This window comes from Paraburkholderia sp. D1E (assembly GCF_052682275.1).
In genome coordinates, this window is record NZ_JBQYMB010000001.1 from 4,822,315 (window position 1) to 4,877,948 (window position 55,634).

At 60.3% G+C, this 55,634-nt stretch carries 60 protein-coding genes and 1 pseudogene (2 of these 61 only partly in view); 52 read left to right on the forward strand and 9 right to left on the reverse strand.

Annotated elements, in window-relative coordinates:
- The 36 genes from recQ to dsbD all read left to right on the forward strand — a co-directional run.
- On the forward strand, positions 1-1,638 hold the 3' portion of the coding sequence (gene recQ, locus ACUN0E_RS21490; protein ID WP_445567913.1) for a DNA helicase RecQ. Its footprint begins 210 nt before the window's first position; 1,638 of the gene's 1,848 nt are visible here — the last part of the coding sequence; its start codon lies off the left edge, out of view; its stop codon occupies positions 1,636-1,638.
- A 221-nt stretch (positions 1,639-1,859) separates the two neighbouring features.
- Positions 1,860-2,240 (forward strand): 30S ribosomal protein S12, encoded by a 381-nt coding sequence (gene rpsL / locus ACUN0E_RS21495; RefSeq protein WP_006998493.1) that lies wholly within the window; start codon positions 1,860-1,862, stop codon positions 2,238-2,240.
- Positions 2,241-2,421: 181 nt separating this feature from the next.
- Complete coding sequence (gene rpsG / locus ACUN0E_RS21500) at positions 2,422-2,892, forward strand: 30S ribosomal protein S7 (protein ID WP_006053291.1); 471 nt, start codon at positions 2,422-2,424, stop codon at positions 2,890-2,892.
- Positions 2,893-3,025: 133 nt separating this feature from the next.
- Positions 3,026-5,128: an elongation factor G gene (gene fusA, locus ACUN0E_RS21505; protein ID WP_408241253.1), complete on the forward strand. Its 2,103-nt coding sequence runs from the start codon at positions 3,026-3,028 to the stop codon at positions 5,126-5,128.
- A 47-nt stretch (positions 5,129-5,175) separates the two neighbouring features.
- On the forward strand, positions 5,176-6,366 hold the full coding sequence (gene tuf, locus ACUN0E_RS21510) for an elongation factor Tu (protein WP_063497539.1): 1,191 nt from the start codon (positions 5,176-5,178) through the stop codon (positions 6,364-6,366).
- Between the two features lie 126 nt (positions 6,367-6,492).
- Positions 6,493-6,804 (forward strand): 30S ribosomal protein S10, encoded by a 312-nt coding sequence (gene rpsJ, locus ACUN0E_RS21515; RefSeq protein ID WP_091019600.1) that lies wholly within the window; start codon positions 6,493-6,495, stop codon positions 6,802-6,804.
- A gap of 201 nt (positions 6,805-7,005) precedes the next feature.
- Positions 7,006-7,665, forward strand: a complete 660-nt coding sequence (rplC, locus tag ACUN0E_RS21520) for a 50S ribosomal protein L3 (RefSeq protein ID WP_027800367.1) — start codon at positions 7,006-7,008, stop codon at positions 7,663-7,665.
- Positions 7,665-8,285: a 50S ribosomal protein L4 gene (rplD, locus tag ACUN0E_RS21525; RefSeq protein WP_007180136.1), complete on the forward strand. Its 621-nt coding sequence runs from the start codon at positions 7,665-7,667 to the stop codon at positions 8,283-8,285. Before rplC ends, rplD begins: the two co-directional genes overlap by 1 nt.
- Positions 8,282-8,596, forward strand: a complete 315-nt coding sequence (gene rplW / locus ACUN0E_RS21530; protein WP_007180135.1) for a 50S ribosomal protein L23 — start codon at positions 8,282-8,284, stop codon at positions 8,594-8,596. The genes rplD and rplW overlap by 4 nt, the downstream gene beginning before the upstream one ends.
- Positions 8,597-8,598: 2 nt before the next feature.
- Entirely contained in the window at positions 8,599-9,426 is an 828-nt protein-coding gene (gene rplB / locus ACUN0E_RS21535) for a 50S ribosomal protein L2 (protein ID WP_408241249.1), read from the forward strand.
- Between the two features lie 10 nt (positions 9,427-9,436).
- Positions 9,437-9,712: a 30S ribosomal protein S19 gene (gene rpsS / locus ACUN0E_RS21540; protein ID WP_054036552.1), complete on the forward strand. Its 276-nt coding sequence runs from the start codon at positions 9,437-9,439 to the stop codon at positions 9,710-9,712.
- A 7-nt stretch (positions 9,713-9,719) separates the two neighbouring features.
- Positions 9,720-10,052, forward strand: coding sequence for a 50S ribosomal protein L22 (rplV, locus tag ACUN0E_RS21545; protein WP_197070230.1), 333 nt, complete (start codon positions 9,720-9,722; stop codon positions 10,050-10,052).
- An 11-nt stretch (positions 10,053-10,063) separates the two neighbouring features.
- Complete coding sequence (gene rpsC / locus ACUN0E_RS21550; protein ID WP_011490053.1) at positions 10,064-10,870, forward strand: 30S ribosomal protein S3; 807 nt, start codon at positions 10,064-10,066, stop codon at positions 10,868-10,870.
- A gap of 2 nt (positions 10,871-10,872) precedes the next feature.
- Entirely contained in the window at positions 10,873-11,289 is a 417-nt protein-coding gene (gene rplP / locus ACUN0E_RS21555; RefSeq protein ID WP_007180131.1) for a 50S ribosomal protein L16, read from the forward strand.
- Between the two features lie 10 nt (positions 11,290-11,299).
- The gene (gene rpmC, locus ACUN0E_RS21560) at positions 11,300-11,494 is read left to right on the forward strand and encodes a 50S ribosomal protein L29 (protein ID WP_007180130.1); all 195 of its coding nucleotides are present in this window, start codon (positions 11,300-11,302) and stop codon (positions 11,492-11,494) included.
- Positions 11,491-11,763, forward strand: coding sequence for a 30S ribosomal protein S17 (gene rpsQ / locus ACUN0E_RS21565; RefSeq protein WP_408241246.1), 273 nt, complete (start codon positions 11,491-11,493; stop codon positions 11,761-11,763). The genes rpmC and rpsQ overlap by 4 nt, the downstream gene beginning before the upstream one ends.
- Positions 11,764-12,053: 290 nt before the next feature.
- Entirely contained in the window at positions 12,054-12,422 is a 369-nt protein-coding gene (gene rplN / locus ACUN0E_RS21570; RefSeq protein WP_006052212.1) for a 50S ribosomal protein L14, read from the forward strand.
- Between the two features lie 9 nt (positions 12,423-12,431).
- Positions 12,432-12,740 (forward strand): 50S ribosomal protein L24, encoded by a 309-nt coding sequence (rplX, locus tag ACUN0E_RS21575; RefSeq protein ID WP_408241244.1) that lies wholly within the window; start codon positions 12,432-12,434, stop codon positions 12,738-12,740.
- 17 nt (positions 12,741-12,757) lie between these two features.
- Positions 12,758-13,297, forward strand: a complete 540-nt coding sequence (gene rplE, locus ACUN0E_RS21580) for a 50S ribosomal protein L5 (RefSeq protein WP_091019622.1) — start codon at positions 12,758-12,760, stop codon at positions 13,295-13,297.
- A gap of 7 nt (positions 13,298-13,304) precedes the next feature.
- Positions 13,305-13,610, forward strand: a complete 306-nt coding sequence (gene rpsN / locus ACUN0E_RS21585; protein WP_120289167.1) for a 30S ribosomal protein S14 — start codon at positions 13,305-13,307, stop codon at positions 13,608-13,610.
- A 14-nt stretch (positions 13,611-13,624) separates the two neighbouring features.
- A complete protein-coding gene (gene rpsH / locus ACUN0E_RS21590; protein ID WP_006052216.1) occupies positions 13,625-14,020 on the forward strand; it encodes a 30S ribosomal protein S8 in 396 nt (131 codons plus the stop codon).
- Positions 14,021-14,038: 18 nt separating this feature from the next.
- The gene (rplF, locus tag ACUN0E_RS21595) at positions 14,039-14,569 is read left to right on the forward strand and encodes a 50S ribosomal protein L6 (protein ID WP_370711630.1); all 531 of its coding nucleotides are present in this window, start codon (positions 14,039-14,041) and stop codon (positions 14,567-14,569) included.
- A 12-nt stretch (positions 14,570-14,581) separates the two neighbouring features.
- Positions 14,582-14,947 (forward strand): 50S ribosomal protein L18, encoded by a 366-nt coding sequence (gene rplR / locus ACUN0E_RS21600; protein ID WP_102632854.1) that lies wholly within the window; start codon positions 14,582-14,584, stop codon positions 14,945-14,947.
- 14 nt (positions 14,948-14,961) lie between these two features.
- Positions 14,962-15,480 (forward strand): 30S ribosomal protein S5, encoded by a 519-nt coding sequence (gene rpsE, locus ACUN0E_RS21605; RefSeq protein WP_007180127.1) that lies wholly within the window; start codon positions 14,962-14,964, stop codon positions 15,478-15,480.
- 10 nt (positions 15,481-15,490) lie between these two features.
- Positions 15,491-15,673 carry a 50S ribosomal protein L30 gene (gene rpmD / locus ACUN0E_RS21610; protein ID WP_007180126.1) on the forward strand — a complete coding sequence of 61 codons (183 nt, stop codon included), beginning with the start codon at positions 15,491-15,493 and terminating at the stop codon, positions 15,671-15,673.
- A 29-nt stretch (positions 15,674-15,702) separates the two neighbouring features.
- Positions 15,703-16,137 (forward strand): 50S ribosomal protein L15, encoded by a 435-nt coding sequence (gene rplO / locus ACUN0E_RS21615; RefSeq protein WP_074281990.1) that lies wholly within the window; start codon positions 15,703-15,705, stop codon positions 16,135-16,137.
- Positions 16,138-16,183: 46 nt separating this feature from the next.
- Positions 16,184-17,530, forward strand: coding sequence for a preprotein translocase subunit SecY (gene secY / locus ACUN0E_RS21620; protein ID WP_408241239.1), 1,347 nt, complete (start codon positions 16,184-16,186; stop codon positions 17,528-17,530).
- 8 nt (positions 17,531-17,538) lie between these two features.
- Positions 17,539-17,757: a translation initiation factor IF-1 gene (infA, locus tag ACUN0E_RS21625; protein ID WP_004521905.1), complete on the forward strand. Its 219-nt coding sequence runs from the start codon at positions 17,539-17,541 to the stop codon at positions 17,755-17,757.
- 20 nt (positions 17,758-17,777) lie between these two features.
- Positions 17,778-17,894, forward strand: a complete 117-nt coding sequence (rpmJ, locus tag ACUN0E_RS21630) for a 50S ribosomal protein L36 (RefSeq protein WP_004199844.1) — start codon at positions 17,778-17,780, stop codon at positions 17,892-17,894.
- Positions 17,895-17,935: 41 nt separating this feature from the next.
- Positions 17,936-18,301: a 30S ribosomal protein S13 gene (gene rpsM / locus ACUN0E_RS21635; RefSeq protein ID WP_012434566.1), complete on the forward strand. Its 366-nt coding sequence runs from the start codon at positions 17,936-17,938 to the stop codon at positions 18,299-18,301.
- 28 nt (positions 18,302-18,329) lie between these two features.
- Positions 18,330-18,734, forward strand: a complete 405-nt coding sequence (gene rpsK, locus ACUN0E_RS21640; RefSeq protein WP_006052224.1) for a 30S ribosomal protein S11 — start codon at positions 18,330-18,332, stop codon at positions 18,732-18,734.
- A 157-nt stretch (positions 18,735-18,891) separates the two neighbouring features.
- Positions 18,892-19,515 (forward strand): 30S ribosomal protein S4, encoded by a 624-nt coding sequence (rpsD, locus tag ACUN0E_RS21645; protein WP_007180123.1) that lies wholly within the window; start codon positions 18,892-18,894, stop codon positions 19,513-19,515.
- A gap of 124 nt (positions 19,516-19,639) precedes the next feature.
- Entirely contained in the window at positions 19,640-20,617 is a 978-nt protein-coding gene (locus ACUN0E_RS21650; protein ID WP_006052226.1) for a DNA-directed RNA polymerase subunit alpha, read from the forward strand.
- A 181-nt stretch (positions 20,618-20,798) separates the two neighbouring features.
- Entirely contained in the window at positions 20,799-21,191 is a 393-nt protein-coding gene (rplQ, locus tag ACUN0E_RS21655) for a 50S ribosomal protein L17 (protein WP_006052227.1), read from the forward strand.
- Positions 21,192-21,375: 184 nt separating this feature from the next.
- Positions 21,376-21,708: a divalent-cation tolerance protein CutA gene (gene cutA / locus ACUN0E_RS21660; RefSeq protein WP_445567914.1), complete on the forward strand. Its 333-nt coding sequence runs from the start codon at positions 21,376-21,378 to the stop codon at positions 21,706-21,708.
- Positions 21,701-23,563: a protein-disulfide reductase DsbD gene (gene dsbD / locus ACUN0E_RS21665; protein ID WP_445567915.1), complete on the forward strand. Its 1,863-nt coding sequence runs from the start codon at positions 21,701-21,703 to the stop codon at positions 23,561-23,563. Before cutA ends, dsbD begins: the two co-directional genes overlap by 8 nt.
- Positions 23,564-23,686: 123 nt before the next feature.
- Here dsbD and hemB read toward each other — a convergent pair whose 3' ends face one another.
- Both hemB and yihA read right to left on the reverse strand, forming a co-directional pair.
- The gene (hemB, locus tag ACUN0E_RS21670) at positions 23,687-24,685 is read right to left on the reverse strand and encodes a porphobilinogen synthase (RefSeq protein ID WP_408236130.1); all 999 of its coding nucleotides are present in this window, start codon (positions 24,683-24,685) and stop codon (positions 23,687-23,689) included.
- Between the two features lie 251 nt (positions 24,686-24,936).
- Positions 24,937-25,590: a ribosome biogenesis GTP-binding protein YihA/YsxC gene (gene yihA, locus ACUN0E_RS21675; RefSeq protein WP_408236127.1), complete on the reverse strand. Its 654-nt coding sequence runs from the start codon at positions 25,588-25,590 to the stop codon at positions 24,937-24,939.
- A 216-nt stretch (positions 25,591-25,806) separates the two neighbouring features.
- Here yihA and ACUN0E_RS21680 point away from each other — a divergent pair, with 216 nt between their 5' ends.
- The 5 genes and pseudogenes from ACUN0E_RS21680 (at position 25,807) to msrQ (ending at position 32,007) form a co-directional block, all read left to right on the forward strand.
- The gene (locus ACUN0E_RS21680; protein WP_408236148.1) at positions 25,807-26,460 is read left to right on the forward strand and encodes a c-type cytochrome; all 654 of its coding nucleotides are present in this window, start codon (positions 25,807-25,809) and stop codon (positions 26,458-26,460) included.
- A gap of 205 nt (positions 26,461-26,665) precedes the next feature.
- Positions 26,666-28,887 (forward strand): annotated as a pseudogene (locus tag ACUN0E_RS21685) (cytochrome c biogenesis protein ResB).
- Between the two features lie 4 nt (positions 28,888-28,891).
- Positions 28,892-30,106, forward strand: coding sequence for a c-type cytochrome biogenesis protein CcsB (gene ccsB / locus ACUN0E_RS21690; protein WP_445567916.1), 1,215 nt, complete (start codon positions 28,892-28,894; stop codon positions 30,104-30,106).
- A gap of 198 nt (positions 30,107-30,304) precedes the next feature.
- Complete coding sequence (msrP, locus tag ACUN0E_RS21695) at positions 30,305-31,300, forward strand: protein-methionine-sulfoxide reductase catalytic subunit MsrP (protein ID WP_445567917.1); 996 nt, start codon at positions 30,305-30,307, stop codon at positions 31,298-31,300.
- An 11-nt stretch (positions 31,301-31,311) separates the two neighbouring features.
- Complete coding sequence (gene msrQ / locus ACUN0E_RS21700) at positions 31,312-32,007, forward strand: protein-methionine-sulfoxide reductase heme-binding subunit MsrQ (protein WP_445567918.1); 696 nt, start codon at positions 31,312-31,314, stop codon at positions 32,005-32,007.
- A 77-nt stretch (positions 32,008-32,084) separates the two neighbouring features.
- Here msrQ and lysA read toward each other — a convergent pair whose 3' ends face one another.
- Entirely contained in the window at positions 32,085-33,347 is a 1,263-nt protein-coding gene (lysA, locus tag ACUN0E_RS21705; RefSeq protein ID WP_445567919.1) for a diaminopimelate decarboxylase, read from the reverse strand.
- Between the two features lie 9 nt (positions 33,348-33,356).
- Positions 33,357-33,713, reverse strand: a complete 357-nt coding sequence (gene lptM, locus ACUN0E_RS21710; RefSeq protein WP_445567920.1) for an LPS translocon maturation chaperone LptM — start codon at positions 33,711-33,713, stop codon at positions 33,357-33,359.
- Positions 33,714-33,748: 35 nt separating this feature from the next.
- Here lptM and cyaY point away from each other — a divergent pair, with 35 nt between their 5' ends.
- On the forward strand, positions 33,749-34,066 hold the full coding sequence (gene cyaY, locus ACUN0E_RS21715) for an iron donor protein CyaY (RefSeq protein ID WP_054036574.1): 318 nt from the start codon (positions 33,749-33,751) through the stop codon (positions 34,064-34,066).
- Positions 34,067-34,103: 37 nt separating this feature from the next.
- Here the strand turns inward: cyaY and ACUN0E_RS21720 are convergent, their stop codons facing one another.
- Entirely contained in the window at positions 34,104-36,503 is a 2,400-nt protein-coding gene (locus ACUN0E_RS21720) for a penicillin-binding protein 1A (protein WP_408236107.1), read from the reverse strand.
- Positions 36,504-36,756: 253 nt separating this feature from the next.
- Here ACUN0E_RS21720 and pilM point away from each other — a divergent pair, with 253 nt between their 5' ends.
- The 7 genes from pilM (at position 36,757) to ACUN0E_RS21755 (ending at position 44,189) form a co-directional block, all read left to right on the forward strand.
- On the forward strand, positions 36,757-37,746 hold the full coding sequence (gene pilM, locus ACUN0E_RS21725) for a type IV pilus biogenesis protein PilM (RefSeq protein ID WP_445567921.1): 990 nt from the start codon (positions 36,757-36,759) through the stop codon (positions 37,744-37,746).
- Positions 37,743-38,471 (forward strand): fimbrial assembly protein, encoded by a 729-nt coding sequence (locus tag ACUN0E_RS21730; protein ID WP_445567922.1) that lies wholly within the window; start codon positions 37,743-37,745, stop codon positions 38,469-38,471. Before pilM ends, ACUN0E_RS21730 begins: the two co-directional genes overlap by 4 nt.
- On the forward strand, positions 38,468-39,391 hold the full coding sequence (locus ACUN0E_RS21735) for a hypothetical protein (protein ID WP_445567923.1): 924 nt from the start codon (positions 38,468-38,470) through the stop codon (positions 39,389-39,391). Before ACUN0E_RS21730 ends, ACUN0E_RS21735 begins: the two co-directional genes overlap by 4 nt.
- The gene (locus ACUN0E_RS21740; RefSeq protein ID WP_408338212.1) at positions 39,391-41,172 is read left to right on the forward strand and encodes a type IV pilus secretin PilQ; all 1,782 of its coding nucleotides are present in this window, start codon (positions 39,391-39,393) and stop codon (positions 41,170-41,172) included. The genes ACUN0E_RS21735 and ACUN0E_RS21740 overlap by 1 nt, the downstream gene beginning before the upstream one ends.
- 106 nt (positions 41,173-41,278) lie before the next feature.
- Entirely contained in the window at positions 41,279-41,830 is a 552-nt protein-coding gene (locus ACUN0E_RS21745; protein ID WP_325043536.1) for a shikimate kinase, read from the forward strand.
- The gene (aroB, locus tag ACUN0E_RS21750; RefSeq protein WP_445567924.1) at positions 41,830-42,915 is read left to right on the forward strand and encodes a 3-dehydroquinate synthase; all 1,086 of its coding nucleotides are present in this window, start codon (positions 41,830-41,832) and stop codon (positions 42,913-42,915) included. Before ACUN0E_RS21745 ends, aroB begins: the two co-directional genes overlap by 1 nt.
- A 71-nt stretch (positions 42,916-42,986) precedes the next feature.
- A complete protein-coding gene (locus ACUN0E_RS21755) occupies positions 42,987-44,189 on the forward strand; it encodes a deoxyguanosinetriphosphate triphosphohydrolase (RefSeq protein ID WP_445567925.1) in 1,203 nt (400 codons plus the stop codon).
- Between the two features lie 233 nt (positions 44,190-44,422).
- On the opposite strand, the gene ACUN0E_RS21760 is transcribed toward ACUN0E_RS21755, so the two are convergent.
- Both ACUN0E_RS21760 and ACUN0E_RS21765 read right to left on the reverse strand, forming a co-directional pair.
- The gene (locus ACUN0E_RS21760; protein WP_445567926.1) at positions 44,423-44,803 is read right to left on the reverse strand and encodes a DUF883 family protein; all 381 of its coding nucleotides are present in this window, start codon (positions 44,801-44,803) and stop codon (positions 44,423-44,425) included.
- Positions 44,804-45,144: 341 nt separating this feature from the next.
- A complete protein-coding gene (locus tag ACUN0E_RS21765; RefSeq protein WP_408338216.1) occupies positions 45,145-45,870 on the reverse strand; it encodes an OmpW/AlkL family protein in 726 nt (241 codons plus the stop codon).
- 187 nt (positions 45,871-46,057) lie between these two features.
- On the opposite strand from ACUN0E_RS21765, the gene ACUN0E_RS21770 reads away from it, so the two are divergent.
- The 3 genes from ACUN0E_RS21770 (at position 46,058) to ACUN0E_RS21780 (ending at position 53,366) form a co-directional block, all read left to right on the forward strand.
- Positions 46,058-46,765, forward strand: coding sequence for a transposase (locus tag ACUN0E_RS21770; protein ID WP_054036587.1), 708 nt, complete (start codon positions 46,058-46,060; stop codon positions 46,763-46,765).
- A gap of 296 nt (positions 46,766-47,061) precedes the next feature.
- Positions 47,062-51,765: a glutamate synthase-related protein gene (locus ACUN0E_RS21775; RefSeq protein WP_445567927.1), complete on the forward strand. Its 4,704-nt coding sequence runs from the start codon at positions 47,062-47,064 to the stop codon at positions 51,763-51,765.
- Positions 51,766-51,896: 131 nt separating this feature from the next.
- Positions 51,897-53,366 carry a glutamate synthase subunit beta gene (locus ACUN0E_RS21780; RefSeq protein ID WP_445567928.1) on the forward strand — a complete coding sequence of 490 codons (1,470 nt, stop codon included), beginning with the start codon at positions 51,897-51,899 and terminating at the stop codon, positions 53,364-53,366.
- 158 nt (positions 53,367-53,524) lie between these two features.
- Here the strand turns inward: ACUN0E_RS21780 and ACUN0E_RS21785 are convergent, their stop codons facing one another.
- Both ACUN0E_RS21785 and ACUN0E_RS21790 read right to left on the reverse strand, forming a co-directional pair.
- Complete coding sequence (locus ACUN0E_RS21785; protein ID WP_445567929.1) at positions 53,525-54,790, reverse strand: D-amino acid dehydrogenase; 1,266 nt, start codon at positions 54,788-54,790, stop codon at positions 53,525-53,527.
- Positions 54,791-54,807: 17 nt separating this feature from the next.
- Positions 54,808-55,634, reverse strand: the 3' portion of a protein-coding gene (locus ACUN0E_RS21790) for an MFS transporter (RefSeq protein WP_408236075.1). The gene runs 433 nt beyond the window's last position; 827 of the gene's 1,260 nt are visible here — the last part of the coding sequence; its start codon lies off the right edge, out of view; its stop codon occupies positions 54,808-54,810.

Below are 55,634 nucleotides of genomic sequence, written 5' to 3' on the forward strand. Positions count from 1 at the left end.
GCATTGATGCAGGACCAGGTCGCCGCGCTCACGGAAGTCGGTGTGCGCGCCGCGTACCTGAACTCGACGCTGTCGAGCGCGGAAGCGATGGCGACCGAGCGCGCGTTGCGCGAAGGCGAAATCGATCTGTTGTACGTGGCACCGGAACGGTTGATGACGCCCCGTTTCCAGGAACTGCTCGAGCGCACGCGCATCGGCCTGTTCGCAATCGACGAAGCGCATTGCGTATCGCAATGGGGTCACGATTTCCGTCCTGAATACATTCAGCTGTCGGTGCTGCACGAGCGCTTTCCGAACGTGCCGCGCATCGCGCTCACCGCGACCGCCGACGCGATCACACGCGATGAAATCATCCACCGTCTCGCGCTTGATGACGCGCGCATCTTCGTTTCGAGTTTTGATCGGCCCAATATCCGTTACCGCATCGTCGAGAAAGACAATGCGCGCGCTCAACTGCTCGACTTCATTCGCGCCGAACATTCGAGGCCAGACGGAACGACCGACGCCGGCGTGGTGTATTGCCTGTCGCGGCGCAAGGTCGAAGAAACGGCCGAGTGGTTGAAAGAGAAAGGCATGCGTGCGTTGCCTTACCACGCCGGCATGGAGTTCGAAATCCGCCAGAAGCATCAGGAGATGTTTCAGCGCGAGGAAGGCATTGTGATGTGCGCGACGATCGCCTTTGGTATGGGTATCGACAAGCCGGACGTGCGATTTGTGGCTCACCTTGATTTGCCGAAGAGCGTTGAAGGCTACTATCAGGAAACCGGTCGCGCCGGCCGCGACGGCATGCCCGCCAATGCCTGGATGGCATACGGTCTTGGCGACGTCGTGCAGCAGCGCAAGATGATTGACGAGTCCGACGCCGACGATGCGCATAAGCGTGTTCAGACAGGCAAGCTCGACGCTTTACTTGGCCTGTGCGAAGCGGCGACCTGCCGCCGGGTGCGGTTGCTCGCGTATTTCGGAGAATCGAGCAAGCCTTGCGGCAACTGTGACAACTGCATCGAACCGCCCGACACATGGGACGCGACGCGCGAAGCGCAGATGGCGCTGTCCTGCGTATTCCGCGCGCAGCGGGCGAGCGGCTTTCATTTCGGCGCCGGGCACTTGATTGACATTCTCCGCGGCAACCGCAGCGAGAAGATCCTGCAACGTGGCCACGAAAAGTTGACCACGTTCGGAGTCGGCGCCGCGCTCGGCGAGCCCGAGTGGCGCGCTATCTTCCGTCAGCTCGTCGCATTCGGCTACCTCACCGTCGACCACGAAGGTTTCGGCTCGCTGGTACTGACTGAGGCTGCAAAAGCCGTGCTGAAGAGCGAGCAGAATGTCACGATGCGCCGCTATGTGAAGCCCACGCGTACACGTCAGTCGTCCAGTCGCACAAGCGAGCGGGCCGACCCGACGATCGGTATGGGCCCGCGCGAGCGTGCCCGCTGGGAGCGCCTGCGCACCTGGCGCACGGAGACGGCGAAGAGCGATGGCGTGCCGGCCTATGTCATCTTCCACGACGCCACGCTGGCGGAAATTGCCCGCAACGGTCCCGATTCCATCGAGGATTTGCGTGGTATTCCTGGCATGGGTGCGCGCAAACTCGACCGTTTCGGCGACGAATTGCTGGAAGTTGTCGCCGCCGACTGAGACCCGGCGAGCGCTGTTTGAGGTCGGCAGGCGTGCGAAACATTGCAACCTGTTGACTCGCTTAGCATTTTCAGAATATTATGCTAGGTTCCGGTTCTTGGAATGCCTGTGCGCGAAGTGAATTCGTGCGCTGACACCTTGGTCCGGGAGTTCGATGCGCAATCGTTTCTGCTTTGCCCGGAAACAGATGCGTCGATTTTGTTCAATTTCAGGAATAAACAATGCCAACCATCAATCAACTGGTTCGCAAAGGCCGCGCGTCGGAAACGACGAAGAGCAAGAGCCCGGCTTTGCAGGACTGCCCCCAGCGGCGTGGCGTGTGCACCCGTGTGTACACCACGACGCCTAAGAAGCCGAACTCGGCACTTCGTAAGGTTGCCAAGGTGCGCCTGACGAACGGCTTCGAAGTCATTTCGTACATCGGTGGTGAAGGCCACAACCTGCAGGAACACTCGGTCGTGCTGATTCGCGGCGGCCGTGTTAAGGACTTGCCGGGTGTGCGTTACCACATGGTTCGCGGCTCGCTGGATACCCAGGGCGTCAAGGATCGTAAGCAAGCTCGCTCGAAGTACGGCGCGAAGCGTGCCAAGGCTGGCAAGTAATTAGCCGGTCAATGTAGTTTCAGGTCGCCTGTAAAGGCGGTAATAGCGGTGGTGCCGGAATCGCCGGTGCTGTCGAGTAAGTGGTCACCCGACCAGGCTGGTAAGTCGTTAGGGATGAATCGGGTTAGTTGGTGGCCGCGGGGCTGATAAACAGCTCCAACTGAAAAGTAAAGGAAGAAACATGCCGCGTCGTCGCGAAGTCCCCAAGCGGGAAGTGTTGCCGGATCCGAAGTTCGGTAACGTAGATGTAGCTAAGTTCATGAACGTGCTGATGCTCTCCGGCAAGAAGTCGGTTGCTGAGCGCATTGTGTACGGCGCTTTCGAACAGATCCAGACCAAGGGTGGCAAGGACCCGCTGGAAGTGTTCACGGTAGCGCTCAACAACGTCAAGCCGGTGGTCGAAGTTAAGAGCCGCCGCGTTGGTGGTGCGAACTATCAGGTTCCGGTCGAAGTGCGTCCGTCGCGTCGTATGGCATTGGCGATGCGTTGGTTGCGTGAAGCCGCGAAGAAGCGCAGCGAGAAGTCGATGGCCCTGCGTCTGGCAGGTGAACTCTCCGAAGCGGCCGAAGGCCGTGGCGGCGCGATGAAGAAGCGCGACGAAGTTCACCGGATGGCAGAAGCCAACAAGGCGTTCTCGCACTTCCGTTTCTAAGCTTCCCGAACCCGGGTTTAGCAGAAAAACGGAAAGAAATTCCGGGCGGGTGCGCTTACAAAGCGCCTCGCCCGTTTGTGTTACAGCGCGATGGGTATTTTCTCGCATCGCGTCATCCCAATTGAGGATTAAAGTGGCTCGCAAGACACCTATCGAGCGCTACCGTAACATCGGTATTAGCGCTCACATCGACGCCGGCAAAACGACGACGACCGAGCGCATCCTGTTCTACACCGGCGTGAACCACAAGATTGGTGAAGTTCACGACGGCGCTGCCACCATGGACTGGATGGAGCAGGAGCAGGAACGCGGCATTACGATCACGTCCGCTGCTACCACGGCATTCTGGAAAGGCATGGCCGGCGACCGTGCTGAGCACCGCATCAACATCATCGACACCCCGGGCCACGTTGACTTCACGATTGAAGTTGAGCGCTCGATGCGCGTGCTCGACGGTGCATGCATGGTGTACTGCGCAGTGGGCGGCGTGCAGCCGCAGTCGGAAACCGTGTGGCGTCAAGCTAACAAGTACAAGGTTCCCCGTCTCGCGTTCATCAACAAGATGGACCGTACCGGCGCGAACTTCTTCAAGGTTTACGACCAGCTCAAGCTGCGTCTGAAGGCGAACCCGGTTCCGGTCGTTGTACCTATCGGCGCAGAAGAAACGTTTACGGGCGTGGTCGATCTGCTGAAGATGAAGGCGATCATTTGGGACGAAGCGTCCCAAGGCACGAAGTTCTCGTACGAAGAAATCCCGGCTGAGCTCCTCGACACGTGCAATGAATGGCGCGAGAAGATGGTCGAAGCGGCGGCAGAGTCGAACGAAGACCTGATGAACAAGTACCTCGAGTCGGGCGAACTGACGGAAGCGGAAATCATCAAGGGTCTGCGCGACCGTACGATCGCGTGCGAAATCCAGCCGATGCTGTGTGGTACCGCGTTCAAGAACAAGGGTGTGCAACGGATGCTGGACGCCGTGCTCGACTTCCTGCCGTCGCCGATCGACATTCCGCCGGTTACGGGTGAACTCGAAAACGGTGAAAAGGCCGAGCGTCGCGCAGCTGACGACGAGAAGTTCTCGTCCCTCGCGTTCAAGATCATGACCGACCCGTTTGTCGGCCAGTTGATCTTCTTCCGTGTGTACTCGGGTACGACGAAGTCGGGCGACACGCTGCTGAACGCGACCAAGGACAAGAAGGAACGTCTCGGTCGTATTCTGTTGATGCACGCAAACCAGCGTGAAGAAATCAAGGAAGTGCACGCAGGCGACATCGCTGCTGCAGTTGGCTTGAAAGACGCGACCACGGGTGACACGCTGTGCGATCCGCTGCACCCGATCGTGCTTGAACGCATGATTTTCCCGGAGCCGGTGATTTCGCAGGCTGTTGAGCCGAAGACGAAGCCCGACCAGGAAAAGATGGGTCTGGCGCTGAATCGTCTGGCTCAGGAAGATCCGTCGTTCCGCGTTCAAACAGACGAAGAATCGGGTCAAACCATTATTTCGGGTATGGGCGAGCTCCACCTCGAAATTCTGGTCGACCGGATGAAGCGTGAATTCGGCGTCGAAGCAACGGTCGGCAAGCCGCAGGTTGCTTACCGCGAAACGATCCGCGGCAAAGCGGAAGACGTCGACGGCAAGTTCGTCAAGCAGTCGGGTGGTCGCGGCCAGTACGGTCACGCGGTCATCACGCTCGAGCCGAATGAGCAAGGCAAGGGCTACGAGTTCCTGGACGAGATCAAGGGTGGTGTGATTCCGCGTGAATACATCCCGGCAGTCGACAAGGGTATCCAGGAAACGCTGAAGGCTGGCGTGCTGGCAGGCTTCCCGGTCGTTGACGTGAAGGTTCACTTGACGTTCGGTTCGTACCACGATGTTGACTCGAACGAAAATGCGTTCCGCATGGCCGGTTCGATGGCGTTCAAGGAAGCAATGCGCAAGGCTCAGCCGGTCATCCTCGAACCGATGATGGCCGTCGAAGTCGAAACGCCGGAAGACTACATGGGCAACGTGATGGGCGATCTGTCGGGCCGTCGCGGTATTGTTCAGGGCATGGAAGACATGATCGGCGGCGGCAAAATCGTTCGCGCTGAAGTTCCGCTGTCGGAAATGTTCGGCTACTCGACTTCGCTGCGTTCGCTGAGCCAAGGCCGTGCAACGTACACGATGGAGTTCAAGCACTACTCCGAAGCACCGCGCAACGTGTCTGAAGCGATCATCAACGCGAAGTCGAAGTAATCGCGCGGCAAGTCATTCAACGATTAACTTTTTGAAAGAAGAGAAACATGGCTAAAGGTAAATTCGAACGGACCAAGCCGCACGTGAACGTCGGCACGATCGGTCACGTTGACCACGGCAAGACCACGCTGACGGCAGCGATCACGACGGTTCTGACCAAGAAGTTTGGCGGCGAAGCGAAAGCATACGACCAGATCGACGCGGCGCCGGAAGAAAAGGCACGTGGTATCACGATCAACACGGCGCACGTCGAGTACGAAACGGCTAACCGCCACTACGCACACGTCGATTGCCCGGGCCACGCTGACTATGTGAAGAACATGATCACGGGCGCAGCGCAGATGGACGGCGCGATCCTGGTGTGCTCGGCCGCAGACGGCCCGATGCCGCAAACGCGTGAGCACATCCTGCTGGCGCGTCAGGTTGGCGTTCCGTACATCATCGTGTTCCTGAACAAGTGCGACATGGTGGACGACGCTGAGCTGCTGGAGCTCGTCGAGATGGAAGTTCGTGAACTTCTGTCGAAGTACGACTTCCCGGGCGACGACACGCCGATCATCAAGGGTTCGGCCAAGCTGGCGCTGGAAGGCGACACGGGCGAGCTGGGCGAAGTGGCGATCATGAATCTGGCCGACGCGCTGGACACGTACATCCCGACGCCGGAGCGCGCAGTTGACGGTGCGTTCCTGATGCCGGTGGAAGACGTGTTCTCGATCTCGGGTCGCGGCACGGTGGTGACGGGTCGCGTTGAGCGCGGCGTCGTGAAGGTCGGCGAAGAAATCGAAATCGTGGGTATCAAGCCGACGGTGAAGACGACCTGCACGGGCGTGGAAATGTTCCGCAAGCTGCTCGACCAGGGTCAGGCAGGCGACAACGTGGGTATCCTGCTGCGCGGCACGAAGCGTGAAGACGTGGAGCGTGGTCAGGTTCTGGCGAAGCCGGGCTCGATCAACCCGCACACGCACTTCACGGCTGAAGTGTATGTGCTGAGCAAGGACGAAGGCGGCCGCCACACGCCGTTCTTCAACAACTATCGTCCGCAGTTCTACTTCCGTACGACGGACGTGACGGGCTCGATCGAGTTGCCGAAGGACAAGGAAATGGTTATGCCGGGCGACAACGTGTCGATCACGGTGAAGCTGATCAACCCGATCGCGATGGAAGAAGGTCTGCGCTTCGCAATTCGCGAAGGCGGCCGTACGGTCGGTGCTGGTGTCGTTGCCAAGATTCTCGAGTAAAATCGGGGGTTGAAGTTGCAATAAGTGGTGCCCGGAGCCGGGCGCCGCCCCATGGCGGGTGTCCGGCTCTACGTTCTTTTGCTATCTGGCGGCGCAATACCGCCTCGCTCTTTCCAAGGAATTGTCATGCCGAATCAAAAAATCCGCATTCGCCTGAAGGCTTTCGACTATCGCTTGATCGATCAATCGGCAGCAGAAATCGTCGACACGGCAAAGCGGACGGGCGCAATCGTTCGTGGTCCGGTGCCGCTGCCGACCCGCATTCAACGTTTCGACATCCTGCGTTCGCCGCACGTCAACAAGACGTCGCGCGATCAGCTCGAAATCCGTACGCATCAACGCCTGATGGACATCGTCGATCCGACGGACAAGACCGTTGACGCACTGATGAAGCTGGACCTGCCGGCTGGCGTGGACGTGGAAATCAAGCTGCAATAAGGCTTCCAGAGGTTGTCCGAAGTGCTGGACAACGCTAAGTCATTGATTGCTTGCGCAAAACGAAAAGCCTCGCTATAATGCAAGGCTTTTCGCGCATTTGCGCAAAAAAGTCGGTGTGCTGCAGCATGAATTCATGCCCGAAACGGCACCGGCATTTTGTAAATTAGCCCCGACCAATCGCAGTCGGGAATGGAGAAAACGATGAGCCTTGGACTCGTAGGTCGCAAGGTTGGCATGACCCGTATCTTCACGGCAGAAGGGGATTCGATTCCCGTTACCGTGCTGGACGTGTCCGACAACCGCGTGACGCAGATCAAGACTGTTGAAACCGACGGCTACACCGCCGTGCAGGTTGCATTCGGTACGCGCCGTGCATCGCGTGTGACGAAGCCGTTGGCCGGTCATCTCGCCAAAGCCGGTGTTCAAGCCGGTGAAATCCTCAAAGAATTCCAGATCGATGCTGCCAAGGCTGCCGAGTTGTCGAGCGGCACCGTGGTCGGTCCCGATCTGTTCGAAGTAGGCCAGAAGGTCGACGTGCAAGGCGTGTCGATCGGTAAGGGCTACGCCGGTACCATCAAGCGTTACAACTTCGCATCCGGCCGTGCATCGCACGGTAACTCGCGCTCGCACAACGTGCCGGGTTCGATCGGTATGGCGCAGGATCCGGGTCGTGTTTTCCCGGGTAAGCGCATGACCGGTCACATGGGTGACGATACGGTAACCGTGCAAAACCTCGAAATCGCTCGTATCGACGCTGACCGCAAGCTGTTGCTGGTCAAGGGCGCCGTTCCGGGTGCGAAGGGTGGCAAGGTATTCGTTACGCCGGCCGTGAAGACGCGTGCCGTGAAAGGAGCGAAATAATGGAACTTAAGCTCCTGAATGCCAATGGTCAGGAAGGTGCAGGCGTTAGCGCGTCGGACGTAGTGTTCGGTCGCGATTACAACGAAGCCCTGATTCACCAGGTAGTGGTGGCGTATCAAGCGAATGCCCGTAGCGGTAACCGCGCGCAGAAGGACCGTGAGCAAGTCAAGCACACGACCAAGAAGCCGTGGCGCCAGAAGGGTACGGGCCGTGCCCGTGCCGGTATGTCGTCGAGCCCGTTGTGGCGCGGCGGTGGCCGGATCTTCCCGAATTCGCCGGAAGAAAACTTTTCGCACAAGGTCAACAAGAAGATGCATCGCGCAGGTCTCTGCTCGATCTTCTCGCAGCTGGCCCGCGAAGGCCGCATCTCGGTGGTCGACGAGCTGACGCTCGAAGCGCCGAAGACGAAGCTGCTGGCCGAAAAATTCAAGGCGATGGGTCTCGACTCCGTGCTGGTGATTACCGACACGGTTGACGAAAACCTGTACCTCGCGTCGCGCAATCTCGCCCATGTGGCAGTTGTCGAGCCGCGTTACGCCGACCCGCTGTCGCTGATCTACTTCAAGAAGATCCTGATCACGAAGGCTGCGGTCGCCCAGATCGAGGAGTTGCTGTCATGAGCGAGATTCGCAAGAACGATCATCGTTTGATGCAGGTCCTGCTCGCGCCGGTGATCTCCGAAAAGGCGACGCTGGTGGCCGACAAGAACGAACAAGTTGTGTTCGAAGTCGCGCCCGATGCCACGAAGCAGGAAGTGAAAGCTGCAGTCGAGCTGCTGTTCAAGGTGGAAGTCAATTCCGTCAACGTGCTGGTCTCGAAGGGCAAAGCCAAGCGCTTTGGCCGCTTCATGGGCAAGCGCAAGGACGTGAAGAAGGCGTACGTCTGCCTGAAGCCCGGCCAGGAAATCAACTTTGAAGCGGAGGCCAAGTAATCATGGCAATCGTTAAAGTTAAACCGACTTCGCCGGGTCGCCGTGCGATGGTCAAAGTGGTCAACAAGGATCTGCATAAGGGCAAGCCGTTTGCACCGCTGCTCGATTCGCAATCCTCGACCGCTGGCCGTAACAACAATGGCCACATCACCACGCGTCATAAGGGTGGTGGTCACAAGCATCACTATCGTGTCGTCGATTTCCGTCGCACGAAGGATGGCATTCCGGCTAAGGTCGAACGTCTCGAGTACGATCCGAACCGTAGCGCGAACATCGCGCTGGTTCTGTACGCAGACGGCGAGCGCAAGTACATCATCGCTCCGAAGGGCGTGGCGGTTGGTCAGCAACTGATGTCGGGTTCGGAAGCTCCGATCCGCGCAGGTAACACGCTGCCGATTCGCAACATTCCGGTCGGTACGACGATTCACTGCATCGAAATGCTGCCGGGCAAGGGCGCGCAAATGGCGCGTTCGGCTGGCACATCGGCGATGTTGCTGGCTCGTGAAGGCATCTACGCACAGGTCCGCCTGCGCTCAGGTGAAATCCGCCGCGTTCACGTTGAATGCCGCGCGACGATTGGTGAAGTTGGCAACGAAGAGCATAGCCTCCGTCAAATCGGTAAGGCTGGCGCGAATCGCTGGCGCGGTATCCGCCCGACGGTGCGTGGCGTTGCAATGAACCCGGTCGATCACCCGCACGGTGGTGGTGAAGGCAAGACGGCTGCAGGTCGCGATCCGGTGAGCCCGTGGGGCACGCCTGCTAAGGGTTATCGCACCCGCAGCAATAAGCGCACGACGAGCATGATCGTCCAGCGCCGTCACAAGCGTTAAGGAGTAGGCAATGGCACGTTCTGTAAAAAAAGGTCCGTTCTGCGACGCCCATTTGCTGAAGAAAGTTGAGTCGGCAGCCGCTGCGCGTGACAAGAAGCCGATCAAAACCTGGTCGCGTCGTTCGACAATTTTGCCGGATTTCATCGGTCTGACGATTGCTGTGCATAACGGCCGTCAACACGTCCCGGTGTACATCTCGGAAAACATGGTCGGCCACAAGCTTGGCGAGTTTGCATTGACCCGGACGTTCAAGGGTCATGCAGCCGACAAGAAGGCTAAGAAATAAGGGGCTCATGATGGAAGTGAAAGCAATTCATCGCGGTGCCCGCATCTCGGCGCAGAAAACGCGCCTTGTGGCTGACCAGATCCGCGGTTTGCCGGTCGACAAGGCGTTGAACGTTCTGACGTTCTCGCCGAAGAAGGCTGCGGGAATCGTGAAAAAGGTCGTGCTGTCGGCGATCGCGAATGCGGAGCACAACGAAGGCGCCGATATCGACGAGCTCAAAGTAACGAGCATCATGGTCGACAAGGCTGCATCGCTCAAGCGTTTTACCGCGCGCGCTAAAGGCCGTGGTAACCGCATCGAGAAGCAATCCTGTCACATCACTGTGACGGTCGGGAATTAAGGGGTCATACGATGGGACAGAAAATTCATCCGACTGGCTTCCGTTTGGCCGTCAGCCGCAATTGGGCGTCGCGTTGGTACGCGAACAACAACAATTTCGCGGCGATGTTGCAGGAAGACATCGGTGTTCGTGAATACCTGAAGAAGAAGCTGAAAAACGCTTCGGTTGGTCGCGTCGTTATCGAGCGTCCGGCGAAAAACGCGCGTATCACGATTTATAGTTCGCGTCCGGGTGTCGTCATCGGTAAGAAGGGCGAGGATATCGAGCTGCTGAAGTCGGAACTGCAACGCCGCATGGGCGTTCCGGTCCACGTCAACATCGAAGAAATCCGCAAGCCGGAAACCGATGCGCAACTGATCGCTGACTCGATCACGCAACAACTCGAGCGCCGGATTATGTTCCGCCGCGCGATGAAGCGTGCGATGCAAAACGCAATGCGTCTGGGTGCTCAAGGCATCAAGATCATGAGCGCTGGCCGCCTGAACGGTATCGAAATCGCTCGTACGGAATGGTATCGCGAAGGTCGCGTGCCCCTTCATACGCTGCGTGCTGATATCGACTACGCGACTTCGGAAGCGAAGACGACGTACGGCATCATCGGCGTGAAGGTGTGGGTCTACAAGGGCGACACGCTTGGCCGCAACGACGCACCGGTGGTTGAAGAAGTCGCCGAAGAAAAGCGTCCGCGCCGCAACGCACGTCCGGGTGGCGATCGCCGTCCGCGTCGCGATGGTGAAGGTGGTGGCCCGGCAGGTGCACGCCGTGGCGCTCCTCGTCGTGCTGGCGGTGCCGGCGACGGCGGGAAGACTGGAGAATAACGATGCTGCAACCGAAACGCAGAAAGTATCGCAAAGAGCAGAAGGGTCGTAACACCGGTATCGCTACCCGCGGCAACGCGGTGTCGTTCGGTGAGTTCGGCCTGAAGGCTATCGGTCGTGGTCGCTTGACCGCGCGCCAGATTGAAGCGGCACGTCGTGCAATGACGCGTCACATCAAGCGTGGTGGCCGCATCTGGATCCGCATCTTCCCGGACAAGCCGATCTCGCACAAGCCGGCTGAAGTACGTATGGGTAACGGCAAAGGTAACCCTGAGTACTACGTCGCGGAGATTCAACCGGGCAAGATGCTGTACGAAATGGACGGCGTAACCGAAGAGCTGGCACGCGAAGCGTTCCGTCTGGCTGCAGCTAAGCTGCCGCTTAAGACAACGTTTATCGTGCGTCAGCTCGGCGCCTAAGGAGTAAATGATGAAGGCTTCCGAACTTCACCAGAAAGATCAGGCCGCGCTCAACAAGGAGCTGTCGGACCTGTTGAAGGCGCAATTCGGCCTGCGCATGCAACTCGCGACCCAGCAGCTCACGAACACGAGCCAGCTGAAGAAGGTTCGTCGCGACATCGCACGTGTGCGGACCGTCCTGACTGAGAAGGCGAACCAGAAATGAACGATAGCGTAAAAACCTCGCTCAAGCGGACGCTGGTCGGCAAGGTCGTCAGCAACAAGATGGACAAGACGGTCACCGTGCTGGTTGAGCACCGCGTGAAGCACCCGATCTACGGCAAGTACGTTGTGCGTTCGAAGAAGTACCACGCGCACGACGATGCGAACACGTACAACGAGGGCGACCTCGTTGAAATCCAGGAAACGCGTCCGATTTCGAAGACGAAAGCTTGGGTTGTGGCTCGCCTGCTCGAGGCTGCTCGCGTCATCTGACGCCGCAAAGTTATAGAAGTAGTTGAAGTCGCAGTAAGTTTCGCTTGCAAGACCGAGATTATTTGTTATAATCTCGGTCTTCCCTCTTTTATGGGAGCCCCGTCGCGGGCGAAGTTGGTGGGGGAAGCGGTTCAGGCGCCAGTCTGTTCCGAAGGATTCACCGGATTGCGATGGCGGGTTTCGTTTGCCGTCGCTGCTGTTCATACCCAAGCAGCCGATTGGCTGACGGGACCAAGACTGACCGGGTACGCCATGGTGGTGTGACCGGATTAAGTTGGGATAGATAAACCATGATCCAGACCGAAACTCGGCTTGAAGTGGCCGACAACACGGGTGCGCGTGAAGTCATGTGCATCAAGGTGCTCGGCGGCTCGAAGCGTCGTTATGCCAGCATTGGCGACATCATCAAGGTGACCGTCAAAGAAGCAACGCCGCGCGGGCGCGTAAAGAAAGGCGAAATTTATAACGCCGTGGTGGTTCGCACCGCCAAGGGCGTGCGCCGTCAGGACGGCTCGCTGATCAAGTTCGATGGCAATGCGGCAGTGCTGTTGAATGCCAAGCTCGAACCTATTGGCACCCGTATTTTCGGGCCTGTTACGCGCGAGTTGCGCAGCGAACGATTCATGAAGATCGTTTCGTTGGCACCTGAAGTGCTGTAAGGAGTCGCGATGAACAAGATTCGCAAAGGTGACGAAGTTATCGTCATCACCGGCAAAGATAAGGGCAAGCGCGGCATCGTGCTGTCCGTTGGCGAAGACAAAGTCATTGTCGAGGGTATCAACCTCGTCAAGAAGCACGTCAAGCCGAACCCGATGAAGGGTACGACGGGCGGTGTGGAAGCCAAGACGATGCCGCTGCAAATTTCGAACGTCGCATTGGTCGACGCGAATGGCAAGGCGTCGCGTGTAGGCATCAAGGTCGAAGGGGACAAGAAGGTTCGTTTCCTTAAGACGACCGGTGCTGTGCTGAGCGCCTGACGCAGCGGAGTAAAAAAATGGCTCGTTTGCAAGAGTTTTACAAAGAAAAGGTTGTACCCGGCCTCACTGAGAAGTTCGGTTACAAGTCCGTGATGGAAGTGCCGCGCATCACCAAGATCACCCTGAACATGGGCCTTGGCGAAGCGGTTGCTGACAAGAAGATCATCGAAAACGCCGTTGGCGACCTGACGAAGATCGCAGGCCAGAAGCCGGTGATCACGAAGGCACGCAAGGCAATCGCTGGCTTCAAGATCCGTCAGGGCTATCCGATCGGTGCAATGGTCACGTTGCGTGGTCAGGCAATGTACGAATTTCTGGACCGTTTCGTGACGGTTGCGCTCCCCCGTGTGCGTGACTTCCGTGGCGTGTCGGGTCGTGCGTTCGATGGTCGCGGCAACTACAACATCGGTGTGAAAGAGCAGATCATTTTCCCCGAAATCGACTATGACAAGATCGACGCACTGCGTGGGCTGAACATCAGCATCACGACAACTGCGAAGACCGACGACGAAGCAAAGGCTCTGCTCGCCAGCTTCAAGTTCCCGTTCAGAAACTGAGGTTACCGTGGCTAAACTGGCACTGATCGAACGTGAAAAGAAGCGTGCTCGCCTGGCTGCTAAGTACGCTCCCAAGCGTGCTGAGCTGAAAGCGATCATCGGCGATATGAGCAAGTCGGACGAAGAGCATTACGTAGCACGTCTGGAACTGCAACAACTGCCGCGCAACTCTAACCCGACCCGTAAGCGCAATCGTTGTGCAATTACCGGTCGCCCACGTGGCACGTTCCGTAAATTCGGGCTGGCGCGTAACAAGATTCGCGAAATCGCGTTCCGCGGCGAGATCCCTGGCCTGACCAAGGCGAGCTGGTAATAGGAGAAACGTAAATGAGCATGAGTGATCCTATCGCCGATATGCTGACTCGCATCCGCAATGCGCAGATGGTTGAGAAAGTTTCGGTGACAATGCCCTCGTCGAAAGTCAAGGTTGCGATTGCGCAGGTCCTTAAGGACGAAGGCTATATCGATGATTTCGCAGTGAAGTCCGAAGGTGCGAAGTCTGAATTGAACATCGTGTTGAAGTACTACGCTGGCCGTCCGGTGATCGAGCGCATTGAACGCGTTTCGAAGCCTGGTCTGCGTGTGTACCGCGGCCGTAACGACATCCCCGTGGTCATGAATGGCCTCGGCGTGGCAATCGTGTCGACGCCGAAGGGCGTGATGACGGACCGCAAGGCGCGTGCAACGGGCGTTGGCGGCGAAGTCATCTGCTACGTCGCTTAAGGCCGAAAGGAGAGAAACATGTCTCGAGTAGGTAAAAGCCCGATCGCGCTGCAAGGCGCAGAAGTGGCCCTGAGCGACGAACGCATTACCGTCAAGGGCCCGCTGGGTACGATTTCGCAGGCTGCAAACAGCCTCGTGAAGGTGGTGAACGACAACGGCACGCTGAAATTCGAGCCGGTGGGCGAAAGCCGCGAAGCGAATGCGATGTCGGGCACGATGCGCGCACTTGTTGCGAACATGGTGAACGGCGTGACGAAGGGTTTCGAGCGCAAGCTGACGCTGGTTGGCGTCGGTTACCGCGCACAGGCGCAAGGCGACAAGCTGAACCTGTCGCTGGGTTTCTCGCACCCCGTGGTGCACCAGATGCCGGAAGGCGTCAAGGCTGAAACCCCGACGCAAACCGAAATCGTGATCAAGGGGATCAATAAGCAACAAGTTGGCCAAGTCGCTGCAGAAGTGCGCGGCTATCGCCCGCCGGAGCCCTACAAGGGCAAGGGTGTGCGTTACGCCAACGAGGTTGTGATCCTCAAAGAAACGAAGAAGAAGTAAGGGTGCGCAATCATGGATAAGACTCAATCTCGCCTGCGCCGCGCTCGTCAGACGCGTATCAAGATCACTGAGCTGCAGGTCGCGCGTCTCGCCGTGCATCGCACGAACACGCACATCTATGCGCAAGTGTTCTCGCCGTGTGGCACCAAGGTGCTCGCTAGCGCGTCGACGCTCGAAGCCGAAGTGCGTGCGCAATTGGCTGATCAGACGGGCAAGGGCGGCAACGTCGCTGCTGCGACCCTGATCGGTAAGCGCATTGCAGAAAAGGCTAAGGCTGCCGGCATCGAATCCGTCGCCTTTGACCGTTCAGGTTTCCGTTACCATGGCCGCGTGAAAGCGCTGGCTGATGCGGCACGCGAAGCCGGACTCAAGTTCTAAGGGAAGAATTCGTCATGGCAAAGATGCAAGCGAAAGTTCAGGCTGACGAACGCGACGACGGCCTTCGTGAAAAAATGATTTCGGTCAACCGCGTGACCAAGGTCGTGAAGGGTGGCCGGATTCTCGGTTTCGCCGCACTGACCGTGGTTGGCGACGGTGATGGCCGCATCGGCATGGGCAAGGGCAAAGCGAAGGAAGTTCCGGTTGCTGTTCAAAAGGCAATGGAACAAGCTCGCCGCAACATGTTCAAGGTGCCGCTGAAGAACGGTACGTTGCAACACGAAGTGCACGGTAAGCACGGCGCATCCGCAGTCCTCCTCGCTCCGGCGAAGGACGGTACGGGCGTGATCGCTGGCGGCCCGATGCGCGCAGTGTTCGACGTGATGGGCGTGCAAAACGTGGTTGCTAAGAGCCACGGTTCGACGAACCCGTACAACCTCGTTCGTGCAACCCTCGACGGTCTGCGCAAGCAGTCGACGCCGGGTGATATCGCGGCGAAGCGCGGCAAGTCCGTCGAAGATATTCTGGGCTAAGGTGGACACCATGTCTGATAAAACTGTCAAGGTCCAGCTCGTCAAGAGCCTGATCGGCACTCGTGAAACGCACCGTGCAACGGTGCGTGGCTTGGGCCTGCGCCGACTCAACTCGGTTAGCGAGTTACAGGACACGCCGGCTGTGCGCGGCATGATCAACAAGGTTTCGTACCTCGTTAAGGTCATCAGCTAAGCGGCTGACCAGGACTCAAGGAGTTGATAATGGAATTGAATAACCTGAAGCCGGCTGAAGGCTCGAAGCACGCTAAGCGTCGCGTCGGCCGTGGTATCGGCTCCGGTCTGGGCAAGACTGCTGGCCGTGGTCACAAAGGTCAGAAGTCGCGTTCGGGCGGCTTTCACAAGGTTGGCTTCGAAGGCGGTCAAATGCCGCTGCAGCGTCGCCTGCCGAAGCGTGGCTTCACCTCGCTGACGAAGGAATTCGTTGGTGAAGTGCGTCTCTCTGATCTGGAAAAGCTGCCGGTCGACGAAATCGATCTGTTGGCTCTGAAGCAAGCCGGCCTGCTCGGCGAGCTGATCAAGAGTGCCAAGATCATCGCGACGGGCGAGCTGAAGCGCAAGGTCGTTGTGAAGGGTCTGGGTGCGACGAAGGGTGCGCGTGCTGCTATTGAAGCAGCAGGCGGCTCTTTTGCCGAGTAACGAGCAAGTTATTTGCCGTCACTAGCATTTGCATCGGAGAAGGTACTTGGCTAACAGTCCGAGTCTCGCAAAACCCGGTCGCAGCGCGGCGAAATTTGGCGATCTGCGTCGGCGTGCAGTGTTCCTGCTGCTGGCGTTGGTCGTCTACCGTATCGGCGCGCACATTCCGGTGCCGGGTATTGACCCGGACCAACTGGCAAAGTTGTTCCAAAGCCAGTCGGGCGGCATCCTTGGCATGTTCAACATGTTCTCGGGTGGCGCGCTTTCGCGGTTCACGATTTTTGCGCTTGGGATCATGCCGTACATTTCGGCGTCGATCATCATGCAGTTGCTGGCGATTGTCTCGCCGCAACTGGAAGCGCTGAAAAAGGAAGGGCAGGCGGGTCAACGGAAGATTACGCAGTACACGCGTATCTTTACGGTCCTGCTGGCGACGTTCCAGGCGTTCGGCATTGCCGTCGCACTGGAAAATCAGCCGGGCCTGGTGATCGATCCGGGAATGGTATTTCGGTTGACGACGGTCGTGACGCTGGTGACCGGCACGATGTTCCTGATGTGGCTGGGTGAGCAGATCACGGAACGCGGGCTTGGCAACGGTATCTCGATCATCATTTTCGGCGGTATTGCGGCGGGTTTCCCGAACGCAATCGGTGGTCTTTTCGAATTGGTGCGAACCGGCTCGATGAGCATCATCTCGGCGATTATCGTGGTCGCGCTGATTGCCGGTGTGACGTATCTGGTGGTGTTCATTGAACGCGGCCAGCGCAAGATTCTTGTGAATTACGCCAAGCGGCAAGTCGGTAACAAGATTTACGGCGGTCAGTCTTCGCATTTGCCGCTGAAGTTGAATATGTCGGGCGTGATTCCGCCGATCTTTGCATCGTCGATCATTCTCTTCCCGGCAACCATCCTGAACTGGTTTAGTTCGGGGTCGCGTGCCAGCTGGTTCGCAGACACGTTGCATAACGTGGCCGAAGCTCTTAAGCCCGGTCAACCCGTGTACGTGTTGCTGTACGCGTTGGCGATCGTCTTCTTCTGCTTCTTCTACACCGCACTGGTGTTCAACAGCAGGGAAACGGCCGACAACCTGAAAAAGAGTGGCGCTTTCGTCCCAGGCATCCGCCCGGGCGATCAAACCGCGCGGTACATCGACCGCATCCTGACGCGTCTGACGCTGGCTGGTGCGATCTACATCGTGTTTGTTTGTCTGCTGCCTGAATTTTTGGTACTGCGCTGGAACGTGCCGTTTTATTTTGGTGGAACGTCGCTGCTGATCATTGTCGTCGTCACAATGGATTTCATGGCGCAGGTGCAGTCGTACGTTATGTCGCAACAGTATGAATCGCTGCTGAAGAAAGCTAATTTCAAAGGCGGCGGCGTCCCGATGCGTTGAAAGGACTTATGGCCAAAGACGATGTTATCCAGATGCAGGGTGAAGTCATCGAAAACCTGCCTAACGCTACCTTTAGGGTGAAGCTGGAAAACGGCCATGTCGTATTGGGACACATATCCGGCAAGATGCGGATGCACTACATCCGAATCTTGCCGGGCGACAAGGTAACGGTTGAATTGACGCCTTACGATCTGTCGCGTGCGCGGATCGTGTTCCGGGCGAAGTGATTTGAAAAAAGGGTAATATCATGAAAGTGATGGCATCGGTTAAGCGCATTTGCCGCAATTGCAAGATCATCAAGCGCAAAGGCGTTGTGCGCGTGATTTGCAGCTCTGATCCGCGCCACAAACAGCGTCAAGGCTGAACGCCGCGCTTTTTGCTGCGCTTTTTGTTTGAGGAAAAACAATGGCTCGTATCGCAGGGGTTAACATCCCGAATCACCAGCATACCGAAATCGGCCTGACGGCTATTTACGGTGTAGGCCGCACGCGCTCGCGCGACATTTGCGTCGCTGCTGGTGTGGCATTTTCGAAGAAGGTCAAGGACCTGAACGACGCAGACCTCGAAAAGCTGCGTGAAGAAGTCGGCAAGTTCATCGTTGAAGGCGATCTGCGCCGTGAAACGACGATGAACATTAAGCGCCTGATGGATCTCGGCTGCTACCGTGGCGTGCGTCATCGCAAGGGCTTGCCCCTGCGTGGCCAACGCACGCGTACGAATGCCCGTACGCGCAAGGGTCCGCGTCGTGCAGCGCAATCGCTGAAGAAGTAAGCGGAACTGACAGTTACAGGAAAACGTAATGGCTAAGGCTTCGAACAACTCCGCGGCGCAACGCGTTCGCAAGAAGGTCAAGAAGAACGTCGCCGAGGGCGTGGTTCACGTTCACGCGTCGTTCAACAACACCATCATCACGATCACCGATCGTCAAGGCAATGCACTTGCTTGGGCAACGTCGGGTGGTCAGGGCTTCAAGGGTTCGCGTAAATCGACCCCGTTTGCAGCTCAGGTGGCGGCCGAATCGGCTGGCCGCGTGGCGATGGAATACGGCGTGAAGAACCTCGAAGTGCGGATCAAGGGCCCCGGTCCTGGCCGTGAATCGGCGGTGCGCGCGTTGCATGGTCTTGGTATCAAGATCACCGCGATCTCCGACGTGACGCCGGTCCCGCACAACGGCTGCCGTCCGCCGAAGCGTCGTCGTATCTAAGACGCTGTTTTCGCTAGCGCCTGTTGCCGCCGGGGTTGTAAGCCGGCGACCACAGGCTGCTTGCGCTATTGAATTGACTAAGCCCACCGTTCGACCCAAAGGGCTCGGACTAGCGCGAATGCATGCATTCGTGTGATTAATCATAGAAGGAATCAACGTGGCACGTTATATCGGCCCTAAGGCCAAGCTGTCCCGCCGTGAAGGCACTGACCTCTTCCTGAAGAGCGCCCGTCGTTCGCTCGCCGACAAGTGCAAACTTGACAGCAAGCCTGGCCAACACGGCCGCACGTCGGGTGCACGTACGTCCGACTACGGCACGCAGCTGCGCGAAAAGCAAAAAGTGAAGCGCATCTATGGCGTCCTCGAGCGTCAATTCCGCCGTTACTTCGCTGAAGCCGACCGCCTGAAGGGCAACACGGGTGAAAACCTGCTGCAATTGCTCGAATCGCGTCTCGACAACGTCGTGTATCGCATGGGCTTCGGCTCGACGCGTGCTGAAGCGCGTCAGCTCGTGAGCCACAAGGCGATCACGGTGAACGGCGTTGTGTCGAACATTCCGTCGATGCAAGTGAAGGCGGGCGACGTCGTCGCAGTGCGCGAACAAAAGAAGAAGCAGGCGCGTATTCTCGAAGCGCTGTCGCTGGCTGAGCAAGGTGGTCTGCCGAGTTGGGTCGCCGTCGATTCGAAGAAGTTCGAAGGCACGTTCAAGCAGAAGCCGGAACGCAGCGACATCGCTGGCGATATCAACGAAAGCCTGATCGTCGAATTGTATTCGCGGTAATCGGATTAATGGCCGGGGCACCCCGATTGCGTTGCGCAAGGGGGCGTCTCGGCTGTTTATTTTCAGGTTGTTACCGGTCAGCCTTATCGGTGTAACGAGCCGAGGGTATTGAAAAGGAAAACCTATGCAAACCAGTTTGTTGAAGCCCAAGATCATCGCAGTTGAATCGCTTGGTGAGAGCCACGCGAAAGTGGTCATGGAACCGTTTGAACGCGGTTACGGCCACACCTTGGGTAACGCGCTTCGGCGCGTGCTGCTGTCGTCAATGATCGGCTACGCGCCGACCGAAGTGACGATCGCAGGCGTCGTACATGAGTATTCGACGCTCGACGGTGTGCAAGAGGATGTGGTCAACCTGTTGTTGAACCTGAAGGGCGTGGTGTTCAAGCTGCATAACCGTGACGAAGTGACGGTTACGCTGCGCAAGGAAGGCGAAGGCGTTGTCACCGCTGGCGACATCGAACTCGCGCACGATTGCGAAGTGATCAACCCGGATCACGTGATTGCGCATCTGTCGAAGGGCGGTAAGCTCGACGTGCAGATCAAGGTCGAAAAGGGCCGTGGTTATGTACCGGGTAACGTGCGTCGTTACGGCGAAGAGTCGGCCAAGATCATCGGCCGTATCGTGCTGGACGCGTCGTTCTCGCCGGTTCGCCGCGTGAGCTATGCCGTGGAAAGCGCGCGCGTCGAACAACGTACCGACCTCGACAAACTCGTGATGAACATCGAGACCAACGGTGTGATCTCACCGGAAGAAGCGATCCGTCAATCGGCGCGTATTCTGGTTGATCAACTGTCGGTGTTCGCTGCACTGGAAGGCACCGAAGCAACGGCGGAAGCTCCGTCGCGTGCGCCGCAGATCGATCCGATCCTGCTGCGTCCGGTTGATGATCTCGAACTGACGGTTCGTTCCGCGAACTGCCTGAAGGCCGAGAACATTTACTACATCGGCGACCTGATCCAGCGCACGGAAAACGAGTTGCTCAAGACCCCGAATCTGGGGCGCAAGTCGTTGAACGAAATCAAGGAAGTACTGGCGTCGCGTGGTTTGACGCTCGGCATGAAACTCGAAAACTGGCCGCCGGCAGGATTGGACAAGTAAGTCGAGAAGTAATCTCGGGATAAGACCCACCGCTGCACTGGCAAAGATGCGGATTTTCCTTTAAAATCCGCGTCTTGTCTTTTTTCACTACCGGCCCGCGCACTCGCTACCGTTGGGAAGCCGATGGAAGATCGAGCGCGATAGAAGAGCTGGACCAAAACTTTGAATCAAAGGAATTAACATGCGTCACCGTCATGGTTTGCGGAAACTGAACCGCACGAGCAGCCACCGTCTGGCAATGCTCCGTAACATGTCCAACTCGTTGATCGAGCACGAAGTCATCAAGACGACGCTGCCGAAGGCGAAAGAACTCCGTAAAGTCGTCGAGCCGCTGATCACGCTCGGCAAGAAGCCGTCGCTGGCAAATCGTCGTCTGGCGTTCAACCGCCTGCGCGATCGTGACTCGGTCACGAAGCTGTTCGAAGTTCTCGGCCCGCGTTACGCTACCCGTCCGGGCGGCTACCTGCGCGTCCTGAAGTTCGGCTTCCGCGTCGGCGACAACGCACCGATGGCACTGGTCGAATTGCTGGACCGTCCGGAAGTCGAAGAAGTTGAAGTGCAAGAAGCTGAGTAAGCTTTTTAGCATCGAAGAAAAAGCCAGGCACCAAGCCTGGCTTTTTTGTTTGTAGCGGCGGATTTCATCGCTGCAACTCAAATGCAGCGGCTAAATGCCGCATCCTCGCCGCGGGTGCCTCAGCGGCATCGCAAGGCTAGGTGATACGATATCGGCACTTGAATCGTGCCTGTCCGGAGCCTTTGTGAGCGTGAATGTGACCTTGATTCTGACGACGGTACCTGATGCGGCCGTTGCTCAGAAGCTCGCCGCGGACGCGTTGGCCGCGCGCTTATGCGCCTGCGTCACGCAATTGGGCGCTGTGCAGTCCAGCTATCACTGGCAGTGCGCGATCGAAGTGGCGCAGGAGATTCAGTTACTGTTCAAGACAAGCGGCGCACGCGCGCTGGAACTCGAGCAGTACATTCAGGCGCACCATCCCTACGACACGCCGGAAATCCTCTCGTGGCAAGCTACGGCATCCGCCGCGTACGGCCAGTGGGTCACTGCTGAAACCCAACGCCCTCTCCATGTTTAACGGCTCCAACCGACGCGCACGCAATGCACTGCGCACAGTCCTTTTACTGCTTGGCTGCCTGATCTTTGCGCAGCTCGGCACGCTTGCTCGCGCTGCGGACGACTTCCTCGATCCCGCCGTCGCGTTCAAATTCAGCGCGACCGAAAAACCGGGCGAAGTCGACGTCACATACAAGATCGCGGACGGTTACTACATGTACCGCGAGCGCTTCGCGTTCGCGACCCGTAACGGTACGGCGACGATCGGCGAAGCACAATTGCCGGCAGGCCACGTCAAGTTCGATCAGACCTTCAACAAGAACGTCGAAACCTATCGCAATGAGCTGACGATCCGTATTCCCGTCAAGCAGGCGTCTGGGCCGTTCGATCTCGCTGTCACGTCTCAAGGCTGCGCCGATGCCGGCATCTGCTACCCGCCGATGGAGCGCGTGTACCGCGTGAGCGGTGAGGCGTTGCAGCCGGCCGCCGCTGCCACCACGCAGCAATCCGCGGCGGCCGGTGCGTCGTGGTATGAACGCGCCACCAGCGCCGACTATGCGCAGTCGCTACTGCAAGGCGGCGGCTTCTTCGCAATCATCGGGCTCTATTTCGTGGCCGGCGCCGTGCTCAGTCTGCTGCCGTGCTCGTATCCGATGATTCCCATCCTCTCCGCGATCATCATCGGCGAAGGCGCGCGGGTGACGCGTGCCCGCGGCTTTGCATTGTCGCTGGCGTACGTGATCGGTATGGCGCTCGTGTACACGGCGCTTGGCATTGCGGCGGCGCTCGTTGGCCAGAGTCTCGGCGCGTGGCTGCAGAACCCGTGGGTGCTCGGGACGTTCGGCGTACTGTTGACTGTTTTTGCGCTGGCCCTGATCGCGGGCTTCGATATCGCGTTGCCGCAGCGCTGGCAGGAGGGCGTGTCGCGTGCATCGAGCGGGCGTTCCGGCGGCAAGTTTGCCGCGGTGGCCGTCATGGGCGCGCTCTCCGCGTTAGTGGTGGGCGCCTGCATGACCGCGCCGCTCTTTGCCGTGCTGGCCTTCATCGCGCATACGGGCGACGCGTTGCTCGGCGGCGCGGCGCTGTTCTCGATGGGACTCGGTCTCGGCGTGCCGCTCCTGATCATCGGTCTTGGCGCCGGTACCTTGCTGCCGCGCGCCGGTGCATGGATGGATGGCGTCAAGGTGTTTTTTGGCGTGGTGCTGCTTGCGGCGGCCCTGTGGATCGTCTGGCCGGTGCTCGGCGCGACACCGACAATGCTGTTGAGCGCGTTGTGGTTGCTGATCGCCGCAGCTGGACTCGGTCTTTTCTCGGCGCCGGCTGTGAACGCTTCAGTGTGGCGTCGGCTCGGCCGTGGTATCGGTGCGGCGCTGGCAATCTGGGCTGCGGTGCTGCTGGTGGGCCTGGCTGCGGGCTCCTCCGATCCGCTGCGTCCGCTGGCTGTCCTGGCCGCGCGCGCTGGTGGTGAGGCTAGCGTGGCAAACGCCTCCAATACGCCGAATGCAGCGCCACAGAGCGACCTGACGTTCGCCTCGGTTCGTTCCTCGACCGAGCTCGACGAGGCCGTCAAAACGGCCGCACAACCCGCTATGCTTGATTTTTATGCAGACTGGTGCGTGAGCTGCAAAGAAATGGAGAAATTCACATTCAGCGATCCGCGTGTCAAGGCGAAGTTGAAGCAGATGAACCTACTGCGCGCCGACGTCACTGCGAATAACGCCGACGATCAAATGCTCCTCAAGCGTTTCAGCCTGTTCGGGCCGCCTGGCATCATCTTCTTCGATCAAGGCGGCAAGGAGGTGTTGCGCGTCGTCGGATACGAGTCCGCTGACAAGTTTTTGCGCAGCCTCGATCGCGCGAGTGCGCCCGGGGCGTAACCGGTGGTCCGGTTCTGCTGCAGGGGTTGCATAAAAAAACGGAGGCGGGACTGAAAAGTCCGCCTCCGTTTTTTCTCGAGCATTCAGACTGACGCCGCTCGCCAAGGCAAGGCGTCGGTCAAATCACTTCTGCGAGCGCAGAATTCGCGCGGCATCCAGCGCGAAGTAGGTCAGCACGCCATCCGCGCCTGCCCGCTTGAATGCCAGCAGCGATTCCATCATCGCCTTGTCGTGATCGAGCCAGCCGTTCTGTGCGGCGGCCTTGAGCATCGCGTATTCGCCGCTCACCTGATAGACGTAAGTCGGGAACTTGAACTCGTCTTTCACGCGACGCACGATGTCCAGATACGGCATACCCGGCTTGACCATCACCATATCTGCGCCTTCCTCGATGTCCGCTTGCACTTCGCGCAGCGCTTCGTCCGAATTGGCTGGATCCATCTGGTAGGTCATCTTGTTGCTCTTGCCGAGGTTCGTTGCGGAACCAACAGCGTCGCGGAACGGGCCGTAAAACGCCGACGCGAACTTGGCCGCGTAAGCCATGATGCGCGTGTGGACATGATCCTCGCTCTCGAGCATTTCGCGGATCGCGCCGATGCGGCCGTCCATCATGTCCGAGGGCGCGACGATATCGACGCCCGCTTCAGCCTGCGCGCGCGCCTGTTCGACGAGGATATCGACGGTCTCGTCGTTGATCACATAGCCGTTTTCGTCGAGTACGCCATCCTGGCCGTGGCTCGTGTACGGATCGAGCGCGACGTCCGTAAGCACGCCAAGGTCGGGAAAGTTCTTTTTCAGTTCGCGAACCGCGCGCGGGATCAGGCCGGCTGCGTTGGTCGCTTCGCGGCCATCAGGCGTCTTCAAGGACGGTTCGATTGCGGGAAAAAGCGACAGCACCGGCACGCCCAACTCGATGCATTGCTCGGCCACGCCCATCAGCAGATCCACCGACACGCGCTCGACGCCCGGCATCGACGGTACGGCTTGCCGCACGTTGGTGCCTTCGACGATGAACACGGGATAGATCAGATCGTTGGTGGTGAGAATGTTTTCTCGCATCAGACGGCGCGAGAAGTCGTCACGGCGCATGCGGCGGGGACGGTAGTGCGGGTAGAAGCTCATAAACGAATCGAAGAAACGTGGATGTGTGGAGTGGACAAGTAACGCCTGCCTCCGCTCCCGGAAACTTTTCGAGACAATGGTATATCATACCGATCGAGCAAGGCGCCCTGCGCTGACCTCCCCGCTTCTCCTCCCTGAGCGGGTGCCTGTCGTTTGTTTCGATTAGGCTGTTTGACCCGCCGTTAAAGCGGCGGGTTTTTTTATGGGCGGACGAAAAGGCGCTTTTGCCTTGGCTTGTACAAGCCGCGCGGTTACTGCGGGGCGTCTGTTTCGCCCTTTGTGTCGGGGATCAGCCAGCTTTCGATCAGCTCATGTGCTTCCTCGATGCCGACGCGTTTGAGCGCCGAGAACAGCTGTGCGGTCAACTCGCCCTGATAGCCGGCGGTGCGATATTCAGCCAAACCCTTCTGCGTTGCACGCAAGGCGTTGATGCTTTCCTGGCGCGTCAATTTGTCGCACTTGGTTAGCAGCGTATGAATCGGCTTGCCGGTTGGCGCGAACCACTCGATCATCCGCCGGTCCAGATCCGTCAGCGGGCGGCGCGAGTCCATCATCAGGATCATGCCGCGCAGTTGCGAGCGCGACTGCAGGTAGGTTGAGAGCAGCGCTTCCCAATGGGCCTTGGCTGCACCCGGCACTTCCGCATAACCGTAGCCCGGCAGGTCGACCAGGTGCGCAGTCGGCTCGTCCGCCTTTCCCACCGAGAAGTAATTGATGTGCTGCGTGCGGCCAGGCGTCTTACTGGCGAACGCGAGGCGCTTCTGATTGCACAGAATATTGATAGCCGTCGACTTGCCCGCATTTGAGCGTCCGGCAAAGCAGATCTCAGGTTGCGCGGTGGCCGGCAGATCACGCAGATGATTGACTGTCGTGAAAAAGCGGGATTGGTGGAGCAGGAAGGACATGATCAGGCCAGGATTCGAGACGCCGGGGAACCCGGAGTGGGGACGGGTCAAGCCCGACTGGCGTCTTAGCGATTAGCGAGTTATTGTACAATACGATGGTTTACTGAAAACCTGAGGGGGCCAGCCCGCGTGCCTTGGCGGCTCTTTGCGGTCACTCAGTCGCTGTCGTATCTTGCAAAACCTCTAAAATCCCACAAGACGAGACAGGGTGTGCGAATGAATCGACTGTGCAAGGCTCTGATGGTGTTTCAAGTAGCGGCAGGTCTTTCAGGTTTGGCAATTCAGGCACGAGCAGCAGATCCGGCAAAGCCGGACGTCAATCGGGGGCAGGCAATCGCAGTGCAGGTTTGCGCGTCATGTCACGGTGCAGACGGCAATAGTGCCGGCGGTGCCTATCCGAAGCTGGCGGGCCAGCATCCAGAGTACATCGTCAAACAGCTCATGGATTTCAAGACGCAGCCTGGCGCCAAACAGCCCGCGCGCAACAATGCGATCATGGCGGGCATGGCCGCGGCGCTGTCCGATCAGGACGTGGTCAACGTGGCTGCCTATTTTTCGACGCAGACCCCGAAGCCAGGCTACGCGCATAACAAAGATACCGTGCCGCTCGGTCAGAAGATTTATCGCGGCGGCATTGCGGACAAGGGTGTGCCGGCGTGCGCAAGCTGCCACGGGCCGACCGGCCAGGGGATTCCGTCGCAGTATCCGCGTCTGTCGGGGCAGTGGGCCGAATACACGGTGGCGCAGTTGACCGCGTTCACACAAGGTCCCGGCGCACGTAATAACAATGAGGCGATGCATGCAATTGCGACGCGTCTATCGGACAGTGAGATCAAGGCTGTAGCTGATTACATCGCGGGCTTGCACTAAGATAGAGCCCCCTCAGGGAACCTGTCGCTTCGCGTCAGGCCCCCTGAGGGGGCGAGAAAACCTGGGGCGGCCCGGCGTTTTCTCACGAGTGAGTCCGCACACAAGTGCAACTGGCCCCGCGAGGCCGGTGCAAAACAAGAAAAGGGTGGGGGCGTCGTGCCTACGACAGCCCTTCACCCTTTTTTGCTGTTCAGTCGGAGTATGAATGAGCGTCACCACGTCGGGTTTGCAGTCGAAGTCAGGCAATCGCACCACGCGCAGCGTCATCGAAGTATTGAGTTCGATGCGTTTCGCCATCGCGCTGCTCGTGATTCTGTCGATCGCCAGCATCATCGGCACCGTCCTCACGCAGGACGACCCCTATCCAACTACGTCAATCAGTTCGGCCCGTTCTGGGCGGACATCTTCCGCTCGCTGAGTCTGTACACGGTGTACAGCTCGTGGTGGTTCATGCTGATTCTCGGCTTCCTGATGGTGTCGGTGTCGCTGTGCGTGATCCGCAATGCGCCAAAAATGGTCGCGGACGCCAAGAGCTGGAAGGACAAGGTTCGCGAAGGCAGCTTGCGCGCGTTTCATCACAAGGGCGAGTTCGCGGTGCACGGCACGCGCGCGGAGACCTCGGCGGTGCTTGCGCGGCTCTCGGCCAAGTTCGGCTACAAGTTCGTCACACGTGAGTCGGACGGTGCCACGCTGATTGCCGCCAAGCGCGGCGCGTTGACCAAATTCGGCTACATCTCCGCGCACATTGCGATCGTGGTGATCTGTCTGGGTGGTCTGCTCGATAGCAATCTGCCGATCAAGCTGCAAATGTGGCTGTTCGATAAGTCGCCGATCCGCGCCAACACGGTCATCAACGACATTCCGCCTGAACATCGCATGTCGCAATCGAACCCGACTTTCCGCGGTTATGCGTGGGTGCCGGAGGGGCAGCATGTATCGACGGCGATCCTTAACCAGCCGGACGGCTCGCTGATCCAGGACCTGCCGTTCTCGATCGAGCTCAACAAGTTCATCGTCGACTATTACTCGACCGGCATGCCGAAACTGTTCGCGAGCGACATCGTCGTGGTCGACCATAAGACCGGCGCACGCGTGCCGGCGCGGGTCGAAGTGAACAAGCCATTCACCTACGACGGCGTGTCGATTTATCAGTCGAGCTTCCAGGATGGCGGCTCGCAGATGCAGATGACCGCGTACCCGATGTCCGGCGCGAGTGCGAAGACCGCGCCGTTCGGCGGCACGATCGGCGGCAATGCGCCGTTGAGCACGGCCTCGCCGCTGGCGGATGGCCAGACCGTTGAATTCACCGATTTCCGCGCGATCAACGTCGAAAACGTCTCAAACGGCAGCGGCCAGACCGATGCCCGTGGCGTCGCTGCACATCGAACACTGAAAGAAGCGTTCGACGAGCGCCTCGGCTCGGGCGCGAAGACCTCGAAACCGCTCGATCTGCATAACGTCGGCCCGTCGGTTCAGTACAAGGTGCGTGACAAGGACGGCCAGGCGCGCGAGTACAACAACTACATGCTGCCGGTGGACGTAGCCGGCGAAAAGATGTTCCTCGCCGGCATGCGCCTGAATCCGGACGACCCGTTCCGCTACTTGCGTATTCCCGCCGACACCGGCGGTACCGTCAAGGAGTGGATGAACCTGCGCGCCACGCTTGAGAATCCGGCCACGCGCGCAACGGCCGCCCACCGCTTCGCGCTGCGCTCGGTGCCGGGTTCGAATACCGAACTGCAACAGCATCTGGAAGAAAGCGCCTTGCGTGTCCTGACCCTGTTTGCCGGTGCGGACAACAGTATCAAGATGCCGAATGGCCAGACGGTCGGCGGCTTCCAGGCAATTGCCGGTTTCATCGACCATTCGGTGCCTAAGGGCGAGCAGGAAAAGGCCGCTGGTCTGCTCCTGCGTATGCTGGAAGGCGCGACCTGGGACCTGTGGCAACTGTCGCGTGAGCAGCTGGGCGAACCGGATGCGCAGGCCAGCGCGGACGCCAGCCGTTTCATCCAAAGCTCGATCAATGCGATATCCGACAGCTTTTTGTATGGATCGCCGGTCTACTTGCAGCTCGACTCCTTCAAGCAGGTGCAAGCTTCGGTATTTCAGTTGACGCGCGCGCCGGGCAAAAAAGTCGTGTATCTTGGCAGCCTGCTTCTCGTGTTAGGCATCTTTTCGATGTTCTACGTCCGCGAACGGCGCCTCTGGTTCTGGCTCAAAGATACCGATCACGGCACGAATGTCGTGATGGCGATGTCGAGTGCGCGCAAAACGCTCGATTTTGAAAAGGAGTTCGTCCAAACGCGCGACGCTGTAGGCGCCGCGCTGGGCGCCAAACTCACAGAAGCATCCGACGCCGCCGGCGCCTCCGACAAACCCGGCAATGCCGGCGCGCCGTCCGCAAGCTCACAAGATTCGACCCGGTAAGATCATGGACTTGACTCAGGTTTCCTCATCCTCCTCTTCGTCAGCCTCGCGGCCCCCCAGGGCGTTTGCGAGCGAGACACTCAACGTCGCGCAGTATGACGAGCGGCCGTTTCTGAAACGGCTCGGTGTCGTCGACTGGCTGTTCGCCATCGTGCTGGTTGCGGGCGCGGGGTTCGCGCTGTCGCGCTATCACCCGTTCATGAATTACTACGACAAACTGGTGCTGTGCTGCGCCGTGCCGGTGTTCATCGTACTGGGCTGGCGCTGGAAGCCGGTGCGTCCGCTGATGGTGGCCATCGCCGCGCTGTCGCTGCTGGCGATCCAGATCTATCACGGCGATCTGACGCGCGCGGACAGTGCGTTCTTTCTCAAGTATTTCCTGTCGAGCCAGTCTGCGATTCTGTGGATGAGCGCGCTCTTCGTGTTCGCCACCGTCTTTTACTGGATCGGCCTGCTGTCGCGTTCGCCGACCGGCGCCGCGATCGGTTCGAAAATGACGTGGGCCGCGGTGGTGATGGGCTTCGTCGGTTTGATGGTGCGCTGGTACGAGTCGTACCTGATCGGCGCAGACGTCGGTCATATTCCAATCTCGAACCTGTACGAAGTGTTCGTGCTGTTCAGCCTGATCACCGCGCTGTTCTATCTGTACTACGAGCAGCACTACAACACGCGTGCGCTCGGCGCATTCGTGCTGCTGGTGATCGGCGCGGCGGTCGGTTTCCTGATGTGGTATTCGGTTGCTCGTGACGCACAGCAGATCCAGCCGCTGGTTCCCGCACTGCAAAGCTGGTGGATGAAGATCCACGTGCCGGCTAACTTCATTGGCTACGGGAGCTTCGCGCTGTCGGCCATGGTCGGCGTTGCGTATCTGGCGAAGGAGCGCGGTGTGCTGGCAGACCGTCTGCCGCCGCTCGATGTGCTCGACGACCTGATGTACAAGTCGATCGCCGTCGGTTTCGCGTTCTTCACGATCGCGACGATCCTCGGCGCGCTGTGGGCCGCTGAAGCATGGGGCGGTTACTGGAGCTGGGACCCGAAGGAAACGTGGGCGCTGATCGTCTGGCTGAACTACGCGGCATGGCTCCATATGCGTTTGATGAAGGGTCTGCGCGGCGCGGTCGCCGCCTGGTGGGCGCTGACCGGCCTGCTGGTAACGACCTTTGCATTCCTCGGCGTCAATATGTTCCTGTCGGGGCTGCATAGCTACGGCAAGCTGTAAGATCTGCCGTTCCGAGCCGACTAAGAACCGCCGTGTGCTTCGCACCGGCGGTTTTTTTACGTCTGGCGGAATATTCGCTGCATCCAGGGTGTTCGTTAGAGCAGTAGCTAGGGATGGCTGGGCGAGTGGCTAAACGAGCCGATCATCAATATGGCCCCGTAAGGTGGACAACCCGATGGGCCGGCAAGGAGTAGCACGATGTGGATCAAGCGAAGCGGCAGAATTCAACTCATCGGCGATGACATCGCACGAAGCGAAATCACGCCACAGCGTGTCTTCGAGAACCGGCGGCGCGTGTTGCAGGCTGCGGGCGCGTTAGCGCTCGGCAGTCTGATCGGCGTGAATGGCGAAGCGCTGGCAGCGTATTCATCGCCGGATCCGAAGGCGCAGAAGCTTGTGGCGAAGACCAATGCGAAGTTCGTCGCGCTCGACAAGATCACGCCGTACAAGGACATCACCACGTACAACAATTACTACGAATTCGGCACTGACAAAGCGGATCCCGCGCATAACGCCGGTACATTGCGGCCGCATCCGTGGAAAGTGAGTGTGGAGGGTGAAATCAAGAACCCGAAGGTGTACGACATCGACGAATTGCTGAAGCTCGCGCCACTCGAGGAGCGCGTGTACCGGTTGCGTTGCGTCGAAGGCTGGTCGATGGTGATTCCGTGGATCGGCGTGCCGCTCTCGGAGTTGATCAAACGCGTGCAGCCGACCGGCAACGCCAGATACGTGCAATTCATCACGCTCGCCGATCCGTCGCAAATGCCTGGTCTGTCGACGCCGGTACTCGACTGGCCCTACACCGAAGGTCTGCGGATGGACGAGGCAATGAATCCTCTGACACTGTTGACGATGGGCCTCTACGGTCAGGTGTTGCCGAATCAGAATGGCGCGCCGATCCGCGTGGTGGTGCCGTGGAAATATGGCTTCAAGAGCGCGAAGTCGCTGGTGAAAATCCGCTTTCTCGACAAGCAGCCGCCGACCAGCTGGAATACTTACGCGTCAAACGAATACGGTTTCTATTCGAACGTGAATCCGAACGTCGATCACCCGCGCTGGAGCCAGGCCACCGAGCGGCGCATTGGTGAAGACGGCTTTTTCACGCCCAAGCGTAAAACATTGATGTTCAATGGCTACGGTGATCAGGTCGCATCGCTGTATCAGGGCATGGACCTGAAGAAGAATTTTTGAGCGGCGCGATCATGCCTTCCGATACGCAACCTGTTACTCAAACCGAACGCAAAGCGCCGCGAACAGCGCAGCCCTCGACCATGGCGAAACGCCCCGCAGGCGGCGCGCGCTGGATCGGGCCGGCCAAGATCGCGGTGTTTATCGCGGCGTGGTATCCGCTCGCGCGCATCGTGCTGTTTGGCGTGACCGATCGGCTCGGCGCGAATCCGATCGAGTTTATTACGCGCTCGACGGGTCTGTGGACGCTTGTCTTTCTTTGCATCACGTTGGCTGTGACGCCGTTGCGTCGACTGACAGGCATCACCGCATTGGCCCGTTTTCGCCGGATGCTCGGCCTCTACGTATTTTTCTACGCGACGCTGCATTTCACCACTTACCTGTGGTTCGACAAGTGGTTCGATGTCGCCGCGATTCTCAAGGACATCGGCAAGCGGCCGTTCATCACTGTGGGCTTCGCTGCATTTGTGTTGCTGATCGCGTTAGCCGTTACGTCGCCGCGCGCGATGGTGCGCAAACTTGGACGCCGCTGGCAGACGCTGCATCGTGCGATCTATGCGATCGGCGCGCTCGCGATCCTGCACTTCTGGTGGATGAAGGCGGGCAAGCACGATCTGGTCTTGCCGAAGATCTACGGCGCGATCATGGTCGCGTTGTTAGGGTGGCGTTTGCTCGTATGGCTGCGCGAGCGGAGGTTAAAAACACGCTGACCGCCAGGTACGGCGCACAAATAGAAAAAGGCGATGCCGGTGGCATCGCCTTTTTATGCTGCTTAGGCTCCGGACGTTTACGCCGGCAAGATCGTTTCGCCCGCAAACAGCTGTTTGATCTCTTCGCGAGCGCGAACTACATGCGCCTGTGTACCATCAACCATCACCTCGGCCGCGCGCGGACGGGTGTTGTAGTTTGAGCTCATCACGAAGCCATACGCGCCAGCCGAGCGAATCGCCAGCAGATCACCCGGTTCGACCGCCAGCAGACGCTCACGACCCAGCCAGTCGCCACTTTCGCAAACCGGTCCGACCACGTCGTACACGTGAGCGGGCACGTCGCGCTTAACGACCGCCTCGATTGCGTGATACGCCTCGTACATCGCGGGACGTGCGAGATCGGTCATCGCGGCATCCACGATGGCGAAGTTCTTTTCCGCGCCTGGCTTCAGAAACTCGACGCGCGTGAGCAGCACGCCGGCATTGCCGACCAGCGAACGGCCCGGTTCGAAATACACCTCGCGATGTCCGTGACCGCGCGCTTCGATGCGATCCAGCACAGTGCGCACGAAGTCGCCGATTTCCGGCGGGGTTTCGTCGTCGTACGTAATGCCGAGACCGCCGCCTACGTCGATATGGCGAATCTTCACGCCGTCCTGCTCGATCTGTTCGACCAGTTCGAGAACCTTGTCGACCGCGTCGAGATACGGCGAGACTTCAGTAATCTGCGAGCCGATATGACAGTCAATGCCGACCACGTCGAGATGCGTCATTGCCGCGGCGGCTTGATACGTAGCGCGTGCATCTTCGAACGCGACGCCGAACTTGTTCGACTTCAGGCCGGTGGAAATATACGGATGCGTTTTCGCGTCGACATCCGGATTCACGCGCAGTGAGACAGGTGCTTTTTTGCCCATTTCCGCCGCAACCGCATTCAGGCGGTCGAGCTCAGGAATCGATTCGACGTTGAAGCATTTGACGCCCGCCGCGAGTGCCTGACGCATTTCGTCCGCGTGCTTGCCGACGCCGGAAAACACGGTGTTTTCCGCTTTGCCGCCCGCGGCCAGCACGCGCGCGAGTTCGCCACCCGACACGATGTCGAAGCCGGCGCCGAGGCGCGCGAATACGTTCAGCACCGCGAGATTGCTATTGGCCTTGACAGCGACGTGTACGGTCGCGCGGCGGCCGGCGCAGGCGCCTGCGTAGGCATTCCACGCTTCGGTGAGCGCGGCGCGCGAATAGACGTACAGCGGCGTACCGAACTGCTCGGCGAGTGAGACGGCGGACACGCCTTCGGCGTGCAACACGCCGTCGACGTAGTCAAATGCGGATCGAGTCATGCGAAAGTCTTATTGAACGGGAGTGGCGGCGGAGGCAGGTTGCGCAGGTGTAGCAGCGGATGCGGCAGACGCGGGCGGCGCGGCGAGTTCGCTTTCCGGCGACAACGAGAGCGGCGCGCCCGACGTATCCGGTACTTCACCCATTGGGGCGGTGGTTTCCGCGCCTGGTTTCACTTCAGCCGGTGATGCTGACGGCGGCGGCGGTTGCGTGCGAGTGACCGGCTTGGCCGGTAGCGGCGGAACGGTGGGCAAATAGAGCGAACCACGTTGCCCGCAGCCGGCAAGTGCACAACCTGCGAGAATGGCTAAACCCGCTACAATCGCGCGGCCGGGCGCCGCCGCGCGCATCCGAGATACGACTCGCATGACTGTCCCTGAATAAATAATCGATGGAGTTTAGCATGTCCGATAGTGATTACCTGACCCGCGCGGAAGCCGCGCTAGCCGCCATCGAACGCGCGCTCGACGACACGGAAGCCGACATCGAACTCGAGCGCAGCGGCAATGTCCTGACCCTCGAATTCGAGAACCGCACGAAGATCATCGTCAACCTGCAACCACCGATGAGCGAGATCTGGATCGCCGCGAAAGCGGGTGGCTTTCACTTCCGTTTCATCGATGGCGAGTGGCGCGATACGCGCAGCGGCACGGAATTTTTCGCCGCGCTGTCGGAATACGCGACGCAGCAGGCTGGTGAGCCGGTTCACTTCGAGGCGTAAATTGACGGACTTAGGCGTCTCTTTCGAGACGCCTCGCCTAGTGCCCGCGGAACAGATTCATGATGTCCTGTTTCTCCTGTTCGCCGACTTGCTGCGGCGCTGCCGCGGACGCGCCGCTCGCGTCGGCATCCAGCGCCGCCTGACTGATACCGACTGTCGCGACGAAACCGTGTCCTGGCGTGAAGTCGTCGAAATACAATTCTGAACCGAGTTCGGTCACGCCGTCCGGCATCGGCATCTTGTAGTCCGGTACGCCTTTGAGCGCGCGCGCCATGTATTCGACCCACACCGGCAACGCGAGGCCGCCACCGGTTTCCTTGTCGCCGAGACTGCGCGGGTTGTCGTAGCCGATCCATGCGATGGCGGTGAGCGTGTGCTGATAGCCGGCGAACCATGCATCCCGCGAATCGTTGGTTGTGCCGGTCTTGCCACCGAGATCGGTACGCTTCAGCACGTTGGTCTTCGCACCCGTGCCACGTTGCGCGACGCTTTGTAGCAGGCTGTTCATCACATACGCATTGCGTGGCTCGATCGCGTGCGGCGCACTCTGCGCGGCCACCAGCGGTTGCGCGTGCGCCACGACGATTCCGCGCTGATCGGTAACTTCGGCGATCAGATACGGATTGATGCGATAACCGCCGTTGGCAAATACCGAGAATGCACCCGCCATCTGCAAGGGCGTGACGAGACCCGCGCCGAGCGCCATCGGCAGATAAGCCGGATGACGATCCGCATCGAAGCCGAAACGCGTGATGTATTGCTGCGCGTACTTGGTGCCGATCTGGTTCAGGATGCGAATCGACACGAGGTTCTTCGACTTCTGCAGTGCGGTACGCATGGTCATCGGACCGTCGAAACCACCGCCGTAGTTCTTGGGTTCCCACGCCTGACCACCCGTCTCCGCCGCGCTGAAAAAGAGCGGCGCGTCATTGATCACTGTGGCCGGTCCGAGTCCCTTTTCCAGCGACGCCGAATAGATGAACGGTTTGAAGCTCGAACCCGGCTGGCGCCACGCCTGCGTCACGTGGTTGAACTTGTTCTTGTTGAAGTCGAAGCCACCGACTAGCGCGCGAATCGCGCCATCTTGCGGCACGACTGAAACGAATGCGCCTTCCACTTGCGGCAACTGGGTGATCGACCAGTTGCCGTCGTCATCCTTCACGAGGCGAATGATCGCACCGGGCCGCACGCGTTGATTCGGCTGCGCACGTGTGCCGAGCGCGAACTGCGCGAAGCGCAGGCCGTCGCCCTGAATGGTCGCGACGTTGCCGTCGATGAAGGTGGCTTGCACCTGCTTCGGGCTCGCCGCCGTCACCACCGCGGCGATGAGTTCGCCGTTGTCGGGGTGCTCGAGCAGCGCGTCGTCGATGTCCTGTTCGCGGTCGTCCGCATCGGAAGGCAAATCGATGAACGCTTCCGGGCCGCGATAGCCGTGGCGCCGTTCGTAGTCCATCAGACCCTTGCGCAGAGCCCGGTAAGCGACATCCTGATCGGCCGAGTCGATAGTGGTCACGACATTCAGGCCGCGCGTGTACGCCTCTTCGCGATACTGCGCGTACATCATCTGCCGGACCATTTCCGCGACGTATTCCGCGTGCACGCTGAACTCCTTGCCCGCGCCCTTGACGACCAGTGGCTGCTTGCTTGCTTCCTCGTATTGTTCCTGAGTGATGTAGTGCAATTCGTACATGCGCTGCAGGATGTATTCCTGACGGATCTTCGCGCGTTTTGGATTGACCACCGGGTTATACGCGGACGGTGCCTTTGGCAGGCCCGCCAGCATGGCCGATTCCGCCAGAGTCAAATCCTTCAGATCTTTCCCGAAGTACACCCGCGCCGCGCTTGCGAAGCCATATGCGCGCTGACCGAGATAGATCTGATTCATGTACACCTCGAGAATCTGATCTTTCGTCAGCTTCGACTCGATCTTGTACGCGAGCAGCATCTCGTAAATCTTACGCGTGTAGGTCTTCTCACTCGAAAGGAAGAAATTGCGCGCCACCTGCATGGTGATCGTGCTGGCGCCTTGCGTGGCGTGACCATTGGTCAGTGCGACGAAGCCGGCGCGCGCAATGCCTGTCAGGTCGACACCGCCGTGATCGTAGAAGCGCGCGTCTTCGATCGCCAGCACGGCTTTCTTCAGGCTGTCAGGCACGTCCTGGATATGGACGATGTCACGCCGCTCTTCACCGAATTCGCCGATCAACACGTGGTCGGCCGTATAGATGCGCAATGGCACCTTCGGCCGGTAGTCGGTCAGCGCATCGAGCGACGGCAGGTTCGGCGTTGCTACCACCAGCGCATAACCGAGCACCAGCAGCACGCACAGGATGCCCGCGACGATAAGACCCACAAAGCCGATGATGAGCTTGAGCCACAAGGGGCGCTTGCGCTTCTGCGGCGCAGGCGGCGGGGACGTAGGAGACGTGGATTGCATATGGGCACCAAAAAACAGTCCCGTGATTATAGCCGCCTCGCTTTTCAGCTTTCGGCATGCTTACTGACAGTTCTTGACAAGTCGGCGTGCCGCGCAGGAATGACTTCACTGTAGACGCTTTGATGGCGTGCGGGGCGCACGTCGCGCAACGTTAGCCATTCGGCTGAGTGTCGCGCGACGGCGCGGCTACGCACAATTCTTCCTCGTTACTCGCGTTCGAATGGTTCGCCGCGTGAGTCTGAGGGAGGGCGTGATGACGTTCAAAAATTCGTGGCTTCAAGGTGTGCAACTCGGGGCGCAGCGTTTTGCTGCGGGAATCGATGTGGGTTCGCAGGCAGTGCGCCTGGTCGTGGTGAGTCAGCATTCGCGCACACGTGCGCTACATATCGAATACGCGTGCACTGTGCCGCTTGGCGCCGGTGCAATGGCCGGCACGGAGATCGCCGACCGGCATGCGGTGGCGCGCGCGTTGCGCGACGCATTCGCCGATCTGCCGCACGCGTGTGCGACGCAGGCGTTGCGATGCGCGATGGCGCTGCCCGCCTCGGCCACGTTGACAACTACAGTGCCATTTACACAACTCGCCGCGCTGAGCGGTTGCCGGGACGACGGTGGTCATGAACTCGCCGAACTCGAGCCAGCGGTGATGAGCGAAGTCGAGCGTATAGCAGGTCTCGAGCGACATGCATTGGCTGTCGACTGGTTCGTCGACGAAACGCGTTCGCCGATTCGTTCGGTGACGATCGCCGCAACAGCACGCCAGCATCTCGAAGCGCGTATCGAATGCGCAGCGACCGCCGGTATCTCGCTCACCGTGGTTGATGGCGAGCCGCATGCGGCTTTGCGCGCAATGCGTTACGCGGCGAGCCACGAAATCGATCCGCACGAGCCCTATGTCGCGCTGTGGATTGGCGCGGACGGCGTGTACGGCTGGCGCCTCGTCGACGATTGCCTGGCCGGTGAAATGCGCTACCCGGCGCCCGAGCACACCGATCTCGCCGACGCGTTGCGCGATCTCGTCCACGGCCCCGTACTCGATTGCGCGTTGTTGAGCGGCGAGGTCGATTTGCTCGACGGCGTGGGTTTCTCGATTGCGGATATAGCCGACGTATTGGGCTGCACTGTGCTGCCGTTCGAATGTGCGGCGCTTGGCGGGTTCGCGCGTCAATTGCACGATCCGTTGCTGCACGAGCCTGCCGCCGCAGTCGCATTCGGACTTGCACTGCGCGGGGTGCTCGAATGATGCGCGGCCTGCGTTCCTGTCTGGATGCGGCGGCCCCGAACACGCGAGCGTTTACGCGTGGCGCGGGCCTCGCACGGCCGTGGCTCGGCGGCTTCAATCTGCTGCCGTACAGGCAGCGCAATGCGCGGCTCGCGCGCGGGCGGCGTTTGTTTGAATGGGTTGCCGCCGCGCTCACCGGTTTTGCGGCTGTGCTCGCGATAGTTGGGTGGCAGGCATTCGAAAAGGCACAGATCGATTCGCGGCGTGCATCGATCGAACAATCGCTCACGCAACTGGCCATGCCGCTCGCGGAGCACGCCAGATTACTGCGGACGCAAGACGAACAACGCAAAGGCGCGGCGCGTGCGATGACCTTGTCCGGACCGCTTACGCATTTGCGCGATCTGCTGGATGCGTTGAGTTTTGAACCCGGTGATGGCGTGGTGTTGCAGCAATTGCGCCAGCGCGAGCATGAGACAGAGTTGCTCGCAACCTCGCGCGGACATATCGCGTCGGCCGAGTGGCTCAAACGCCTGAGCGCGATCCACGGCGTGACGGGCGCGGAGGTGAGCGATCTGCATCGCTCGACACCGCGCAGCAATGCCGTTGCGGCGGCCGGCGTTACCGGCCCTATCGAATTTGGAGCACACCTGCGCTGGGACCCGTCGCCGCAGAAAACGGCCCACACGTCCGGCTTTGCGGCGCAGCGTCCCATGAAGTCTGAACAATCAGGAGGTGCGAAATGAGTACGACTTTTGTCGAGTTCGGCGGCGCGACAAACGCGCGGCCTTCTTTTTCCCAGTGGACGAAGCGTGCGCGCTTGCCCTTCGCGGCATGGAGTCGTCGGCGCCGTTGGGTGGTCGCCGTGCTGATCGCTGCGGTGGTATTCGGACTGGGCGTGCACGGCTGGGTTGTGGCCGATCTCGGTGGGGTCGAGGCAAGCCGTACGGCATTGGAGGCGGCCACGCAGCATCTCGCGGATGCGCGCCGTGCGCTGGCGCAATTGCCCACGCTGCGCCGGCAAGTTGCCGCTACGCCGGGCGCGCGGTTGTCAGCGTCATGGACCTCTGCGGACGATGTGCGCATCGTGTCCGAACTCGCGGCTCAGAATAACGTCTCCTTGCTTTCCGTAGAGCCGGGCGCCGCGAGCGGTTCGGGCGCCGAAGGCATGCGTCCTATACGGCTCACTGCGCACACCGATTTCGTACACCTGATGGCATTCCTGCGCGGCCTGTCGGATCTGCCGGTGCTAATCGTTCCCATCGACGTGATGGTGAACCGCGATGGCGCTTCGTTAGCGGTGAGGGCAACGCTGCATGTATTCAGCGCGCTGAGACCGGTGCTTTCAACTGCCACTGCGGATGCGTTTGCCGACGATAGTCTCGACTCGGACGACGAAGAAGACGTCGTGTTCTTCGACCCATTCTCGCTTCCGCAGATACTCGCGTCCGGCGAGCAGCAGCCTGACGCTTCGCAACTGCGGCTGGTCGGTTTGCTGCACGATCGCACACGCGGGCTGGCTTTGCTCGATACGCCAGATGGCGCGACCACTGTCGTGTCGGGGCAGCAACTCGGTATCGAGCGCGTTACGCGGCTCGACGCACTCAGCATCACGCTGGCCAACGGCGGCGCGACTCGCACGCTGGCACTGACGGAGGCGTCCTGATGAGGCTGATGAAGCCGTTCGGTCTTGCTGCGTCGCGCGTCGGCGTTCGTGTGTGTTTTGGTCTTGGTGTGTGCCGTGGTCTGTTTGGATGCGTGCGTGGAGGCCCGCTTCACAGTCCGGTCCGCGGTACGCGTCACAGGAGGCTTCATAGCCTGATACGCGGCCTCGTCGCTGGCATGGTGATAAGCGCCGGTATCGTGCGTGCTTCGACCGCACCGCTGCCGCCGCTGCCCGCATATATGCCGCTCGACGACGCCATTGCGCCGCTTGATGCTCGACACGATGTGCCGCCGCTGCCGCGTGGCATCGCTGCCGAATTACCCAACCCATTCCACGACGATTCCGCCGACGAGCCCGGCATGTCGAGAGCGGCGGCAACCGCCGGCATCGGACGCTCCGACGACCTGGCTGGCGACGCAGACGGTTCAGTGCCGCTACGGAGGCAATCGGCAGCCTCCGCGCGCGATGACGTCACCGGAACTTCTGCGCTCGAAGGGCCGCCGGTGCCGCTGCCTCCGCTTGCGCGCCTGAGCGACGCGCCGAAAACGCCTGCAGACGCCAAACTCGCCGCCGACGACAAACCGATCTCGCTTAATTTCCAGCGCGCCGAACTCGGCGCAGTGCTCAACGCGTTCGCCCAGTTCACTGGACTGAACATCGTCGCCAGCGAGAGAGTACGCGGCGCCGTGTCACTGCGACTCGACAAGGTGCCGTGGCGTACCGCATTCGATACCTTGCTCGACGTCAACGGGCTGGCGATGGAGCGTCACGGCAACGTGATCTGGGTCGCGCCGATTGCGGATCTGGCCACGCGTGAGCGGCAGCGTTTCGAAGCGCATGCCCGGGCGGCCGATCTTGAGCCGCTCGCGAGCCGCACGTTCGAACTGCACTACGCGCGCGCCGAGGATGTGCGGCGCCTGCTGACCGGCGCCGGAAACCAGCGCGTGCTATCCAAACGCGGCGCCGCGACAGCCGATCCGCGCACCAACCTGCTGTTCGTCACAGATCTCGAAGGACGCCTCGCGCAAATCACGGCGTTGCTTGCCTCCGTCGACCGGCCGACCCGTCAGGTATTGATCGAAGCGCGTATCGTCGAGGGCGAGCATGGGTTTTCGCGCAATCTCGGCATGCGGCTTTCCATGGCGGCCGCCAACGCTGACGGCACTGCCCGTGGCTTGACGGGTGGCAAGGACGGCGCCGTGTACGATCTGTCGGCGCGGCCGATTTCCGGTTTCGACGCCGCCACTGCCGGCCTGACCTTGTTCGCAGCCGGGGCGACGCGGCTCCTGAACATCGAACTGAGCGCGCTGGAGGCCGAAGGGCGCGGTGAAATCGTCTCAAGCCCCCGGGTTGTGACGGCGGACCGGATGAAAGCGGTCGTCGAGCAGGGCACCGAGTTGCCCTATCAGGCGAAAGTCGGGCAGGGCGTGTCAGGCGTGCAGTTTCGCCGCGCCACGCTCAAACTGGAGGTCGAGCCGCAAATCATGCCGGACGGCCGCGTGGTGCTGGACCTCGACGTCGCCAAAGACAGCGTCGGCGAGCAGACCGACGCCGGGCCCGCAATCAACACTAAACACGTGCAAACGCGCGTCGAAGTCGAGGATGGTGGTACGGTGTCGATCGGCGGAATTTACGCGACCGACGACCGGGACGATGTGACGCGGGTGCCGGTCCTGGGCAAAATACCGGTTCTAGGCGCGCTTTTTCGCCATCGGGCCCATCGGGACCAGCGCAGTGAACTGGCAGTTTTCATCACGCCGCGCGTCGTTCAGACAAATTAGGGGCACGCTGCCGCCGCTGCCCAGCAGCGGCCTGCAGGCTCGACAAGGCAGCCGCTTTGCCAGTAAGCTGCGGCACGAACCATACCGGATTAGCCAGAGGACACCGTTGCAAGCGCGGGACGCACACGCCAATGTATTTTTTGTAGGGCTCATGGGGGCAGGCAAAACCACCGTGGGCCGGGCCATTGCGCGCCGTCTCGATCGCCCGTTCTTCGATTCCGATCACGAAATCGAGGTGCGCACGGGCGCGCGCATCCCGGTGATCTTCGAGCTGGAAGGCGAAGCGGGCTTTCGCGATCGCGAGGCGCACGTGATTTCCGACCTGACCGGACGCGACAATATCGTGCTGGCCACGGGCGGCGGCGCGGTGTTGCGGCCGGAAAACCGCGAAGCGCTGCAAAATCGGGGCGTGGTGATCTATTTGCGCGCCAATCCCCATGATCTGTGGCTACGCACCCGGCGCGACAAGAACCGCCCGCTTTTGCAGACTGAAGACCCCAAAGCGCGCCTCGAGGCGCTCTACGAAGTACGCGATCCGCTATACCGGGAATGCGCGCACTTTGTGATCGAAACTGGCCGGCCTTCGGTCAACGGACTCGTCAATATGGTTCTGATGCAGCTCGAGATGGCCGGCGTCGCCAAACATCCTGCTTCATAATGGACCGTATGATTACCGTCAATGTCGAACTGGGCGAGCGCGCCTACCCCATCCATATCGGTGCCGATCTGATCGGCCAGACCGCGTTGTTCGCGCCGCATATCGCAGGCAGCTCGGTCACGATCGTCACGAACACCACGGTCGATCCGCTCTACGGCGACCAGCTGCGCGCGGCACTTGCACCGCTCGGCAAGCAAGTCTCCACGGTTGTTCTGCCGGACGGTGAAGCGTACAAGAACCTCGAAACGCTGAATCTGATTTTCGACGCGCTGCTGGGCTCGCGCGCCGATCGCAAGACCACGCTGATCGCCTTGGGCGGCGGCGTGATTGGCGACATGACGGGGTTTGCCGCGGCCTGCTACATGCGCGGCGTGCCGTTTATCCAGGTGCCGACCACTTTGCTGTCGCAGGTCGATTCGTCGGTGGGCGGCAAGACGGGCATCAACCATCCGCTCGGCAAGAACATGATCGGCGCGTTCTACCAGCCGCAGACCGTGATCGCCGACATCGGCGCGTTGCGCACGCTGCCGGCGCGCGAACTGGCCGCGGGCGTAGCTGAAGTAATCAAGACCGGCGCGATTGCCGATGCCGGTTTCTTCGGCTGGATCGAAGCAAATATCGAGGCGCTCAATCGCTGCGAGCCGGACGTGTTGGCCGAGGCGGTCAAGCGCTCGTGCGAGATCAAAGCGTCGGTCGTGGCGCAAGACGAGCGCGAAGGCGGGCTGCGCGCGATCCTCAATTTTGGCCATACCTTCGGCCATGCGATCGAAGCCGGACTCGGCTACGGTGAGTGGTTGCACGGCGAGGCGGTTGGCTGCGGGATGGTGATGGCGGCGGACCTGTCCGTGCGCATGGGCTACCTCGACGAAGCGGCCCGCAAGCGCCTCGTCGACGTGATCGTTGCCGCGCATCTGCCCACCCGGGCGCCCGCGCTCGGCGATTCGCGTTATGTCGAACTGATGCGGGTCGACAAGAAGGCGGAAGCCGGCGCGATCAAATTCATTCTGCTGAAGCGTTTCGGTGAGACGCTGATCACCCAGGCGCCCGACGCCGAGGTGCACGCCACGCTGGCCGCTGCCGTTTAGAAACGACAAGGCACTGCAGCAAAGCTCTGTGCACCAGCGTCATGAGGCGCCCCCATGTTTCGGAGAATCCGGTGACTGACAGGCGCAGCGACGATGTAAAGCATGGCCCGGCAGGCACGCCCGTGAGCGGCGTGCCGTCGCAGGACGCACTCGAAGCGCATCTCGCGCCATATGCCGCATATTCCTCTCAATCGCGCGGCCGCCGCTATCCTGAAGCCGCGCCCAGCGCGCGCACGGAATTCCAGCGTGACCGTGATCGCATTGTCCACTCGACGGCGTTCCGCCGACTTGAATACAAAACGCAGGTATTCGTGAATCACGAGGGCGATCTGTTTCGCACGCGACTCACCCATAGCCTGGAAGTCGCGCAGATTGCCCGGTCCGTCGCTCGCAATCTGCGGGTCAACGAAGACCTCGTCGAAGCCATTTCGCTTGCGCACGATCTTGGCCATACGCCGTTCGGCCACGCGGGCCAGGATGCGCTGAACGAATGTATGCGCGAACATGGCGGCTTCGAGCACAACCTGCAAAGCCTCGCGGTGGTCGACGATCTGGAAGAGCACTACGGCGCGTTCAATGGCCTGAACCTCTGCTTCGAAACGCGGGAAGGCATTCTTAAGCACTGCTCGCGCGAGAATGCGCGGCGGCTCGGCGCGCTCGGCGAGCGTTTTCTGGATGGGCGGCAGCCTTCCATCGAGGCGCAGATTGCCAATGTCGCCGATGAGATCGCGTACAACAATCACGATGTCGACGACGGTTTGCGCTCGGGCTTGCTCACCGTGGCGCAGCTTGCTGAAGTGGAGCTATGGCAGACGCACTACGCGGCGGCACGTGGCGATTTCCCGGAAATCGAAGGGCGCCGGCTGATTCACGAGACCGTGCGCCGCATTATCAATACGCTGATCGTCGACTTGATCGATACGACCGCGCTCAATCTTGCCCGGCACGCGCCAGACTCGGTGGACGCGGTGCGTGCCGCGCCACCGCTGGTCGCGCATAGCGAAGCGATCGCCGCGCAGGCAGCGGCGCTCAAGCGTTTTCTATTCAAGAACCTGTACCGCCACTATCGCGTCATGCGTATGGCTAACAAGGCGCGCCGCGTGGTGGCCGGCCTGTTCGACGCGTTCACGGAAGATTCGCGGCTATTGCCACCCAGCTATCAGTCCACGGACGCGTCGTTGCAACCGCGCCTGATTGCCCACTACATCGCGGGTATGACGGATCGATATGCAGTGAAGGAGTATCAGCGGCTGTTCGTGATCGACGACAACTGACCCAATTGGCGCCAGCGGGTGTTGTTGCTCGATAAGCGCGGCGCAAACCGGCGCCCGCGTGGGGGCAAGGCTGGGTGAGCATCGGCAGCCGCGGGCGAACGTTGATGCAGGACCGCGCGCTAGCAGACGCCGGCACTGAAATCCAATGCCGGCGCAATTCCATTTCCGCAATCAAAGCGGCCGGCGCGGCGCCCCGTCTCGCCGTTCAGTGCAGCCGGCTCAGCACAATCCGCCTAGCGCAGCCGCGACGCGAACAGCGCGCCCGCGATCAGCGCAACGCCGCCGACGATCGCGATTGTCTGCCACGGGTTTTCGTGCACATAGTCGTCGGCATCGGAGATTGCCACTTCGGCGCGTTCACCCATGGCTTCGCGGGTGTCGTTCAAGCGGGCACGCGCGGTGTCGAGCTGCTTGCGCAATTTGCCGCGCAGCGCCACGGCGTCAGCCTGGGTCCCGTCTGCCAGGGTGGACTCCAGCTCCGACATCAGGTGGCGCAGTTCACCTGCGATATCTTCGGCCGCATGGCGGCTATGGCGAGCGATACGCCGCGCACGGCGGCTGGTGGTCGTCCAGGATTCGCCGAGGGCGTCTCGTGTGTTCGGAAGTGCTGTCATGGTCGCTCCGTCGATGAGGGTGAAAAGATCCCACGCTGTCACACAGACACGTTGCCACGCGGGAAACACCTTGGGGACGCAACTTCGGTGCCAAACCGGCAGCCCCTATGCACCGTGGCGCCGATGCACATTCCTCAGCAGATATTGCACGGGCCGACCCGATAGCGGGTCAAATTTACAAACACCCCCGCCTGCCCGCTGCGTGACTGACTTCCGCACGTCGCGAACCGTCTCTCGAAGCGAGCCCAAAATAAAAAACGCCGCCATTTGATATATGACAGCGTTGTCCAAGCCACGAAAATTCGACTACCCTAACTTAACGGCCCCAATTTCGTGACGCGTTAGAAACGGTAACCGATGTTGACGTAGGTAACGATCGGGTTCAGCTTGATCTTGGTTTGCGATTGCACATTCAGCGTTCCGACCGGCGTGCTTGCAGCGGTGTTCAGCTTGGCGGTTGTGCTGAGCGGCAGGTACGAAATCGAGACGCCCGCGAACCAATGCTGGTTGAACGCATAGGTGAAACCCGCATTAAACACCGGCTCCCACGAACTATCCGTAGTGACACTGGTCGGACCATGCAGGACGTTTGCTTCGAATGCGCTGTTGGTGATCCTTTCGTCGGAGAACCAGATGCGGCTCACACCAACGCCGAGATACGGGCGGAACGTGGCGGTCGGAGCGTTGAAGTAGTACTTGAACAGCAGAGTCGGGCTCCACTGTTTTGCCTGACCGAGCTTGCCGAATTGTTCGAGGCTACCCGTGCCGTTCAGGTCGAACGAAGGCGGATAGCCGATCACGAATTCGGTGGCGATGTGATCGGTGATGAAGTAGCCGGCGGTCAGGCCGATAGTATCGGCCGAACTCAGTGATGCGCCGGTGTTGGGTTCGGTGATGTTGGTCGGGCTGCCGCCTATGCTTGTCACTCTCAACGGGTCGCTGCTCGATTGAGGCGCAAGATGGAACCAGCCTGTCGTGACGTAAAAGCTGCCGGCCGATTGCGCGTGCGCTGCTGTGCTCATGCAGGCTAGCGCCGCGATCCCCGTTACGGCCTGTTTTAATTTCATATGTGCTCCTCCAGAAAAGGCCCGCTCATTATGACTACAACGTTTGAAACAAACCATACGCGGCGGTTAGAGCTTTCTCCCTAGGCTCCGCGCGGTTTCTGGCTTAGCCGTGCTGCGCCGAACCCCGGGCGCGCACGGTTCTTCGGACCTTCGGGTATGTACCAACGCGACTATTGGATACTCCAGCATGGCACGGCTTGCACGTCTCTATGTCCCTGACCAGCCGCAGCACGTCATCCTCCGTGGACTCGATCAGCAGCCCGCATTTGTCGACGACCAGGACTACGAGCTTTTCATCGACTGTTTGAAAGCGGCTTCACGCGACCATCACTTGTCCATCCACGCGTATGCGTTGATGCCGGGCTCAGTCCAACTGCTCGTCACGCCCACTGAGGAGTCGAGCCTGCCGAAGGCCATGCAGGCAGTGGGGCGCCGCTACGTTGCGCACTTCAACCGGCGTTATGCGCGCCGCGGCACACTGTGGGAGGGTCGCTACCGTGCCACGGTAATCGAAGGCGAGCGGTATTTCCTGCTGGCGAGCCGCGTTGTCGAGATGTCGCCGGTGCGCGCCGGGCTGGTGAGCGCGCCGGAGGACTACCGCTGGTCGAGTTATCGCCATCACATCGGCCTGACGCTCGACAGCCTGATTACCGACCATCCGTTGTACTGGTCGCTCGGCAATACGCCATTCGAACGGCAGCGCGCTTACCGTGAACTGTGCGAGCAGCCGCTCGACGAACGCGAAGCCAGTCAGCTTCAGCAGGCCACCCTGAAAGGCTGGGTTCTGGGCAGCGATACCTACCGCGAATGGGCGGCGCGTGCCGCCAACCGGCGCGTTTCTCCGTTGCCGCGTGGGCGGCCGCGCAAGGTGCGCGAAACGCCACAGACGCAATAAAGCGTTTCACATCAAAGGGCCGCACCCGGAACGGCATCTTCGTATGCCGTTTTCTTTTGCACCTTTATGATATGACACTAATAAAAAACTCCCGCAATGCACCAACTTGATAATTAGGGATCGATCATCACGTTTTATTTGCTATTCCATTGATTCGTCGCGTATATTCCGAATTCCGGCGGATTTTGATACGCGTAGCATCAAGCGTGCTGAGTCGCCGACGCGGTTGCGGTGCGAGCTGCGGCAATAGAAAAACGGTTTAACGGCCTGTCCGGCCCCTCACAGACGGTGTCCCCATGAACGACCACCAGCAACCGACTCACCCGGTTCCCGCCGCGCAGGGTCTGTACGACCCGCAAAACGAACATGACGCCTGCGGCGTCGGTTTCGTTGCCCATATCAAGGGCAAGAAAAGCCACGAGATCATCGAGCAAGGCCTGAAGATTCTCGAAAACCTCGACCACCGGGGCGCCGTCGGCGCCGATCCGCTGATGGGCGACGGCGCGGGCATCCTGATCCAGATCCCGGACGGTTTCTATCGTGAGGAAATGGCCAAGCAGGGCGTGGTGCTGCCCCCGAACGGCGAGTACGGCGTCGGCATGGTCTTCCTGCCGAAAGAACACGCATCGCGTCTCGCATGCGAACAGGAGCTGGAACGGACGGTGAAGGCCGAAGGCCAGGTCGTGCTGGGCTGGCGCGACGTGCCGGTCGACCACACCATGCCGATTTCGCCCACCGTCAAGGCGAGCGAGCCGCTGATCCGTCAGATCTTTATCGGCCGCGGCAAGGACATCATGGTGACCGACGCGCTCGAGCGGAAGCTGTATGTGATCCGCAAGACCGCGAGCCACCGTATCCAGGCGCTCAAGCTCCAGCACGGCAAGGAATACTTCGTGCCGTCCATGTCGGCGCGCACGGTCGTCTATAAGGGTCTGCTGCTGGCAGGCCAGGTCGGCGTGTATTACCGCGACCTGCAGGACGAGCGCACGGTGTCGGCGCTGGCGTTGGTGCACCAACGCTTCTCGACCAACACGTTCCCGGCGTGGGAACTGGCTCACCCGTACCGCATGATTGCCCACAACGGTGAAATCAACACGGTGAAGGGCAACGTCAACTGGCTGAACGCCCGTACCGGCGCGATCGCCTCGCACGTACTCGGCGACGACCTGCCGAAGCTGTGGCCGCTGATCTACCCGGGCCAATCCGACACCGCCTCGTTCGACAACTGTCTCGAACTGCTGGTGATGGCTGGCTACCCGCTCGTCCATGCAATGATGATGATGATCCCGGAAGCCTGGGAACAGCACACGCTGATGGACGAGAACCGCCGCGCGTTCTACGAATACCACGCCGCGATGATGGAGCCGTGGGACGGCCCCGCTGCGATCGCCTTTACCGACGGCCGCCAGATCGGCGCGACGCTCGACCGTAACGGCCTGCGTCCGGCACGCTACATCATTACCGACGACGAACTCGTCATCATGGCGTCGGAAGCGGGCACGTTGGTGATTCCCGAGTCGAAGATCGTCAAGAAGTGGCGTCTGCAGCCGGGCAAGATGTTCCTGATCGACATGGAGCACGGCCGCATCATCGACGACAAGGAACTGAAGGACAACCTTGCCAACGCCAAGCCATACAAGAGCTGGATCGACGCGGTCCGGATCAAGCTCGACGAAATCGAGCCGAAGGCCGAAGACGTCGCGACGGAACGCCGCGAACCCGCTGCCTTGCTGGATCGTCAGCAGGCGTTCGGCTACACGCAGGAAGACCTCAAGTTCCTGATGGCGCCGATGGCGCAAGCCGGCGAAGAAGCCGTCGGTTCGATGGGCAACGACTCGCCGCTGGCGGTCATGTCCAACAAGAACAAGACGCTCTATCACTACTTCAAGCAGCTGTTCGCGCAAGTCACGAACCCGCCGATCGACCCCATCCGTGAAAACATGGTGATGTCGCTGGTGTCGTTCGTCGGTCCGAAGCCGAACCTGCTGGACACGAACAACATCAACCCGCCGATGCGTCTCGAAGTGTCGCAGCCGGTGCTCGACTTCAAGGACATCGCAAAGATCCGCGAGATCGATCAGTACACGGGCGGCAAGTTCAGCTCGTACGAACTGAACATCTGCTATCCGGTGGCGTGGGGCAAGGAAGGTATCGAGGCGCGTCTGGCTTCGCTGTGCGCGGAAGCCGTGGATGCGGTCAAGTCCGGCTACAACATGCTGATCGTGTCGGACCGCAAGACCGACCGCGACAATGTCGCGATCCCGGCATTGCTGGCCACCGCCGCGATCCATACGCACCTCGTCCAGCACGGTCTGCGCACGAGCGCGGGCCTGGTTGTGGAAACCGGCTCGGCGCGTGAAACGCACCACTTCGCGTTGCTCGCGGGCTACGGCGCGGAAGCCGTGCACCCGTACCTCGCAATGGAAACGCTCAGCCAGCTCGCTGCGGGCCTGAAGGGTGACCTGTCACCGGAAAAGGCGGTCTACAACTTTACCAAGGCAGTCGGCAAGGGCCTGCAGAAGGTCATGTCGAAGATGGGCATTTCGACCTACATGTCGTACACCGGCGCGCAAATTTTCGAAGCCGTCGGTCTGGCTGAAGATCTGGTGTCGAAGTACTTCAAGGGCACCTCGTCGAAGGTCGGCGGTATCGGCCTGTTCGACGTCGCGGAAGAAGCGATCCGTCTGCATCGCGACGCGTTCGGCGACAACCCGGTGCTCGCGAACATGCTCGACGCGGGTGGCGAGTATGCGTACCGCGTGCGTGGCGAAGAACACATGTGGACGCCGGATGCGATCGCCAAGCTGCAGCACTCGGCACGTAGCAACTCGTACCAGACGTATAAGGAATACGCGCATCTGATCAACGATCAGACCAAGCGTCACATGACGTTCCGCGGCCTGTTCGAATTCAAGTTCGATCCGACCAGGGCGATCCCGCTCGACGAAGTCGAATCGGCGAAAGATATCGTCAAGCGTTTCGCTACCGGCGCCATGTCGCTGGGCTCGATTTCGACCGAAGCCCACGCCACGCTGGCTGTCGCGATGAACCGCATCGGCGGTAAGTCGAACACCGGCGAAGGCGGCGAGGACGTGAACCGTTATCGCAACGAACTGCGCGGCATTCCAATCAAGAACGGCGACACGATGAAGTCGCTGATCGGTGACGAGGTCGTTGTCGACATTCCGCTGAAGGACGGCGATTCGCTGCGCTCGAAGATCAAGCAGGTGGCATCGGGCCGTTTCGGCGTGACGGCGGAATATCTCGCGTCGGCCGATCAGATCCAGATCAAGATGGCGCAAGGCGCAAAGCCGGGCGAAGGCGGTCAGTTGCCGGGCCACAAGGTGTCGGAATACATCGGCAAGCTGCGTTACTCGGTGCCGGGTGTTGGCCTGATTTCGCCGCCGCCGCACCATGACATCTACTCGATTGAAGATCTGGCGCAACTGATTCACGATCTGAAGAACGCCAACTCGGCGGCGAGCATTTCGGTGAAGCTGGTGTCGGAATCGGGCGTCGGTACGGTTGCTGCCGGTGTTGCCAAGGCGAAGGCCGATCACGTCGTGATCGCCGGCCATGACGGCGGCACGGGTGCGTCGCCGCTGTCGTCGGTGAAGCATGCCGGCACGCCGTGGGAACTGGGTCTCGCTGAAACGCAGCAAACGCTGGTGCTGAACCAGCTGCGCGGGCGCATCCGGGTGCAGGCCGACGGTCAGATGAAAACCGGCCGCGACGTCGTGATCGGCGCGCTGCTGGGTGCGGACGAGTTCGGCTTCGCGACGGCGCCGCTCGTCGTCGAAGGCTGCATCATGATGCGCAAGTGCCACCTGAACACCTGCCCGGTCGGCGTCGCGACGCAAGATCCGGTGCTGCGTGCGAAGTTCCAGGGCCAGCCGGAACACGTCGTCAACTTCTTCTTCTTCGTTGCGGAAGAAGCGCGCGAAATCATGGCGCAACTGGGCATCCGCAAGTTCGAAGATCTGATCGGCCACGCCGAACTGCTCGACATGAAGAAGGGCGTCGAACACTGGAAGGCGAAGGGTCTCGACTTCTCGCGCGTGTTCTATCAGCCGCAGGTTTCGGCTGAAGTCGCACGCAAGCACGTCGACGTGCAGGACCACGGTCTCGAGAAGGCGCTGGATCACGTGCTGATCGAGAAGTCGAAGGCCGCGATCGAGAAGGGCGAGCACGTCTCGTTCATCCAGCCGGTGCGCAACGTGAACCGTACGGTCGGTGCGATGCTGTCCGGCACGATCGCGAAGAAGTACGGCCACGACGGCCTGCCTGACGACACGATTCACATCCAGTTGAAGGGCACCGCGGGCCAGAGCTTCGGCGCGTTCCTCGCGAGAGGCGTCACGCTGGATCTGGTCGGCGATGGTAACGACTACGTCGGCAAGGGTCTCTCGGGTGGGCGCATCATCATTCGTCCGACCAACGATTTCCGCGGCAAGTCGGAAGAAAACATCATCTGTGGCAACACGGTGATGTATGGCGCGATCGAAGGCGAAGCGTTCTTCCGCGGCGTCGCCGGCGAGCGCTTCTGCGTGCGTAACTCCGGTGCGACGGCGGTTGTCGAAGGTACCGGCGACCACGGTTGCGAATACATGACGGGCGGCACGGTTGTCGTGCTCGGCGAAACGGGTCGTAACTTCGCGGCGGGCATGTCGGGCGGTATCGCTTACGTGTACGACCCGGACAGCACGTTTGCCGGCAAGTGCAACAAGTCGATGGTCGCGCTCGATCCGGTGCTGCAACAGGCCGAACAGGAACGCACGGTCGACAAGGGCTTGTGGCACAGCGGCGCAACCGATGAAGCCCTGCTGAAGGGGCTCATCGAACGTCACTTCCAGTTCACGGGTTCGCCGCGTGCAAAGGCGCTGCTCGAAAACTGGGATGCGTCGCGCCGTCAATTCGTGAAGGTGTTCCCGACCGAATACAAGCGCGCGCTGGGCGAGATGGCAGCGAAGAAGGCGAACAAGGAAGTGCTCGCAGCCTGAGTTGTCGCAAGCAACTTTGCTGATCATCAGCGCAGAAGACGTCACATTTAGCCGTACCCGCCGCCTCTCGATTATTCGACGTGCGGCGGGTGTAGATCACCTCACCTGATACAGATAGAGAAGAGAACCACATGGGCAAGGCAACCGGTTTTCTCGAGTTCGAGCGCCGCCACGAGGCGTACGAAGCTCCGCTCACGCGTGTGAAGCATTACAAGGAATTCGTTGCGGCACTGACCGACGACGAAGCGAAGATCCAGGGTGCGCGTTGCATGGACTGCGGTATTCCGTTCTGCAACAACGGCTGCCCGGTGAACAACATCATCCCGGACTTCAACGACCTGGTGTTCCACCAGGACTGGAAGACTGCGATTGAAGTGCTGCACTCGACGAACAACTTCCCCGAGTTCACGGGCCGCATCTGCCCGGCGCCGTGCGAAGCGGCGTGCACGCTCGGCATCAACGACGACGCGGTCGGCATCAAATCGATCGAACACGCGATCATCGACAAAGCGTGGACCGAAGGTTGGGTTGCGCCGCTGCCGCCGAAGCACAAGACCGGCAAGAAGGTCGCGGTGGTCGGTTCTGGCCCCGCCGGCTTGGCCGTCGCGCAGCAACTCGGGCGTGCGGGGCACGATGTAACCGTGTTCGAAAAGAATGACCGTATCGGCGGCTTGCTGCGTTACGGCATTCCTGACTTCAAGCTGGAAAAGTGGCTGATCGATCGCCGCATGCGCCAGATGGAAGCCGAAGGTGTCACGTTCCGCGCTAACGTGTTCATCGGCCGTGCGGATTCGCTGCCGGCACACATCGGTAATACGGCGAAGGAAACGATCACCCCGGCCGAGCTGAAAGAACAGTTCGACGCGGTGGTGATCGCCGGCGGTTCTGAAACGCCGCGTGATCTGCCGGTGCCGGGCCGTGAGCTGGAAGGCATCCACTACGCGATGGAATTCCTGCCGCAGCAGAACAAGGTCAACGCCGGCGACAAGGTCGTGAACCAGCTGCTCGCCAAGGGCAAGCACGTGGTCGTGATCGGTGGCGGCGATACGGGTTCGGACTGCGTCGGTACGTCGAACCGTCATGGCGCGAAGAGCGTCACGCAATTCGAACTGCTGCCGCAACCGCCGGAAGAAGAGAACAAGCCGCTCGTGTGGCCGTACTGGCCGATCAAGCTGCGCACGTCGTCGTCACATGACGAAGGCTGCTCGCGCGATTGGGCGGTTGCGACCAAGCGCCTCGAAGGCAAGAACGGCAAGGTCGAGAAGCTGATCGCCGCGCGCGTCGAATGGAAGGACGGCAAGATGCAGGAAGTGCCGAACTCGGAATTCGAAATGAAGGCCGATCTGGTGCTGCTCGCGATGGGCTTCACGCAACCGGTGTCGCCGGTGCTCGAAGCGTTTGGCGTCGATAAGGACAACCGCGGCAACGTGCGTGCTGCGACCGAAGGCGACAAGGCGTATTACACGTCGGTGGACAAGGTCTTCACCGCGGGCGATATGCGTCGTGGTCAGTCGCTGGTGGTGTGGGCGATTCGCGAAGGCCGTCAGTGCGCACGTTCGGTCGACGCGTTCCTGATGGGTCATTCGGAACTGCCGCGCTAACGTCTCAGGTTGGTTTGCGCCTGTTGGCGCAGAAACCAGCTAATACTTGCAGGACGAGGTGGAGACGACAAAGCGGTACATAAGCAGTACACCAAAGCGGTAGAAAACAAAGCCGGGCACCTGGAAGGGTGACCCGGCTTTTTAACGTCTGCCCGCGGTCATTTCCGATAGCGCGCCAGCGTCAGTCCGTCGAGATCGATCTCCGGCTTGTGATGCGTAATCAAATCCGCGACCACGCGGCCCGAACCCATCGACATTGCCCAACCCGTTGAACCGTGCCCGACGTTCAGCCAGAGATTGTCCACGCCGGACGGACCGAGTAACGGCGCGCCATCGGGCGTCATAGGACGGCGGCCCACCCAGAAGTGCGCGGAAGTCGGATTGGCCGCGTGCGGAAACCAGTCGCTGAGCACTTTCATCAGCGTTTGCAAGGCCTGCTCGCGCAGGGTTGTCTGGTGATTGCCGAGTTCCGCGGTGCCGGCCACGCGCAGGTTGGTGCCGAAGCGCGTGATCGCCGTTTTCAGCGACTCGTCCATCAGGGCCGCATGCGGGGCTTTTTCTTCGTCGGTGACGGGCAATGTCGCCGAATAGCCTTTGACCGGGTAGAGCGGCACTTTCACGCCAAGCGGCGCGAGCAGCGCCGCACTGTCGACGCCCAGCGCCACGACCACCGCATCCGCTTGCAACGTCTCACGGCCGCGTTCACTCTCGATACGCACACCGCGCGCTGCACCGCCTTGCACATCGAGTGCTGCGACGCGTGTGTCGAAGCGGAACTGCACACCGTTGCGCTCGCAGATCGCACGAAGTTCGCGGGTGAAGCGGGCGCAATCGCCGGCTTCGTCGTCGGGGAGGTAGAGACCCGCGAGTGGTGTCTGACGCGCCCAGCGCAAACCCGGCTCGATCTCGACGCACTGCGCCGCGCTGACTTCCCGATGCACGATGCCCGCGTCGCGCAGGATAGCCAATGCCGGTTGCGCGAGCTCGACGTCGTACTCGCTGCGAAACAACTGCAGATAGCCCTGGCTGCGGCCGTAGTCGAACGGATGACGGCCGCGGAATTCGTGCAGACAGTCGCGGCTGTAATAGGCGATGCGTTGCATGCGCTGCTTGTTGACGCGAAAGCGTTCGAGGTCGCATTCACGCAGCCAGCGCGCGATCCAGCGCCATTGGGCCGGATCGAAGGTGGGGCGGAAGATCAGCGGCGAGGCCGGCTTGAACAGATATTTGAGGATTTTCGCCGGCATACCGGGCGCGGCCCACGGCGTCACGTACCCCGGCGCAATCACGCCGGCATTGCCGAAACTGGTGGAGAGCGCGACGTCCGGCTCGCGCTCGATCACGGTAACGTCGCAGCCTTGCTGGCGCAGGTAAAAAGCGGTGGTGACGCCGATCACGCCGCCGCCCAGAACAATCGTTTTCATGTGGTAGTACAGCGATTTCAGGCGGTGGGGCTGGTCGCGCCGAGCACTTTGCCTTTGGTTTCCGGCAGACACACTGCGGCGACGATCACCAGCAGATAGCCCGAGCCGGCGACGATACCCATCGCCTTAACAAGCGTCATGGTTTGCGACAGTGTACCGACCAGGATCGGAAAGAACGAGCCAAGACCGCGGCCCAGGTTGTAGCAGAAGCCTTGCCCCGATCCGCGGATCGAGTTCGGATACAACTCCGACAAATAGGCGCCAACGCCCGCGAAAATCCCTTGCACGACGATGCCGAGCGGGAACCCGAGCGCGAGCATCATGCCGTCGGTGATCGGCAGCATCGTGTAGACCATGCCGAGCACGAATGAGCCGATCGCGAACAGCACAAACGACGCGCGCCGGCCGATCTTGTCGCACAGAATCGCCCCGACGATGTAGCCGGTGAACGAGCCGACGATCAACACGATCAGATAGCCGCTGGTGTTGAAGACCGACAGATGGCGCACGGTTTTCAGATAGGTCGGCAGCCAGGTGGTGATCGCGTAATAGCCGCCGAGCATGCCGGTGCATAGCACGCTGCCTAACAGCGTCGTTTTGAGGTATGGGAAGGAGAATATCTGCAGGAAGTGCGAGGTATCGAAGCCGCTTTCGCGGGCGCGGCGCGTTTCGAGAAAGATTTCAGGATCGCTGACATTGCGGCGGATGTAGATGATCCACAGCGCGGGCAGCAGGCCGATCCAGAAGCAGGCGCGCCATGCGACCTGCTCCGGCAACAACGCGAAGAACGCCCAATAGATGATGGCCGCCGCGGCCCAGCCGAAAGACCAGCTGCTTTGCACGG

Excerpts from the sequence above, each read along its gene's own strand:
- rpsJ (WP_091019600.1), top strand. The coding sequence starts at position 6,493 with ATGCCGAATCAAAAAATCCGCATTCGCCTGAAGGCTTTCGACTATCGC.
- rpsC (WP_011490053.1), top strand. The coding sequence starts at position 10,064 with ATGGGACAGAAAATTCATCCGACTGGCTTCCGTTTGGCCGTCAGCCGC.
- ACUN0E_RS21780 (WP_445567928.1), top strand. The coding sequence starts at position 51,897 with ATGGGCAAGGCAACCGGTTTTCTCGAGTTCGAGCGCCGCCACGAGGCG.
- rpsH (WP_006052216.1), top strand. The coding sequence starts at position 13,625 with ATGAGCATGAGTGATCCTATCGCCGATATGCTGACTCGCATCCGCAAT.
- rplX (WP_408241244.1), top strand. The coding sequence starts at position 12,432 with ATGAACAAGATTCGCAAAGGTGACGAAGTTATCGTCATCACCGGCAAA.
- ccsB (WP_445567916.1), top strand. The coding sequence starts at position 28,892 with ATGGACTTGACTCAGGTTTCCTCATCCTCCTCTTCGTCAGCCTCGCGG.
- ACUN0E_RS21730 (WP_445567922.1), top strand. The coding sequence starts at position 37,743 with ATGATGCGCGGCCTGCGTTCCTGTCTGGATGCGGCGGCCCCGAACACG.
- rplE (WP_091019622.1), top strand. The coding sequence starts at position 12,758 with ATGGCTCGTTTGCAAGAGTTTTACAAAGAAAAGGTTGTACCCGGCCTC.
- pilM (WP_445567921.1), top strand. The coding sequence starts at position 36,757 with ATGACGTTCAAAAATTCGTGGCTTCAAGGTGTGCAACTCGGGGCGCAG.
- lysA (WP_445567919.1), bottom strand. The coding sequence starts at position 33,347 with ATGACTCGATCCGCATTTGACTACGTCGACGGCGTGTTGCACGCCGAA.
- ACUN0E_RS21760 (WP_445567926.1), bottom strand. The coding sequence starts at position 44,803 with ATGACAGCACTTCCGAACACACGAGACGCCCTCGGCGAATCCTGGACG.
- rplD (WP_007180136.1), top strand. The coding sequence starts at position 7,665 with ATGGAACTTAAGCTCCTGAATGCCAATGGTCAGGAAGGTGCAGGCGTT.
- rpmC (WP_007180130.1), top strand. The coding sequence starts at position 11,300 with ATGAAGGCTTCCGAACTTCACCAGAAAGATCAGGCCGCGCTCAACAAG.
- infA (WP_004521905.1), top strand. The coding sequence starts at position 17,539 with ATGGCCAAAGACGATGTTATCCAGATGCAGGGTGAAGTCATCGAAAAC.
- rplF (WP_370711630.1), top strand. The coding sequence starts at position 14,039 with ATGTCTCGAGTAGGTAAAAGCCCGATCGCGCTGCAAGGCGCAGAAGTG.
- ACUN0E_RS21770 (WP_054036587.1), top strand. The coding sequence starts at position 46,058 with ATGGCACGGCTTGCACGTCTCTATGTCCCTGACCAGCCGCAGCACGTC.
- ACUN0E_RS21740 (WP_408338212.1), top strand. The coding sequence starts at position 39,391 with ATGAGGCTGATGAAGCCGTTCGGTCTTGCTGCGTCGCGCGTCGGCGTT.
- rpsQ (WP_408241246.1), top strand. The coding sequence starts at position 11,491 with ATGAACGATAGCGTAAAAACCTCGCTCAAGCGGACGCTGGTCGGCAAG.
- ACUN0E_RS21775 (WP_445567927.1), top strand. The coding sequence starts at position 47,062 with ATGAACGACCACCAGCAACCGACTCACCCGGTTCCCGCCGCGCAGGGT.
- msrQ (WP_445567918.1), top strand. The coding sequence starts at position 31,312 with ATGCCTTCCGATACGCAACCTGTTACTCAAACCGAACGCAAAGCGCCG.
- ACUN0E_RS21680 (WP_408236148.1), top strand. The coding sequence starts at position 25,807 with ATGAATCGACTGTGCAAGGCTCTGATGGTGTTTCAAGTAGCGGCAGGT.
- lptM (WP_445567920.1), bottom strand. The coding sequence starts at position 33,713 with ATGCGAGTCGTATCTCGGATGCGCGCGGCGGCGCCCGGCCGCGCGATT.
- ACUN0E_RS21785 (WP_445567929.1), bottom strand. The coding sequence starts at position 54,790 with ATGAAAACGATTGTTCTGGGCGGCGGCGTGATCGGCGTCACCACCGCT.
- ACUN0E_RS21735 (WP_445567923.1), top strand. The coding sequence starts at position 38,468 with ATGAGTACGACTTTTGTCGAGTTCGGCGGCGCGACAAACGCGCGGCCT.
- rpsL (WP_006998493.1), top strand. The coding sequence starts at position 1,860 with ATGCCAACCATCAATCAACTGGTTCGCAAAGGCCGCGCGTCGGAAACG.
- rplR (WP_102632854.1), top strand. The coding sequence starts at position 14,582 with ATGGATAAGACTCAATCTCGCCTGCGCCGCGCTCGTCAGACGCGTATC.
- rpmJ (WP_004199844.1), top strand. The coding sequence starts at position 17,778 with ATGAAAGTGATGGCATCGGTTAAGCGCATTTGCCGCAATTGCAAGATC.
- rplO (WP_074281990.1), top strand. The coding sequence starts at position 15,703 with ATGGAATTGAATAACCTGAAGCCGGCTGAAGGCTCGAAGCACGCTAAG.
- rplW (WP_007180135.1), top strand. The coding sequence starts at position 8,282 with ATGAGCGAGATTCGCAAGAACGATCATCGTTTGATGCAGGTCCTGCTC.
- tuf (WP_063497539.1), top strand. The coding sequence starts at position 5,176 with ATGGCTAAAGGTAAATTCGAACGGACCAAGCCGCACGTGAACGTCGGC.
- rplP (WP_007180131.1), top strand. The coding sequence starts at position 10,873 with ATGCTGCAACCGAAACGCAGAAAGTATCGCAAAGAGCAGAAGGGTCGT.
- rplQ (WP_006052227.1), top strand. The coding sequence starts at position 20,799 with ATGCGTCACCGTCATGGTTTGCGGAAACTGAACCGCACGAGCAGCCAC.
- rpsM (WP_012434566.1), top strand. The coding sequence starts at position 17,936 with ATGGCTCGTATCGCAGGGGTTAACATCCCGAATCACCAGCATACCGAA.
- cyaY (WP_054036574.1), top strand. The coding sequence starts at position 33,749 with ATGTCCGATAGTGATTACCTGACCCGCGCGGAAGCCGCGCTAGCCGCC.
- rpmD (WP_007180126.1), top strand. The coding sequence starts at position 15,491 with ATGTCTGATAAAACTGTCAAGGTCCAGCTCGTCAAGAGCCTGATCGGC.
- rplV (WP_197070230.1), top strand. The coding sequence starts at position 9,720 with ATGATGGAAGTGAAAGCAATTCATCGCGGTGCCCGCATCTCGGCGCAG.
- aroB (WP_445567924.1), top strand. The coding sequence starts at position 41,830 with ATGGACCGTATGATTACCGTCAATGTCGAACTGGGCGAGCGCGCCTAC.
- yihA (WP_408236127.1), bottom strand. The coding sequence starts at position 25,590 with ATGTCCTTCCTGCTCCACCAATCCCGCTTTTTCACGACAGTCAATCAT.
- rplC (WP_027800367.1), top strand. The coding sequence starts at position 7,006 with ATGAGCCTTGGACTCGTAGGTCGCAAGGTTGGCATGACCCGTATCTTC.
- rpsG (WP_006053291.1), top strand. The coding sequence starts at position 2,422 with ATGCCGCGTCGTCGCGAAGTCCCCAAGCGGGAAGTGTTGCCGGATCCG.
- rpsS (WP_054036552.1), top strand. The coding sequence starts at position 9,437 with ATGGCACGTTCTGTAAAAAAAGGTCCGTTCTGCGACGCCCATTTGCTG.
- rpsK (WP_006052224.1), top strand. The coding sequence starts at position 18,330 with ATGGCTAAGGCTTCGAACAACTCCGCGGCGCAACGCGTTCGCAAGAAG.
- msrP (WP_445567917.1), top strand. The coding sequence starts at position 30,305 with ATGTGGATCAAGCGAAGCGGCAGAATTCAACTCATCGGCGATGACATC.
- ACUN0E_RS21650 (WP_006052226.1), top strand. The coding sequence starts at position 19,640 with ATGCAAACCAGTTTGTTGAAGCCCAAGATCATCGCAGTTGAATCGCTT.
- ACUN0E_RS21765 (WP_408338216.1), bottom strand. The coding sequence starts at position 45,870 with ATGAAATTAAAACAGGCCGTAACGGGGATCGCGGCGCTAGCCTGCATG.
- rplN (WP_006052212.1), top strand. The coding sequence starts at position 12,054 with ATGATCCAGACCGAAACTCGGCTTGAAGTGGCCGACAACACGGGTGCG.
- rpsE (WP_007180127.1), top strand. The coding sequence starts at position 14,962 with ATGGCAAAGATGCAAGCGAAAGTTCAGGCTGACGAACGCGACGACGGC.
- hemB (WP_408236130.1), bottom strand. The coding sequence starts at position 24,685 with ATGAGCTTCTACCCGCACTACCGTCCCCGCCGCATGCGCCGTGACGAC.
- dsbD (WP_445567915.1), top strand. The coding sequence starts at position 21,701 with ATGTTTAACGGCTCCAACCGACGCGCACGCAATGCACTGCGCACAGTC.
- rplB (WP_408241249.1), top strand. The coding sequence starts at position 8,599 with ATGGCAATCGTTAAAGTTAAACCGACTTCGCCGGGTCGCCGTGCGATG.
- ACUN0E_RS21720 (WP_408236107.1), bottom strand. The coding sequence starts at position 36,503 with ATGCAATCCACGTCTCCTACGTCCCCGCCGCCTGCGCCGCAGAAGCGC.